51 protein-coding genes and 1 pseudogene (2 of these 52 only partly in view) are annotated in these 55,821 nt (G+C 73.4%); 28 read left to right on the forward strand and 24 right to left on the reverse strand.

Annotated elements, in window-relative coordinates:
• Positions 1-195, reverse strand: the 5' end (the start) of a protein-coding gene (locus ACIDOF_RS20470) for a Fur family transcriptional regulator (RefSeq protein ID WP_409007398.1). Its footprint begins 222 nt before the window's first position; the window shows 195 of its 417 coding nt (coding positions 1-195); the start codon lies at positions 193-195; its stop codon lies beyond the left edge, outside the window.
• A gap of 275 nt (positions 196-470) precedes the next feature.
• Here ACIDOF_RS20470 and katG point away from each other — a divergent pair, with 275 nt between their 5' ends.
• Positions 471-2,690 carry a catalase/peroxidase HPI gene (gene katG / locus ACIDOF_RS20475; RefSeq protein ID WP_409007399.1) on the forward strand — a complete coding sequence of 740 codons (2,220 nt, stop codon included), beginning with the start codon at positions 471-473 and terminating at the stop codon, positions 2,688-2,690.
• Between the two features lie 123 nt (positions 2,691-2,813).
• On the opposite strand, the pseudogene ACIDOF_RS20480 reads toward katG, so the two are convergent.
• The 4 genes and pseudogenes from ACIDOF_RS20480 to ACIDOF_RS20495 form a co-directional block, all read right to left on the reverse strand.
• A pseudogene (locus ACIDOF_RS20480) lies at positions 2,814-3,470 on the reverse strand (ankyrin repeat domain-containing protein); the annotation flags it as partial.
• A gap of 287 nt (positions 3,471-3,757) precedes the next feature.
• Positions 3,758-4,768, reverse strand: coding sequence for a DMT family transporter (locus tag ACIDOF_RS20485; protein WP_409007515.1), 1,011 nt, complete (start codon positions 4,766-4,768; stop codon positions 3,758-3,760).
• 113 nt (positions 4,769-4,881) lie between these two features.
• Entirely contained in the window at positions 4,882-5,352 is a 471-nt protein-coding gene (gene cynS / locus ACIDOF_RS20490) for a cyanase (protein ID WP_409007400.1), read from the reverse strand.
• Positions 5,353-5,469: 117 nt separating this feature from the next.
• Positions 5,470-6,090, reverse strand: coding sequence for a carbonic anhydrase (locus tag ACIDOF_RS20495; protein WP_409007401.1), 621 nt, complete (start codon positions 6,088-6,090; stop codon positions 5,470-5,472).
• Between the two features lie 233 nt (positions 6,091-6,323).
• On the opposite strand from ACIDOF_RS20495, the gene ACIDOF_RS20500 reads away from it, so the two are divergent.
• From ACIDOF_RS20500 to ACIDOF_RS20510, 3 genes are all read left to right on the forward strand, one after another.
• Positions 6,324-6,803 carry a macro domain-containing protein gene (locus ACIDOF_RS20500; protein WP_409007402.1) on the forward strand — a complete coding sequence of 160 codons (480 nt, stop codon included), beginning with the start codon at positions 6,324-6,326 and terminating at the stop codon, positions 6,801-6,803.
• A 176-nt stretch (positions 6,804-6,979) separates the two neighbouring features.
• On the forward strand, positions 6,980-7,993 hold the full coding sequence (cynR, locus tag ACIDOF_RS20505; RefSeq protein ID WP_409007403.1) for a transcriptional regulator CynR: 1,014 nt from the start codon (positions 6,980-6,982) through the stop codon (positions 7,991-7,993).
• A gap of 76 nt (positions 7,994-8,069) precedes the next feature.
• Entirely contained in the window at positions 8,070-8,753 is a 684-nt protein-coding gene (locus ACIDOF_RS20510; RefSeq protein ID WP_409007404.1) for a GntR family transcriptional regulator, read from the forward strand.
• 175 nt (positions 8,754-8,928) lie between these two features.
• Here ACIDOF_RS20510 and arcC read toward each other — a convergent pair whose 3' ends face one another.
• Positions 8,929-9,858, reverse strand: coding sequence for a carbamate kinase (gene arcC, locus ACIDOF_RS20515; protein WP_409007405.1), 930 nt, complete (start codon positions 9,856-9,858; stop codon positions 8,929-8,931).
• Positions 9,859-9,980: 122 nt separating this feature from the next.
• Here arcC and ACIDOF_RS20520 point away from each other — a divergent pair, with 122 nt between their 5' ends.
• The 6 genes from ACIDOF_RS20520 to ACIDOF_RS20545 all read left to right on the forward strand — a co-directional run bounded on the left by ACIDOF_RS20520 (position 9,981) and on the right by ACIDOF_RS20545 (position 19,286).
• Entirely contained in the window at positions 9,981-10,907 is a 927-nt protein-coding gene (locus ACIDOF_RS20520) for a DUF2877 domain-containing protein (RefSeq protein WP_409007406.1), read from the forward strand.
• Positions 10,904-12,448, forward strand: coding sequence for an acyl-CoA synthetase FdrA (gene fdrA / locus ACIDOF_RS20525; protein ID WP_409007407.1), 1,545 nt, complete (start codon positions 10,904-10,906; stop codon positions 12,446-12,448). Before ACIDOF_RS20520 ends, fdrA begins: the two co-directional genes overlap by 4 nt.
• A complete protein-coding gene (locus ACIDOF_RS20530; protein ID WP_409007408.1) occupies positions 12,445-13,923 on the forward strand; it encodes a DUF1116 domain-containing protein in 1,479 nt (492 codons plus the stop codon). Before fdrA ends, ACIDOF_RS20530 begins: the two co-directional genes overlap by 4 nt.
• A gap of 33 nt (positions 13,924-13,956) precedes the next feature.
• Entirely contained in the window at positions 13,957-15,351 is a 1,395-nt protein-coding gene (locus ACIDOF_RS20535; protein ID WP_409007409.1) for a cytosine permease, read from the forward strand.
• Positions 15,352-16,725, forward strand: coding sequence for an MFS transporter (locus tag ACIDOF_RS20540; protein WP_409007410.1), 1,374 nt, complete (start codon positions 15,352-15,354; stop codon positions 16,723-16,725). It begins immediately after the preceding gene.
• A 98-nt stretch (positions 16,726-16,823) separates the two neighbouring features.
• Positions 16,824-19,286, forward strand: a complete 2,463-nt coding sequence (locus ACIDOF_RS20545; RefSeq protein WP_409007411.1) for a DUF6333 family protein — start codon at positions 16,824-16,826, stop codon at positions 19,284-19,286.
• A 78-nt stretch (positions 19,287-19,364) separates the two neighbouring features.
• Here the strand turns inward: ACIDOF_RS20545 and ACIDOF_RS20550 are convergent, their stop codons facing one another.
• On the reverse strand, positions 19,365-19,700 hold the full coding sequence (locus ACIDOF_RS20550) for a YnfA family protein (RefSeq protein ID WP_409007412.1): 336 nt from the start codon (positions 19,698-19,700) through the stop codon (positions 19,365-19,367).
• Positions 19,701-19,717: 17 nt separating this feature from the next.
• Positions 19,718-20,137 (reverse strand): ArsR/SmtB family transcription factor, encoded by a 420-nt coding sequence (locus tag ACIDOF_RS20555; protein ID WP_409007413.1) that lies wholly within the window; start codon positions 20,135-20,137, stop codon positions 19,718-19,720.
• A gap of 457 nt (positions 20,138-20,594) precedes the next feature.
• Between ACIDOF_RS20555 and ACIDOF_RS20560 the strand changes: the two genes are divergently transcribed.
• Complete coding sequence (locus tag ACIDOF_RS20560) at positions 20,595-21,206, forward strand: TetR/AcrR family transcriptional regulator (protein ID WP_409007414.1); 612 nt, start codon at positions 20,595-20,597, stop codon at positions 21,204-21,206.
• Positions 21,207-21,229: 23 nt separating this feature from the next.
• Here the strand turns inward: ACIDOF_RS20560 and ACIDOF_RS20565 are convergent, their stop codons facing one another.
• Positions 21,230-21,664: a MarR family winged helix-turn-helix transcriptional regulator gene (locus ACIDOF_RS20565; protein WP_409007415.1), complete on the reverse strand. Its 435-nt coding sequence runs from the start codon at positions 21,662-21,664 to the stop codon at positions 21,230-21,232.
• 166 nt (positions 21,665-21,830) lie between these two features.
• Here ACIDOF_RS20565 and ACIDOF_RS20570 point away from each other — a divergent pair, with 166 nt between their 5' ends.
• The 4 genes from ACIDOF_RS20570 (at position 21,831) to ACIDOF_RS20585 (ending at position 25,223) form a co-directional block, all read left to right on the forward strand.
• On the forward strand, positions 21,831-22,382 hold the full coding sequence (locus ACIDOF_RS20570; RefSeq protein ID WP_409007416.1) for a quercetin 2,3-dioxygenase: 552 nt from the start codon (positions 21,831-21,833) through the stop codon (positions 22,380-22,382).
• Entirely contained in the window at positions 22,379-23,404 is a 1,026-nt protein-coding gene (locus ACIDOF_RS20575; protein WP_409007417.1) for an alpha/beta hydrolase fold domain-containing protein, read from the forward strand. Before ACIDOF_RS20570 ends, ACIDOF_RS20575 begins: the two co-directional genes overlap by 4 nt.
• Before the next feature lie 181 nt (positions 23,405-23,585).
• Positions 23,586-23,882: an SSI family serine proteinase inhibitor gene (locus tag ACIDOF_RS20580; RefSeq protein WP_409007418.1), complete on the forward strand. Its 297-nt coding sequence runs from the start codon at positions 23,586-23,588 to the stop codon at positions 23,880-23,882.
• Positions 23,883-24,116: 234 nt separating this feature from the next.
• Positions 24,117-25,223 carry an acyltransferase family protein gene (locus tag ACIDOF_RS20585; RefSeq protein WP_409007419.1) on the forward strand — a complete coding sequence of 369 codons (1,107 nt, stop codon included), beginning with the start codon at positions 24,117-24,119 and terminating at the stop codon, positions 25,221-25,223.
• Positions 25,224-25,230: 7 nt separating this feature from the next.
• Here ACIDOF_RS20585 and ACIDOF_RS20590 read toward each other — a convergent pair whose 3' ends face one another.
• Together ACIDOF_RS20590 and ACIDOF_RS20595 are read right to left on the reverse strand one after the other, a co-directional pair.
• On the reverse strand, positions 25,231-25,953 hold the full coding sequence (locus tag ACIDOF_RS20590; protein WP_409007420.1) for an HAD family hydrolase: 723 nt from the start codon (positions 25,951-25,953) through the stop codon (positions 25,231-25,233).
• Positions 25,954-25,979: 26 nt separating this feature from the next.
• The gene (locus tag ACIDOF_RS20595; protein ID WP_409007421.1) at positions 25,980-26,471 is read right to left on the reverse strand and encodes an Lrp/AsnC family transcriptional regulator; all 492 of its coding nucleotides are present in this window, start codon (positions 26,469-26,471) and stop codon (positions 25,980-25,982) included.
• Positions 26,472-26,719: 248 nt separating this feature from the next.
• On the opposite strand from ACIDOF_RS20595, the gene ACIDOF_RS20600 reads away from it, so the two are divergent.
• Both ACIDOF_RS20600 and ACIDOF_RS20605 read left to right on the forward strand, forming a co-directional pair.
• Entirely contained in the window at positions 26,720-27,646 is a 927-nt protein-coding gene (locus ACIDOF_RS20600; RefSeq protein WP_409007422.1) for a M23 family metallopeptidase, read from the forward strand.
• A gap of 626 nt (positions 27,647-28,272) precedes the next feature.
• Positions 28,273-29,004 carry a flavin reductase family protein gene (locus ACIDOF_RS20605; RefSeq protein ID WP_409007423.1) on the forward strand — a complete coding sequence of 244 codons (732 nt, stop codon included), beginning with the start codon at positions 28,273-28,275 and terminating at the stop codon, positions 29,002-29,004.
• Here the strand turns inward: ACIDOF_RS20605 and ACIDOF_RS20610 are convergent.
• The 4 genes from ACIDOF_RS20610 to ACIDOF_RS20625 form a co-directional block, all read right to left on the reverse strand.
• Complete coding sequence (locus tag ACIDOF_RS20610) at positions 28,964-29,818, reverse strand: NAD(P)H-binding protein (RefSeq protein ID WP_409007424.1); 855 nt, start codon at positions 29,816-29,818, stop codon at positions 28,964-28,966. The two genes, ACIDOF_RS20605 and ACIDOF_RS20610, sit on opposite strands and share 41 nt — an antisense overlap.
• 49 nt (positions 29,819-29,867) lie before the next feature.
• Positions 29,868-29,999: a hypothetical protein gene (locus ACIDOF_RS20615; RefSeq protein WP_409007425.1), complete on the reverse strand. Its 132-nt coding sequence runs from the start codon at positions 29,997-29,999 to the stop codon at positions 29,868-29,870.
• 323 nt (positions 30,000-30,322) lie between these two features.
• The gene (locus ACIDOF_RS20620; protein WP_409007426.1) at positions 30,323-31,192 is read right to left on the reverse strand and encodes an SDR family oxidoreductase; all 870 of its coding nucleotides are present in this window, start codon (positions 31,190-31,192) and stop codon (positions 30,323-30,325) included.
• 32 nt (positions 31,193-31,224) lie between these two features.
• A complete protein-coding gene (locus ACIDOF_RS20625) occupies positions 31,225-31,767 on the reverse strand; it encodes a cupin domain-containing protein (protein WP_409007427.1) in 543 nt (180 codons plus the stop codon).
• Positions 31,768-32,035: 268 nt separating this feature from the next.
• Between ACIDOF_RS20625 and ACIDOF_RS20630 the strand changes: the two genes are divergently transcribed.
• Positions 32,036-32,482: an anthrone oxygenase family protein gene (locus ACIDOF_RS20630; RefSeq protein WP_409007428.1), complete on the forward strand. Its 447-nt coding sequence runs from the start codon at positions 32,036-32,038 to the stop codon at positions 32,480-32,482.
• Positions 32,483-32,513: 31 nt separating this feature from the next.
• On the opposite strand, the gene ACIDOF_RS20635 is transcribed toward ACIDOF_RS20630, so the two are convergent.
• Complete coding sequence (locus tag ACIDOF_RS20635) at positions 32,514-33,260, reverse strand: ArsR/SmtB family transcription factor (protein ID WP_409007429.1); 747 nt, start codon at positions 33,258-33,260, stop codon at positions 32,514-32,516.
• 373 nt (positions 33,261-33,633) lie between these two features.
• Here ACIDOF_RS20635 and fxlM point away from each other — a divergent pair, with 373 nt between their 5' ends.
• The 4 genes from fxlM to ACIDOF_RS20655 all read left to right on the forward strand — a co-directional run bounded on the left by fxlM (position 33,634) and on the right by ACIDOF_RS20655 (position 38,632).
• A complete protein-coding gene (fxlM, locus tag ACIDOF_RS20640) occupies positions 33,634-35,403 on the forward strand; it encodes a methyltransferase, FxLD system (RefSeq protein ID WP_409007430.1) in 1,770 nt (589 codons plus the stop codon).
• A gap of 289 nt (positions 35,404-35,692) precedes the next feature.
• Positions 35,693-36,298 (forward strand): LysE family translocator, encoded by a 606-nt coding sequence (locus ACIDOF_RS20645; protein WP_409007431.1) that lies wholly within the window; start codon positions 35,693-35,695, stop codon positions 36,296-36,298.
• Complete coding sequence (locus tag ACIDOF_RS20650; RefSeq protein WP_409007432.1) at positions 36,295-37,062, forward strand: B3/4 domain-containing protein; 768 nt, start codon at positions 36,295-36,297, stop codon at positions 37,060-37,062. The genes ACIDOF_RS20645 and ACIDOF_RS20650 overlap by 4 nt, the downstream gene beginning before the upstream one ends.
• 4 nt (positions 37,063-37,066) lie before the next feature.
• Positions 37,067-38,632, forward strand: a complete 1,566-nt coding sequence (locus ACIDOF_RS20655) for a PLP-dependent aminotransferase family protein (protein WP_409007433.1) — start codon at positions 37,067-37,069, stop codon at positions 38,630-38,632.
• On the opposite strand, the gene ACIDOF_RS20660 is transcribed toward ACIDOF_RS20655, so the two are convergent.
• From ACIDOF_RS20660 to ACIDOF_RS20680, 5 genes are all read right to left on the reverse strand, one after another.
• The gene (locus ACIDOF_RS20660) at positions 38,629-39,183 is read right to left on the reverse strand and encodes a GNAT family N-acetyltransferase (RefSeq protein WP_409007435.1); all 555 of its coding nucleotides are present in this window, start codon (positions 39,181-39,183) and stop codon (positions 38,629-38,631) included. The two genes, ACIDOF_RS20655 and ACIDOF_RS20660, sit on opposite strands and share 4 nt — an antisense overlap.
• 12 nt (positions 39,184-39,195) lie before the next feature.
• The gene (locus ACIDOF_RS20665; protein ID WP_409007436.1) at positions 39,196-39,825 is read right to left on the reverse strand and encodes a maleylpyruvate isomerase family mycothiol-dependent enzyme; all 630 of its coding nucleotides are present in this window, start codon (positions 39,823-39,825) and stop codon (positions 39,196-39,198) included.
• A gap of 26 nt (positions 39,826-39,851) precedes the next feature.
• Entirely contained in the window at positions 39,852-40,706 is an 855-nt protein-coding gene (locus tag ACIDOF_RS20670) for a TetR family transcriptional regulator (protein ID WP_409007437.1), read from the reverse strand.
• Positions 40,707-40,825: 119 nt separating this feature from the next.
• A complete protein-coding gene (locus ACIDOF_RS20675; RefSeq protein WP_409007438.1) occupies positions 40,826-42,349 on the reverse strand; it encodes a DUF6114 domain-containing protein in 1,524 nt (507 codons plus the stop codon).
• A 185-nt stretch (positions 42,350-42,534) separates the two neighbouring features.
• Positions 42,535-43,152 (reverse strand): DUF6230 family protein, encoded by a 618-nt coding sequence (locus ACIDOF_RS20680; RefSeq protein WP_409007439.1) that lies wholly within the window; start codon positions 43,150-43,152, stop codon positions 42,535-42,537.
• A gap of 407 nt (positions 43,153-43,559) precedes the next feature.
• Between ACIDOF_RS20680 and ACIDOF_RS20685 the strand changes: the two genes are divergently transcribed.
• The gene (locus ACIDOF_RS20685; protein WP_409007440.1) at positions 43,560-46,022 is read left to right on the forward strand and encodes a LuxR C-terminal-related transcriptional regulator; all 2,463 of its coding nucleotides are present in this window, start codon (positions 43,560-43,562) and stop codon (positions 46,020-46,022) included.
• Positions 46,023-46,122: 100 nt separating this feature from the next.
• On the forward strand, positions 46,123-47,343 hold the full coding sequence (locus ACIDOF_RS20690; protein ID WP_409007516.1) for a low temperature requirement protein A: 1,221 nt from the start codon (positions 46,123-46,125) through the stop codon (positions 47,341-47,343).
• Positions 47,344-47,345: 2 nt separating this feature from the next.
• Here ACIDOF_RS20690 and ACIDOF_RS20695 read toward each other — a convergent pair whose 3' ends face one another.
• Positions 47,346-48,380, reverse strand: coding sequence for a DUF4436 family protein (locus ACIDOF_RS20695; protein WP_409007441.1), 1,035 nt, complete (start codon positions 48,378-48,380; stop codon positions 47,346-47,348).
• Positions 48,381-48,671: 291 nt separating this feature from the next.
• On the opposite strand from ACIDOF_RS20695, the gene ACIDOF_RS20700 reads away from it, so the two are divergent.
• The 3 genes from ACIDOF_RS20700 (at position 48,672) to ACIDOF_RS20710 (ending at position 51,434) form a co-directional block, all read left to right on the forward strand.
• On the forward strand, positions 48,672-50,036 hold the full coding sequence (locus ACIDOF_RS20700; RefSeq protein WP_409007442.1) for a hypothetical protein: 1,365 nt from the start codon (positions 48,672-48,674) through the stop codon (positions 50,034-50,036).
• A 163-nt stretch (positions 50,037-50,199) separates the two neighbouring features.
• On the forward strand, positions 50,200-50,391 hold the full coding sequence (locus ACIDOF_RS20705; RefSeq protein WP_409007443.1) for a hypothetical protein: 192 nt from the start codon (positions 50,200-50,202) through the stop codon (positions 50,389-50,391).
• Between the two features lie 50 nt (positions 50,392-50,441).
• Positions 50,442-51,434 carry a S8 family serine peptidase gene (locus ACIDOF_RS20710; RefSeq protein ID WP_409007444.1) on the forward strand — a complete coding sequence of 331 codons (993 nt, stop codon included), beginning with the start codon at positions 50,442-50,444 and terminating at the stop codon, positions 51,432-51,434.
• A gap of 98 nt (positions 51,435-51,532) precedes the next feature.
• On the opposite strand, the gene ACIDOF_RS20715 is transcribed toward ACIDOF_RS20710, so the two are convergent.
• Both ACIDOF_RS20715 and ACIDOF_RS20720 read right to left on the reverse strand, forming a co-directional pair.
• Positions 51,533-53,647, reverse strand: coding sequence for a hypothetical protein (locus tag ACIDOF_RS20715; protein WP_409007445.1), 2,115 nt, complete (start codon positions 53,645-53,647; stop codon positions 51,533-51,535).
• A gap of 119 nt (positions 53,648-53,766) precedes the next feature.
• Positions 53,767-55,395: a carboxylesterase/lipase family protein gene (locus ACIDOF_RS20720; RefSeq protein WP_409007446.1), complete on the reverse strand. Its 1,629-nt coding sequence runs from the start codon at positions 55,393-55,395 to the stop codon at positions 53,767-53,769.
• 271 nt (positions 55,396-55,666) lie between these two features.
• On the opposite strand from ACIDOF_RS20720, the gene ACIDOF_RS20725 reads away from it, so the two are divergent.
• On the forward strand, positions 55,667-55,821 hold the beginning of the coding sequence (locus ACIDOF_RS20725; protein WP_409007447.1) for a hypothetical protein. 1,303 nt of this gene lie beyond the right edge of the window; 155 of the gene's 1,458 nt are visible here — the first part of the coding sequence; the start codon lies at positions 55,667-55,669; its stop codon lies off the right edge, out of view.

Raw genomic sequence — 55,821 nt, forward strand, 5'->3', positions numbered from 1 at the left:
GCCGAGCGACACCAGCTCACCGAGCGTGTTGTAGACCGTCGCCCGGGAGATCTCCGGCAGCCGGTCCGTGGCCCGGGCGAGCACCTCGTCCGCGGTCAGATGGACGTGCTCGCCGTCCAGGACCTCCGCCACCACCCGGCGCTGGGCGGTCATCCGCCAGCCCCTCCCGCGGAGTCTTCCCAGCAGGTCACTCATCCCCACCCCACCTATCTGTGCGTCTGAAGGCCGAACGCCGCATGAACGCCTACCCGAAACCCGCGCGCGAATTCGTACGGGTCTGTCTGTCGTATTGACTTGGACTTCGTCCATCGTAGGATCGGGACCAGCGACAGCCAAGGGAGCGGACGGGAGAGTTCACGGGCTGGGCCCGAGAAGGAGTTCACGGGCTGCGCCCGGGAGCGGCGTCCCCACCCCACCGCCGCCACGTTCCAGAACAGTGATCCGCATAGTCACAGTGCAGAGGGATTTCCATGACTGAGAACCACGACGCGATCGTCACAGACCCGAAGGCGGAGGAGGCGGGTGGCTGCCCTGTCGCGCACGGGCGCGCTCCCCACCCGACCCAGGGCGGCGGCAACCGCCAGTGGTGGCCGGACCGGCTGAACCTGAAGATCCTCGCCAAGAACCCGGCGGTCGCCAACCCGCTGGGCGAGGAGTTCGACTACGCCGAGGCGTTCAACTCCCTCGACCTGCAGGCCGTGAAGCGGGACATCGCCGAGGTGCTCACCACCTCCCAGGACTGGTGGCCGGCCGACTTCGGCAACTACGGCCCCCTGATGATCCGCATGGCCTGGCACAGCGCGGGCACGTACCGCATCAGCGACGGCCGCGGCGGCGCCGGCGCCGGCCAGCAGCGCTTCGCCCCGCTCAACAGCTGGCCGGACAACGCCAGCCTCGACAAGGCCCGCCGTCTGCTGTGGCCCGTCAAGAAGAAGTACGGCAAGAGCATCTCCTGGGCCGACCTCATGATCCTCACGGGCAACGTCGCCCTGGAGACCATGGGCTTCAAGACCTTCGGCTTCGCCGGCGGCCGCGAGGACGTGTGGGAGCCCGAGGAGGACGTGTACTGGGGCCCCGAGACCGAGTGGCTCGGCGACAAGCGGTACACGGGCGACCGTGAGCTGGAGAGCCCGCTCGGCGCCGTCCAGATGGGCCTCATCTACGTCAACCCGGAGGGCCCCAACGGCAACCCGGACCCGATCGCCGCGGCCCGCGACATCCGCGAGACCTTCCGCCGCATGGCGATGAACGACGAGGAGACCGTCGCCCTCATCGCCGGTGGCCACACCTTCGGCAAGACCCACGGCGCCGGCCCGGCGGACAACGTCGGCGACGACCCCGAGGCCGCCCCGATGGAGCAGATGGGCCTCGGCTGGAAGAGCTCGCACGGCACCGGCGTCGGCAAGGACGCCATCACCTCCGGCCTCGAGGTCACCTGGACCACCACGCCCACCCAGTGGGGCAACGGCTTCTTCAAGAACCTCTTCGAGTACGAGTACGAGCTCACGAAGAGCCCCGCCGGCGCCCACCAGTGGGTCGCCAAGGACGCCCCGGAGATCATTCCGGACGCCTTCGACAGCGAGAAGAAGCACCGCCCGACGATGCTCACCACCGACCTGTCGCTGCGCTTCGACCCGATCTACGAGCCCATCTCCCGCCGGTTCTACGAGAACCCGGAGGAGTTCGCGGACGCCTTCGCCCGCGCCTGGTACAAGCTGACGCACCGTGACATGGGCCCCGCCGTCCGGTACCTCGGCCCGGAGGTCCCGTCCGAGGAACTGCTGTGGCAGGACCCGCTGCCCGCCCGCCAGGGTGAGCTGATCGACGCCGCGGACATCGCCTCCCTCAAGGAGCAGATCCTCGGCTCGGACCTGACCGTCTCGCAGCTGGTCTCGGCCGCCTGGGCCGCCGCCTCCTCCTTCCGCGGCAGCGACAAGCGCGGCGGCGCCAACGGCGCCCGTATCCGCCTGGAGCCGCAGCGCAGCTGGGAGGTCAACAACCCGGACGACCTCGCCCAGGTCCTGCGCACCCTCGAGGGCATCCAGGAGTCCTTCAACTCCCAGGGCGCCAAGCAGGTTTCGCTCGCCGACCTGATCGTGCTCGCGGGCACGGCCGCCGTCGAGCAGGCCGCGAAGGACGGCGGCGTCGAGGTCGAGGTCGGCTTCACGCCGGGCCGCGTGGACGCCTCGCAGGAGCAGACCGACGTCGAGTCGTTCGCCGCCCTGGAGCCCGCCGCCGACGGCTTCCGCAACTACGTCGGCAAGGGCAACCGCCTCCCCGCCGAGTACCTGCTGCTCGACAAGGGCAACCTGCTCACCCTGAGCGCCCCCGAGCTGACCGTCCTCGTCGGCGGCCTGCGCGTCCTCGGCGCCAACCACGCCGGTTCCAAGCACGGCGTCCTCACGGACAAGCCGGGCACGCTGACGAACGACTTCTTCGTCAACCTGCTCGACCTGGACACCACCTGGAAGTCCACGTCCGAGGCCCAGGACGAGTTCGAGGCCCGCGACGCCTCCGGCGCCGTCAAGTGGACCGGCACCCGCGCCGACCTGGTCTTCGGCTCCAACTCCGAACTCCGCGCGGTCGCCGAGGTGTACGCCTCGGACGACGCGAAGGAGAAGTTCGTCAAGGACTTCGCCGCCGCGTGGACGAAGGTCATGGAACTGGACCGGTTCGACCTCAAGAAGTGACTTGAGGTGAGGCGTGACGCCTCGGGATCCGCGCGGCGGAACTGAGGCGGCCTGACCGGTGAACGGCGGTGGCCCGCCCGGACTCGATCGTCCGGACGGGCCACCGTTCGTCGTGCACGGGCCTCAGCCCCGCAACAGCCGCGCGATCTCGTCTTGCCCCTTCTCCTCCGCGTGGTCGAGGGCCGTCTTGCCGGTGTTGTCCTTGATGTCGCGGTCGGCGCCGCCGTCGAGGAGGAGCTTCACGGACTGCTGGTGGGCCTTGCCGCCGTCGCCGAGGATCACCGCTTCGAGGAGGGCGGTCCAGCCGAGGTCGTTGACGTGGTCGATGTCGACGTCGATGGCCGGGTTGGTGGTGACCTCGCGGATATAGTCGACGTGGCCGTGCTCGCCGGCCGGGATGAGGGACGTGCCGCCGTACCGGTTGAGGATGCCGTAGTCCGGGTCGGCGTTCGCGAGGACGCGGGCCATCTCGGCGCTGCCCGTGACGCCGGTGACCAGCCACGGGGTGTCGTGCTGCTGGTCGAGCGCGTCCGGGTCGGCGCCCGCGTCGACGAGGATCTCGGCGGCCTCGACATGGTCGCCGGTGGCCGCGAGCAGCAGCGGGGTGCGGCGGCTGTCGTCGCGCGCCTCCAGGTCGGCGCCGCGGTCGACGGCCGCGCGTACGGCGTCGGCGTCGCCGGAGCGGGCGGCTTCCAGCAGGGCACGGTCGGCGGCGGGGTCCTTCTTGCCGGGCTTCTTCTGGCCGGAGGCGGGCTCGGACTTCTCGGCCTCGGGGGACCGGTCGGATCGTTCGGCGGCGGAGGACTTCGCGGGGCGTTCGGGTGCGTCGGTGTCGGGCTGCGCGCTGCACGCGGTCGCGAGCACGGCCGCGCCGGCGAGGGCGGTGAACAGCAGGGTGGTGCGTCGGGCGGAGGCCATGGCGTTCCTCTTTCGGATGGAGTCGGCCGGCCTTCGACGGCCGGGGCCGGGTGGGGTACGCGGGTCCGTACGTCGATCCTCGTTCCGGTTCCGTCCGGGGCCGTCGCTGAACCGGCTGGAGATCACCGGGCGTTGGGACGACCCGCGGGTCAACCGATCGGTCGATGCGCGGTGTCGCCGACCTCGTCCGGACGGCCGCTGCCGTCGTCGTCGTCCCGTTCCGCGCGGGCGAGGACGAGGATTCCGGTGAGGAGCAGGGCCGTTCCTGCGGAGGCTGCGAGGGTGAGGCGCTCGTCGAAGAACAGGACGCCGAGGGCGAGCGCGGCGAGCGGTTCGAGCAGCATCAGGGTGGACATGGTGGTGGCCCGCACGACGGAGGCGGCCGTGAAGAACAGGGCGTACGCCAACGCCGAAGGCACCGCCGCGAGATACCCGAGCAGCAGCACCGACGGCCACCACTCGGCGCCGCGCGGCAGCACATCGGCGGTGAACAGTACGGGCAGCAGCAGCACGGTGCCGACGCCGAACCCGGCGAGGGCCGCGTCCAGGGGCTCGCCGTCCGTGCGCCCGCGGCGGCGCTGGCCGAGCAGGTTGACCGACGCCAGGCCCGCCGCCGAGAACAGCGCGCACACGAAACCCGCCAGGGGCGACGGCCCGGTGGCGTGCGCGCCCGAGCCGCCGAGCACGACGAGCAGCAGTCCCGCCACGGCGAGCGCGACGGCCGACAGGTCGGCGCCGCGCGGCCGTTGACGCAGCAGCAGCCACGCGCCGAGCGAGGTGAGTACGGGGGTCGTGCCGAGCGCGACGGTCGTACCGACGGCCAGCCCGGAGAGGTCGACAGCGATCAGGTAGAAGGTTTGGAATACCGCCATGCTCAGCCCGAGCGCCTGCAGATGCGGGCGTACGAGCCGCCGCAGACGGGAGCCCCCGGCCGCACCCGCCCCGCGCTTCCCGGTGCGTACGCGGAGCAGGGGCCGGGCGGCGAACAGCAGCAGGGCGCCGACCAGGAACCGCCAGAACGAGACCGTCAACGGGCCCAGCCCGCTGTGCTGGTGGAGTGCCGTGGCCGCCGCCCCGGCCGTGCCCCAGGTGGTGGCGGCGAAGCCCGCGTACAGCAGGCCACGGCTCAGGGACAGGGGCGGGGAGGGCGGCGACGGCACGGCCAACTCGGGCACCTCTCGACGGCGACGTACGACGGTGGACGGTCGCCCGCCGCGGGGCGGACGACCGTCACTGTAGACGTGAATGGTCTACCAAAACCGGACCGGAGCGATCAGAAGGGCTTCGTCGGCAGGTACTTGCCGTCGAGGGTGATGACGGCGCGCTCGCCGCCCTCGGGGTCGGCGACCTTCCGCACGTCGAGCTTGAAGTTGATCGCGCTGATGATGCCGTCGCCGAACTGCTCGTGGACGAGGGCCTTCAGGGTGGTGCCGTAGACCTGCAGCATCTCGTAGAAGCGGTAGATCGTCGGGTCGGTCGGGATGTCGCCGGGGATGGAGCCGCGGGTCGGGATGGTCTGCAGCAGCCGCACGGCCTCGTCGTCGAGTCCGAGCAGCGCGCCGACGGCCTGCGCGGACGCCTCGGGCAGCGCGTGCTGGCCGAGGACGGCGGCAGTCACGAACGCGGGGGAGAGCTCGGCGGCGTCGGCGATCTGCTGCCACGTGAGGTCCTTGCTGGTCTTCGCGGCGACAGCGGCGGCGGCGACGGCCTCACGGGCTTCGGAGGAGAACTGGGCGTGAACCATGGGGTGTTCCTTTCGGGGTGGGTGATGGGGAACTCGGGGTGTGCACCGCGGAATTCGGGGTGTGTACCGGGGGCGGGGTCTGTGCCGGGGAGTTCGGGTGTGTGCCTGAGGAGGGGGTCAGGCGGCCCCGGACGCCGAGCCCGCCGGGACGGGAGCGTCCTCGTCGAGCGTCCGCACGGAACCGGTCGCGATGTCGAACACCCAGCCGTGCAGGGCCAGTTGACCTTCGGCGAGGGCGCGGGCCACGGACGGGTGGGTGCGCAGGTTCTGCAACTGGGCGCTCACGTTGGTGCGTACGAGCGCGTCGACCCGGGACGCGTCCGGCGCCGTCGACGCGGGAACGCGGGCAGCGGCGGCGTCGGCGTGCCGCAGCCAGCCGGCGACGACGGGCGCCGAGCTGAGGTCGTGCCCCTCGGCGAGTGCGGTCATCGCGCCGCACGCGGAGTGGCCGCAGATGACGATGTCCCGCACGCCGAGCACGGCCACCGCGTACTCGATGCTCGCCGCGACCCCGTCCGCACCCGCGCCGTGCGCCGGCACGAGATTCCCCGCGGTCCGGACGACGAACAGCTCGCCCGGCTCGCTCTGCGTGATCAGCTCGGGCGGAACCCGGGCGTCCGAGCAGCCGATGAACAGGGTCTGCGGCCGGTGCTGCGTCGCCAGGCGGGCGAAGAGCGCCTCCTTGGCGGGAAAGACGTCACGCCGGAAATGCGCGATGCCGTCCGAGAGGTTCTGCATGAGGCGCTCCCATCGTTGGCGCGTCCAGTGGCGAGTCCAGTGGCTCGTCGGTGGCCGTTCAGCGGAGATCCGCTCCCACGGGCCGACACATAAACCGTGCACGACCTGGGGCCATAGTGTCCAAGACTCGCTATCCATTACTCCTATTGGTCACATCTATAGGTGGAGTCTGTGACCACCGCCGCCCGGTCCACCTCGGCCCGTTGTCAGTGGTGGGTCCTACGGTGGAGCGCATGACGGGGATCGCATACGTACGGGGGGACGCCACCGCGCCGCACGGCAAGGGCGTCAAGCTGATCGCGCATGTCTGCAACGACCTGGGCGGTTGGGGCAAGGGCTTCGTGCTCGCGGTGTCACGCCGCTGGCCGGAGCCGGAGGCGGCCTACAGACGGTGGCATCGCGAGCGGGCAGGCAATGAATTCGGCCTGGGCGCCGTCCAGTTCGTCCGGGTCGAGCCGTACGTATGGGTGGCCAACATGGTCGGCCAGCGCGGCATCCGCACCGGCAGCAAGGGCGTGCCCGTGCGGTACGAGGCGATCGACGCCGCCCTCGTGCGTGTCGCCGACAAGGCGCTGGAGATCGGCGCCTCGGTGCACATGCCGAGGATCGGCTGCGGGCTCGCGGGCGGCAAGTGGTCGCGCGTCGAACCGCTGATAGCGGAACGGCTGGTGGGCAGGGGAGTGCCGGTGACGGTGTACGACCACGACGCGTAGCCGGAGGGCGCGTGACCGATGACGCGTAGCCGCAGGGCGCGTGACCGATGACGCGTAGCCGCAGGGTGCGTGACCGATGACGCGTAGCCGCAGGGTGCGTGACCGATGACGCGTGGTCGAGTCGCGCAGCCGAGTGCGGGGCGGGTGGGGCTCGCGGGGTTCATATAGTTCGGCCCATGGGTCCTGAACTGCGTCATCTCCGTTATCTCATCGCGGTCGCCGAGCACGGCAACTTCACGCGGGCCGCCGAGGAGCTGCGCATCTCCCAGCCCACGCTGTCCCAGCAGATCAAGCAGCTGGAGCGGGTCGTCGGCGCGCAACTGCTGGACCGCAGCGGGCGCAGCGTGCGGCTGACCGACGCGGGCGAGGCGTACGTGCACTACGCGCGGCGCGCGCTCCGCGACCTGGCCGCGGCCGACCGTGCCGTCGTCGACGTCGCCGACCTGTCCCGAGGGCATCTGCGGCTCGCGATGACGCCGACGTTCACGGCGTACCTCATCGGCCCGCTCGTGCAGGAGCTGCACGCCCGGCACCCCGGAATCAGCCTGGAGGTACGGGAGATGGCACAGGACCGGATCGAGGCGAGCCTGTCCGCGGACGAGATCGACCTCGGCATCGCCTTCGAGGGCCCGCACCTCCCCGGAGTGAGCGCCGACCCGCTGTTCACGGAGACGCTGAGCCTCGTCGTCACGACGGGGGAGGGCGCACCGTCGGCGCGGCAGGACGCACCTCCTGCGCGGCCGGGCGCACGCTCTGCGCGGCCGGGCGCACGCTCTGCGCGGTCGGGCGCCCCACGCCCTAGCGGGCCTGCGGAAGTACCGGGCCCGCTTCCCGTGGCCGCGCTCGCCGAGCAGCAACTCGCCCTGCTCAGCGACGACTTCGCGACCCGGGGGCATGTCGACGCGTACTTCGCCGCGCACCGCGTCAGCCCGCCCATCGCCGTGGAGGCCAACTCCCTGCAGGCCCTCACGGAGATCGTCCAGCGCGCCCCCGCCCTCGCGACCGTCCTGCCCGACGCCATCACCGACGACCACCCCCACCTCAGGCCCATCGCCCTCGACCCGCCCCTCCCGGCACGCGGCGTGACGCTGCTGCGCCGGGACAGCGCGTACCAGAGCGCCGCGGCCCGCGCCTTCACCGGCCTCGCGCACGAGCTGGTCCGGGACCGGGGGTACGCACCGCCGACCTGACCGACGACCGACGAGCCCACGGCAGCCGTGGTATACCAAACCCGTTCCGGTTCGAGCTGATGAGAGAATGTGCCGCATGGCAGGTAGTGCAGGAAGTGCAGGAAGCGAAGGGTTCGAGCCCGAGTCGGACCGGGTCACGCGTCAGCTCCGGGACGACATCCTCGACGGCGTGCGCCGCCCCGGCAGCAAGCTGGTCGAGCGTGAGATCGCGGCCGAGCTCGGCGTGAGCCGGCTGCCCGTGCGCGACGCCCTGAAGGTGCTCGTGAACGAGGGCCTGGTGACGCCCCGCCCGCGCACCTGGGCGGTCGTCCGGGAGTTCAGCCCCACCGACATCTCGGACCTCGACGAGGTGCGCTCCGCGCTGGAAACCCTCACCTTCCGGCTCGCCGCCCAGCGCAGCACCCGCGCCGGTCTCGAACGCCTCCGCGCCGACCTCGACGCCGAGCTGGAGGCCGCCCGCGAGGGCGACGCCGTACGGGCCCGCCGCGCCGCCGCCGACTTCCACCAGACCGTGACGTGGCTCGCCGCGAACGAGCTGCTCACCGAGCTGGAGCGGACCCTGCGCAGCCGGATGCGCTGGCTGCTCAGCAGGCACGACGACCTGCTGGCCGTGGCGCAGGAGCACGAGGAGCTGTACGACGCGATTGCCTCCCGTGACGTGCCGCGCGTCGAGGAGCTCGTCATGAAGCACCTGGAGACGGGCCGCAGCGCTGCGGCCGCCCACCTGCGCGCGGCGAAGGACGGCGAGCCGCGGGCCTGAGGCGGAGCGTCGGCAGGACACCAACTGTCCGGGCTGCGAGGGCAGTTGCCCATGCGCACGGGGCGACCGCCCACCCGCTCCGTACGGCCAGAACGGGCCGCCACCGGAACGCCCCGGTGGCGGCCCGCACGTATCCCCTCCCCGACGAGGACCCGGCCCGCGACCGCGAGACGCCTCAGACGAAGACGATCCCCTCCGGCACGTCCGGCCGGATCTCCGTGCCGACGCGGCGGGCGAGCAGGTCGTCGAGGCGGTCGAGCGGGCCGATGAGGGCGCGGCCGCCGGCCCGGGCGACGCGGATCGCGGCGTCCACCTTCGGCTGCATCGAGCCCTCGGCGAAGGCGAGTTCGGAGATCGCCTCCGGGGAAGCGGTGCGGATGTCACGCTGCTCCGGCGTGCCCCAGTTCTCGCTGACGTAGTCGCCGTCCGTCAGCATCACCAGCATGTCCGCCGCCAGCTCGGCGGCGAGCGCGGCGCTGGCGAGGTCCTTGTCGACGACCGCCTGCAGCCCCGTCTGACGGCCCTTGCCGTCCGTCTTCACGGGCACGCCGCCACCGCCGACGCACACCACGAGCCGCCCGTTCTCCAGCAGCGTGCGCACCAGCGGCGCCTGCACGATCCGCAGCGGGTGCGGGGAGGGCACGACCCGGCGGAAACCGGCCCCGTCCCGGGCGATCGTCCACCGGTACTCGGCCGCCGCGTCGGCCGCGTCGTGTGCCGAGTACATCGGGCCGATCAGCTTCGTGGGCAGGTCGAACGCCGGGTCGGACTCGTCGACCTCGGTCGTCGTCAGCACCGCCGCGACCTCGCGCGCACCGCCGAGCGCGTTGCTCAGCTCCTGCTGGATGACATAGCCGATCATGCCCTGGGTCTCCGCCCCGAGGATGTCGAGCGGGTACGCGGCCACGTCCTGGTAGGCGAGGTTCTGCAGGGCGAGCAGGCCGACCTGCGGCCCGTTGCCGTGCGTGATGACCACCTCGTGCTGCCCGGCCAGGTCGGCGAGCGCCTCGCAGGACGCCCTGACGTTGGCCCGCAGATGGTCCGCCGTCATCGGTTCGCCCCGCCTGGCCAGCGCGTTGCCACCCAGGGCCACGACGATGCGCATGGAAGTCCTCCTCGACTGGTTCGCTTCTGGGCGCGAAATGGTATACCAATTTCTCGTGAGTCGACCGAGGGGCGAGCGGCGCCCGGAGGGGTCGGTCCGGAAGGGGAGTGGAGGTGGTGCCGGTGCGCACGTCCGAGGTGCTGCGCACGCACTCCGGTGACGCCGCGCTGCTCGCGCGGCTGCGCGGACTCGACGGTCACGGACGGGTGGAGAGCGTGTTCCGGGGCGTGCTCAACCTGCAGTTGCCGGACGACGGGCTCATCACGCTGGCCGCACGCGGACGCGACGACGCGCCCCGCACCCTGGTCGTGGACGTCCCGCACTGGGGCGGCAGCGGCGTCCGGCCCGGCGCGCCGGTCGCGTTCGCGCCGGACTCCGTCAGGCTGACGTGCGCGGCCGGCGACATCCGGGTCTGCGTACGGGATGCCGCTGGATGGGATCCCATTGTGCCGAGCCTGGACCGCCTCACCCCGGCCGACCTCGCCACCGCGGCCCGCGCGCTGCACCAAGTGACGTACACCCACGGGGAGTTGGGCGGCATGCTCGGCGCGCCGCCCACCGCCGGGCCGATGGAGACGGCCGTCTGCGCCGCACTCGACCACGGCCGCCGACGCCTGATCCGCGCCGTACGGTCGAGAAGCGGCACGGAGAGCGAGGCCGTGCTCGCCCTCCTCGGCCTCGGCCCCGGCCTCACACCCGCCGGCGACGACTTCCTCACCGGCCTCGCCCTGCTGTCCGCACTCGACGGCAGCGGGCTCGGACCCTTCGCCGCCGCCCTCGGGCGGGTACTCGCCCAACACCCGGGCCGCACCACCCTGTTGAGCGCCACCACGCTGCGCGAGGCCCTGAGCGGGCGTGTCCGCGCCCCGCTCGTCGACGTGCTGCACGCGCTCGCCGCCACCCGTGGACACGGCGAGGCGCAGGCCGTCGACATCATCCGAAGCCCGGTCCGGCGCGCGCTGGCCCACGGCCACACCTCGGGCGCCGACACCCTGTCCGGTCTGGTGACCGGGCTCCACCTGGAGAGAGAACTGCGAGGTTCGCTGTGACCAGCACAGCAGTCGTCAAGAAGAACACCTACTTCGACTCCGTGTCCCTGATGGCCATCTCGACGAAGGCCAACGGCCTCGACGGCGTCGAGCAGGCCTTCGTCGCCATGGGCACCGAGATGAACAAGGGGGTCCTCGCCGACCTCGGCCTCCTCACGCCCGCCCTCGAAGCCGCGGGCAACGGCGACCTGATGGTGGTCGTGGAGACCGGCGAGGGCGCCGACCCCGACGCGGTCCTCGCCGCCGTCGAGGAGCTCCTCGCCCGGAAGACGCCCGCGCACGACGACGCGAAGGTCACGCACCGCACCATCGCGGCCGCCGCGCAGCACAACCCGGCCGCCAACCTCGCCGTGATCGCCGTCAACGGCGCGTACGCCGGGCGCGAGGCCCGCAAGGCCCTGGAGAACGGCCTGCACGTGCTGCTGTTCAGCGACAACGTGCCCGTCGAGCAGGAAATCGCCCTCAAGCAACTCGCCCACGACAAGGGCCTGTTGATGATGGGCCCGGACTGCGGCACCGCGATCGTCAACAACGTCGGCCTCTGCTTCGCCAACGCCGTCAGGCCCGGCTCGGTCGGCATCGTCGCCGCGTCCGGCACCGGCTCGCAGGAGGTCAGCGTCCGCGTGCACGCGCTCGGCGCGGGCGTCTCGCAACTCATCGGCACCGGCGGCCGCGACCTCAGCGAGGAGGTCGGCGGCATCATGATGATCGACGGCATCCGCGCCCTCGCCGCCGACCCGGCGACCAGCGTCATCGTCCTCGTCTCCAAGCCCCCGGCACCGGCCGTCGAGCAGAAGGTGCTCGCCGAGATCGCCACCGCGGGCAAACCCGTCGTCGTCTACTTCGTCGGCGGCTCCGAGGACGCCGTGGTCGCCGCGGGCGGGCACTTCGCCACCGGAACCCAGGACGCCGCCCTCCAGGCCGTCCGCCTCGGCGTGGACCCGAAGGCCGAGGTCGCACCCCTCGACACCGCCCACGTCGACCGCGTCGCCGCCCTCCTCAAGCCCGAACAGCAGTACGTACGCGGCCTGTTCTGCGGCGGCACGCTCTGCGACGAGTCGATGTACGCGATGCTCGACCTCGGGCACGACGTGTGGAGCAACATCCAGAAGGACCCCGAGCGCCGCCTCGCCGCCGGCAGCCCCAGCATCGGCCACACCTTCCTGGACTTCGGCGACGACGGCTTCACCGACGGTCGCCCGCACCCGATGATCGACCCCTCGCAGCGGCTCGCCCGCCTGGTCGAGGAGGCGAAGGACCCCGAAGTCGCCGTCATCGTCATGGACTTCGTGCTCGGCTTCGGCGCCCACGAGGACCCCGCGGGCGTCACCGTGCCCGCGATCCGGGAGGCCCGGCGGATCGCCGCCGACGCGGGCCGCCACCTGGAGATCGTCGGCTACGTCCTCGGCACCGACCTCGACACCCCCGCCCTCGACCAGCAGATCGCCACGCTGGAGGCGGCCGGCGTCACCGTCACCCGCAGCAGCACCGAGACGGGCCAGTTCGCCCGCGCCATCGCCCGGAAGGCCACCCACGCATGAGCAACGCGCAGCGCACCCCCGACCACGACAACGGCAACGACACCCCTCGACTCGCCCCCGTGAACGCCCTGTTCGCGAGCGACCTGGACGTCGTCAACGTCGGCCTCGCCATGTTCGAGGACGACCTCGCCGCACAGGGCGCCAAGGTCACCACCCTCGACTGGACGCCCCCGGGCGGCGGCAAACCGGAGATACTCGACGCCCTCGACGCCCTGGAGAGCCCCGAGGCCGCCGCCCGCATCGACGCCGCCAACGCCCTGGCCGTCGAGCGGATCACCGACTCCCAGCCGATGCTGACCGGTTTCGGCCGCGCCCTCGACGTTGTACCGGGCATGACGCCCACCACGATCCTGCACGCGGGCCCGCCCATCACCTGGGACCGGATGGCCGGCGCGATGAAGGGCGCCGTCACCGGCGCGCTCGTCTTCGAGGGCCTCGCCGCCGACCTCGACGAGGCCGCCGAGCTCGCCGCGTCCGGCGCGATCACCTTCTCGCCGTGCCACGAGCACGACTGCGTCGGCTCCATGGCGGGCGTCACCTCCGCCTCGATGTACATGCACGTCGTGCACAACCAGACGTACGGGAACACCGCGTACACCAACCTGTCCGAGCAGATGGCGAAGATCCTCCGCATGGGCGCCAACGACGCCTCGGTGATCGAGCGGCTGATCTGGATGCGGGACGTGCTCGGCCCGATGCTCCAGGAGGCCATGGAGATCGGCGGCCCGATCGACCTGCGCCTGCTGGTGTCCCAGGCCCTGCACATGGGCGACGAGTGCCACAACCGCAACATCGCCGGCACCGTCCTCCTGCAGCAGGCCCTCGCCCCGGCGCTGCTGCAGACGCGCTTCACCACGGAGCAGAAGAAGGAGGTCTTCGACTTCATCGCGTCCTCCGACTACTTCTCCGGCCCCACCTGGATGGCCATGGCCAAGGCCGCCCTGGACGCCGCCCACGGCATCGAGGGCTCCACCGTCGTCACGACCATGGCCCGCAACGGCGTCGAGTTCGGTATCCGCGTCAGCGGCCTGCCCGGCGACCAGTGGTTCACCGGCCCGGCGCAGCGCGTCGTCGGCCCGATGTTCGCCGGGTACAAGCCGGAGGACTCCGGCCTCGACATCGGCGACAGCGCCATCACCGAGACGTACGGCTTCGGCGGCTTCGCCATGTCCACCGCGCCCGCGATCGTCGCGCTCGTCGGCGGCACCGTGCAGGAAGCCGTCGGCTTCACCCGCGAGATGGGCGAGATCACCACCGCGCAGAACCCGAACGTCACCATCCCCGCCCTCGACTTCCAGGGCATCCCCACGGGCATCGACGTCCGCAAGGTCCTGGCCACCGGGATCCTGCCGGTCATCAACACCGCCATCGCCCACAAGGAGGCGGGCATCGGCATGATCGGCGCCGGTATCACGCACCCGCCAGCCGAGGCCTTCGAGAAGGCCGCGCTGGCCCTCTCCGCGGCCCTCAACTGACCCGCGCGCCGGCCCACTTCGGAGACCCCTGCCATGGACAGCCGTCACCCCTGTCGGACCCCCGCGGACGACGCGGCACCCGAGCACACCGCACCTGAGCACACCGCTCCCGAGCACGCGGCACCCGCGAGCACCGCCTCCGCGACCGCCGCTCCCGAGCTCGAAGCGGAGTACGAGCACAGCCCCGTGCCCCCGGAACGCCGCAAGTCCCTGCCGGCGGTGTCGGCCGTCTGGTTCGGCTTCCCGATGATCCTCACCAACGCCGTACCGGGCGGGGTCGTCGTCGCCGTCCTGGGTTTCTGGCGTGGGCTGGCCGCCATCCTCGTCGCGAACCTGGTGATGTTCGCGTACGTCGGACTGCTCAGCCACCGCGCGGGCAGCACCGGCGAGAACTTCGCCCTGCAGGCCACCAGGACCTTCGGCCGGGTCGGCCACGTCGTGGCGTCCGGCTTCCTCGCCACCGTCGTCGTCGGCTGGTTCGCCTTCAACACCGGCGCCACCGGCGCCACCCTCCACCAGGCCTTCGGCTGGCACGAACAGCTCGTCGCCGCCGTCGCGGGCGCGGCGTTCGTCGCCGTCACCTACCTCGGCATCCGCGCCCTCTCCTGGCTCGGCGCGGTCGCCGCCCCGCTCTTCGTCGTCGTCGGCGCCACCGCCGTCGTCCTCGTCGCCCGCGAGCACGACCTGGGCGCGGTCTTCGCGTACGAAGGAGTCGCCGGCGCCGGTGCGATGACGTTCGGCGCGGCCGTCTCGCTGATCATGGCGACGTTCGCCGACTCGGGCACCATGACCGCCGACTTCACCCGCTGGTCGAAGGACGGCAGGCAGGCCGTGCTCGCCACCGCCACCGCGTTCCCGCTGGCCAGCCTGGTCGCGCAGCTCACCGGCGGCATCGTCGTCGCGGCCGGGGCGATCGCCTCCGCCGAGACCGTCGGCGGCAACTTCCTGCCCCTCCTGACCGACGGCCACGGCGCGTTCCTGGACGCGCTCGCCGCCGTCTTCGTCCTCGTCAACCTCGGCTCGGTGTGCAGCCACTGCCTCTACAACGGGGCCCTCAGCTGGTCCCACCTCACCCGTACGAAGATGCGCGTCATGACCCTGGTCCTCGGCGTCATCGGCACCGCCGCCGCCCTCGCCGGGGTGTGGAACCACTTCCTCGACTGGCTGGTGGTCCTCAGCGTCTTCGTCCCGCCCCTCGGCGGCGTCCTCATCGCCGACCAGGTCCTCCTGCGCCGCCGCGCCGAGGCCCGCGCCACCGGCGCCGTACGCCCCACCGCGTTCGCGGCCTGGGGCGCGGGCGCCCTCGTCGGCGGACTCGTCCACTGGTACGCGCCGCGGTTCTCGGACGCCGTCAGCGGACTCGTCGTCGCGATCGCCGCGTACGTACTCCTGGAGCGCGTGCTCCCCCGGACGACGGCCGAGCGGTAGATGACGGCCGAAGAACAGCGCGAACGTGCACCGCGCGGCGCGGGGCGGGAACCGGGACCTCCGCCCGCCCCGCGAGCGGCCACCGGCCCCCTCTCCTCCCTGCGCAACAGCCCGCCCTTCCGCCTCCTCTGGGTGTCCAACCTCTTCTTCTTCTGCGGGACTTGGACGCAGACGCTGATCCTCGGCTGGCTCGTCTTCCAGTCCACGCACTCGGAGATGCTGCTCGCCGTGTTCACCGCCGCCCGCCTCGCGCCGATGCTCCTCGGCCCGTTCGCCGGGGTGCTCTCGGACCGCCTCGACCGGGTGCGGATGCTCACCTTCGCCTGCACGTGGGCGCTGGTCGCCGTCGCCGCCGTCGCCGCGATGGAGTCCTTCTTCCGCGTCCCCTACTGGGCCCTGGTCCTCGGCGGTCTCGCCGTCGGCCTGGCCCAGTCCCCGTCCCAGCCGGCCCGCTTCGCCCTCGTCCTGGACCTCGTGGGCCGCGAGAGCCTCAGCAACGCCAACGCCCTCAACGCGATGGCGATGAACATGACGCAGGTCCTGGGACCGGCCATCGGCGGCGCCCTGATCAGCGCCGTGGGCGCGCCGACGGCCCTGTGGATCTCGACCGCCTGGTACGGCGTCTCCCTCCTGGCCCTCCGGCCCCTGCGCCGCCACGCCCGCCCCGCACACGCCGTACGGGCCGCCCACTCCGCGCGCGCCGCGGACGCCGGTACGCGACGACCCGAGTCCGTGGGCCGCATGCTCAGGTCCGGCGTACGCACCGTCCTCACCAACCGCCTCGCCGCGGGCGTGCTGTTCGTGACGCTGGCCGCCAACATCCTGCTGTGGCCGGTCTACCAGGGCTTCATGCCGGTCTTCGCCGACGAGGTGCTGCACCTCGACGCGGCCGGCCTCGGCTGGCTCCTCACCTGCAGCGGAGCGGGCGGCCTCGCCGGATCGCTGGTCATCGCCGCGCTCGGCGACTTCCGGGCGAAGGGCGGCCTGTTCGTCATCGGCACCGCGACCTGGGCGGCCCTGTGGGCGCTGTTCGCGCTGTCCCACCACACGGCGCTGTCGTTCGTCCTGATGGCGTGCATCGGCCTGACGAGCGCCACGTTCGGTGTGCTGCAGTCCACGCTGCTGCTCATGGTCACCGAGCCCGCCGTGCAGGGCCGCGCCCTCGGCATCCAGGAACTGGCCATCGGCGTCATGCCGTTGGCGTCCCTCGGCCTCGGCGCGTCCGCCGCGCACGCGGGCGTCGGCACGACCACGTTCGTCAGCGCCGTGCTCCTCGTCCTGCTGCTCCTCGCCCTGGCCGCCCGTGTGCCGCAACTGCTGCGCTACAGCGGTCGGGAGGGAGCTGCCGGAGGGCCAGGTCAGCGGGTCAACTAGCGGAGTTCTCCCGTCCAGTTGGAGCGATTTGGAGTGATCATCCGGGGCGGCCCCCGCTCGGCCGGGCGATGTCAGTGGCATGCCCTACGTTCGAACCCATGGACGCCTATCTCGCGGGCAGGGACGCTCAAGAGGGCTCGCCCGCCCACGCCTTGTACATCTGGATCGAGACCCTCCACGAGCGCATGAACCTGCTCGTGGACCAGTTCACGGGCGAGGGCTGGCAGCACGACTATTCGGTCGACTCCCTCAGACCCCTAGAGAGCGACCTGATCACCCTGTACGGCACGGACGACGGCACGCACGCCCGGGGGCTGTACATGGAGTGCCTCGCCGGCTATCTCGGCGAAGTGCTGCTCGCCGAGGGCGGCGGCCGCTGGGTGTGGGACGAGGAGGCCGGCGCCGTCGGCATGCCCGCGATCCAGCCGGACCCCGCGCTCGGCCTGGAGCCCATCGTCCCGATCCTCCTGGTGGGCCAGGCGGTCTACGAGAAGACGGACAACATTTTCGCGACGGTCGCCCTCCGCCTCCGCAAGGCCACCGTCGCGCGCAAGGCGGCCGAGCCCGGCTGGAAACCGGCCCGTACACCCACGCCCTGGGTCCGTTCCGAGGACCTCGACGCCTTCGGCTGGTCCTGGAAGCAGTGGCCGAAGGAACGCTTCCACGACTACCTCACGTGGTGGGCGGACCGGATGGGCGGCGGCCCCGAACGCTGGGACTTCGGCCCGGACTCCCTCGACGCCCTGGAGCAGTTCCTGCGCGACCGCCTGGGCACGGTCGCGAAGTACGACAGGGTCGCGCACCGCCCGTTCTGGACGATGGCCGCGTGGTACGTGGGGGAGTGCGTCGTCCGCAACAAGAACGCGAGCTGGCAGTTCCGCAGCACCAACCCCGAGGCCCCGCCCGGCACTTGGTACGCGAAGGACTCGTACTGGACGGACTCCGTCTACGTAGCCCAGCCCACGCGGTACGCGGGCTGGTCCGAGCACCCGGCCGAGATGGTGCGCGCCGTCCTGCGCGGCACGTCCCTGCGGGAGGTGGTCGACCAGTTCCCCGACCCGGGCGAGGAGCACCTGGCCGGCGGCGGACCAGGCGGACCAGGTGGACCGGGCGGCCCCGGCGGATCGGGTGGCTCCGGTGGCTCCGCTGGCTCCGGCGGTTCGGGCGAGCCCTGGCCCGAGATCCTCTGGCCCCTCGTCGGCCCGGAACACCTCCCGCCGCCCCTCACCGACGAGGAGCGTGCCCAACTCTCCGAGGAACTCCGGGAGTTGGACGCCGACCCGGCGCTCCGGGAATCGCTCTTGCACGACAACCCGCGCCTGCGCTCCTACCTCGCGGAGCGCCGCGCCGCCTTCCCCGCCTGGACGGACGTCGCCGGCGGCGGCCCCGAGGCCTGGGACTTCTCGCCGGAAAGCCTGGACCGCCTCGGCGAGTTGATCCGCGAGCGCTTCACGACGTACGACGAGATCGCCGCCGCCGAGGACGACCCCTTCGTCCAGGGCGCGGCCTGGTACCTCGGCGAGACCCAGGTCCACCTGCGGGACGCCCGCTGGAACCTGCACCCCGACCCGGCCGAGGACGACGAACCGGTGGTCGTCGAACGCCCCCTGGACAAGGACGAGATGGCCCGAGAAGCGGCCGAACGGGGCGGCGACGAGGGCGAGTTCCCCGACCCGGACGACGAGCAGGGCTACGTCTGCGCGCCCCTCAGCCACTTGCGCGGCATGCTCGACCGCGACGACCCGGAGGAACGCCTCAGCACAGTCCTGGACGCCTACCGCAGAAGCGGTCTCGGCGACAGCGAGGACACGGACGCCGAGGACTGGACCGTCGACGACGAGCCGCGCGATCCCGAGCAGGAGGTCCGGCCCAAGGCGGGCAGCTGCGCCACGCTGACCCTGCGCTTCCCGCCGTTCCCCGAGCCGGGCGACGAACCCGCGGACGCCCCGTCCCCGCCCCACGACCCGGTACGGGCACGGCGGTTCGCGGAGGCGCTCGGCACGGTCGAGTCGGTGATCGAGGAGCTGCCCACCGTCGCGCTGTTCGACCTGCCCGACCCGGACGTCCGCAAGGACCTGGACCGCATAGCCGTCGGCTGCTGGGGCAACGTGGTGCACATCGTCGAGCCCGCCCTCGGCAGCGACCTGCTGGAGCAGGCCATGGTGGAGGAGGCGGAGCGGCTCCGCGAGCGCTTCCCGGAGGCCCGCATCGTCGGCCACGTGGACATGGACTACGGCAACAGCTACCTCCAGGACGCCGTGTACCTGCCGGGCGGCGAGGAACTGATCGCGGGCGGCTGGGACTGCGACGACGACTGGGAGATCATCGGCGACCCGGGGCGTCTGCTGCGGGCGATGGGCGTGGACCGGGCGAAGGCCGCGGAGGAGGGCTTCGACTTCGAGGAGGAGCCGAGCATGCGCGACTGGGGAGTGCTCGGCACGCTCGCCCTCGGCGGCGACCACCCGCCGGCCTGGCGTGCCGGGACGTACGTCTCGGTCTTCCACGTCCGCCGCACGTCCAACGCGGCCTTCGGCCTGGAGGAGGTGTGGTTCGACCGGTGACCCGGCGCGACCGGTGACCCGGCGCGACCGGTGACCCGGCGCGACCGGTGACCCGGCGCGACCGGTGACCCGGCGCGCTCAGTGGCCGCGCGGCGCGTACATGATCACGGCCATCCCGGCCAGGCAGATCAACGCCCCGATCACGTCGAACCGGTCGGGCCGGTAGCCGTCGGCGACCATGCCCCAGGCGATGGACCCGGCGACGAACACCCCGCCGTACGCGGCGAGGATGCGGCCGAAGTTGTCGTCCGACTGAAGCGTGGCCACGACGCCGTACAAGCCGAGGGCGATCACACCCGCACCGATCCAGATCCAGCCCTTGTGCTCCCGGATGCCCTGCCACACCAGCCAGGCGCCCCCGATCTCGAACAGGGCGGCGACGGCGAACAGGGCGACGGAACGGGCGACGAGCACGGCGGGACGATCCTTCGTCAGCGGGAAGCGGCAGGTGCGGCAGGTGCGGGCGACGCGGCAGGCGCGGCAGATGCGACAGAGGCAGCAGGCACGGCAGGGGAGAGGAGGTGCCCCATCGCGGCGAGCACGGACGGCTCGACCTGGTAGTACACCCAGGTGCCCCGGCGCTCGGAGGTCAGCAGCCCGGCCTCCTTCAGCTTCTTCAGATGATGGGAGACCGTCGGCTGCGAGACACCGACATCAGAGATGTCGCAGACACACGCCTCCCCGCCCGGATGCGAGGCGACCAGCGAGAACAACCGCAGCCGCACCGGATCGCCGAGCGCCTTGAACATCGGCGCCGCCCGTTCCGCCTCCTCGGCCGAGAACGGCCGCTCGGTGAGCGGAGGGCAGCACGGAACCACGCCGTCCACGGAAACCACCTTTGCATCAGCCATGCCCCTATTTTGGCATACGTCGAATCAGCGGGCCGAGGAGAGGTGCGCTCAGGGCCGCGCCATCAGTCAGCGGGGCCCTTCGTTTACTGGAAGAATTTTCTAGAAAACTGTTCCGCGTCGGCCGTCGCCGAGGCCATACTTCTCCCAGGCCGCCGGACTTCGGGGGACCGGCGGCCTACCGGTGGCAGGCGCCCGCTTCGGCAACGGGGCACCGCGCGGCGGACATTGGTGTCCGACCTGCAGTTGGGGCTGATGTGCGGGGTGGCCGAAGAGTGCTGCTCGCCCTCGCGACTTGGGGGTGCGCGAGGAGACACGGAGCAGCCCGCGAGGCGCCGATGCCACCGGGCGGTCCGCGAGGGCCGGACGGGGAGGCGGCGCGAGCCGAGACACGGCGGCTCGCGCGCCAACTCGTCCGTACCCGCGCCGAGTTGGCCCACGACCTCGACGGGATCCGACCATGCCCGCCAAGCAGCAGCGCGGTACGGCCACCGCCGAGCGGCTGCTCGCGGCCGCGTCACAGGTGTTCGCCGCCTCCGGCCGGCCGGGATTCACCGTGCACGCCGTCGCCGAGGCGGCAGACGTCAGCCTCGGCAGCCTCTACCACCACTTCGGCAGCATCGACGGCCTCGCCGCCCACCTCCACGCCCGCTGCCTCGACCGCCTCGACGACACCCTGCGCGCCGCCCTCACCCCGCCGCCGCGCACACCCCGCGCCGGAATCCACGCCTGCGTCCGCGCCCACCTCCGCTTCGCCGCAGACCACCGCGACCTCGCCCTCTTCCTGCACACCTCCGCGTACTCCGCCTGCTCCGGCCATCCCGCCGCGCAGGCCGACGAGGTGCGCGCGCTCAGGGCGCAGCGACTCACGCCCGTCGTCGACTGGCTGCGACCCCACATCGCGGCGGGCCGCGTCGCACCGCTGCCGACCCCGATCCTGGAGATGCTGATCCTCGGCCCGGTCGAGGAAGCCGTACGGCGAACGCTGTCCGGCGCGTACGACCGCGACCCCGACGCGACAGCGCGCACCCTGGCCGAACGGATCTGGCGCGCCCTGCGCCCCGCCGACTGACGGCGGCACCGTCCGCACCCCCGCTAGACCACCGGCGGATCGCCCCACTCCGCCTCCAACGCGGCGCGCAGCGCGGCGACTTGATCCGGCCCGATACGTTCCGCGAGGACCTCCTCCAGGCGGGCCAGGGTGCGTACGGCCTGCTCGTGGGCACGCTCGCCGGACGGGGTGCGGCGGATCAGGCGGCGGCGGGCGGAGGCCGGGTCGGGGGACTGCTCCAGCAGGCCGAGCGTGATCAGGCCGTGCACCGCCTGATGCGTGGTCTGCCGCGTCACGCCCATCCGCCGGGCCAGCTCGGACACCGTCGTGCCGTCCTCGTCGAGCGCCGCGAACACCGCTGCCTGGGTCGGCGAGACGGGCTCCGCGCCCGCCCGTGCGAGCGCGTCGAGCAGAGCCTCCTCGAACCAGCGCCGGGCTTCGCCGAGAAGCTGCGGAAGATGGCGGCCGGCTGCGGACATCGCTTCCTCACAGGGGAACGGGGAGTGGTCGGGAAGGGGGCCCGAGCCTATCGCCGCACCGCCCCCGCCCGCACCGCACGCCCAGCCCTGCGTCAGCGCCGAGGCCCGCCGAGCCCGCCTCCCGGGGGCTTGTTGCCGCAGCGACATCTATGTCAGGCTACCTGACATGACTTTCACGACCCGCTACCGCAGCACCTCCCGCATCCCCGCCGACCCGACGAAGCCGTACTTCGTCGAGCGCGGCGAAGGGGACCGGGCCCACCTGTTCGGGGACCTCGTCACCGTGTACGCGGGCGGCGAGCAGACCGAGAACACCTTCAACTTCTTCACCGTCGAAGGCCCCAAGGGCGACCTCGTCCCCGCCCATCTGCACCGCGACACCCACGAGGTCTTCTACGTCACCGCAGGCGCCGTCCGCCTCTTCGTCGAGGACACCGACGGCGAGCAGCAGGAGAAGCTCCTCGCGCCCGGCGACTTCGGGTTCGTGCCGAAGAACTGCCCGCACAGCTACCGCATGGAGCGCCACCACAGCCAGGTCGTCGGCGTCGCCGCAGGGCCCGGCGGAACCTTCGAGCGGTTCTTCGAGACCCTCGGCGCCCCCGCCGAAGAGCTCGGCCTGCCCCGTACCCCCGTCGTCCCCGCCCCCGAGAAGTTCGCCTCCGTCCCCCAGGAGTACGACGTGCGCTTCCTCCCCGACCACCAGTGGCGCACCCGATGACCCCCGACACGGCAGCCGTACGGGAACGCGTCCCCGCACCCCACCCGGACGCCGCCCGCCTGCCGCCGCGCGCACAAGTGGCAGGCGGGGCAAGTGTGTTGCGGGGCGTGTCGTACGCCGAGGTCGAGGGCGCCCGTCCACTGGAGCTCGACCTCTGGCTCCCCGCGCCCGCCCCACCCGACGAGCCGCCCACCGGGGCCGACATGCACCCCGCCCCAGCGGGCGCGAGGCCTGTCCCGCTCGTCCTGTACGTGCACGGCGGGGCCTGGCGGCGCGGTCGGCGGGACGATCTGGGGCCCCGTACGCGGGACTGGGAGCCGGGACCGTTCGCCCGTATCGCCGCCCACGGCCTGGCCGTCGCCTGCGTCGACTATCGGCTGAGCGGCGAAGCCCGCTTCCCCGCTCAGCTCGACGACCTGCGCGCGGCCCTGCGCTGGCTCACCCTGCGCGGACCGGAACTCGGCGTCGACGCCGAACGCGTCGTCGTCTGGGGCGAGTCGGCGGGCGGCCACCTCGCCTCCCTCCTCGCCCTCACCTCCACCCCGCCGTCACAGCCCTCGCCCGCTCCACCTGCTCCACCCGCACCCCAGCTCGCCGGAGCCGTCGTCTGGTACGGCCCCGCCGACCTCACCACCCCGCGCGGCTCCTTCGACCCCGCCGACCCGGCCACGCCCGAAGCCGCCCTCATCGGCGGGCCGCCCGCCCGCCACCCGGAACGCGCCGCCGAAGCCGGACCGCTCGCCCGGGTGCACGGCGACGCCCCGCCGTTCCTGCTGCTGCACGGCACGCACGACACGATGGTCGACCCGTCCCACAGCGAAGACCTCGCCGCGCGGCTCCAACAGGCAGGAGCACAGGCAGAGTTGGGGCTGATCGAGGGGGCCGAGCACGGCTGGATCGGGCTCGCCGAGGCCGCCGTCGACGAACTCTTCGCGCGATCCCTCGCCTTCGCCTCCCGCTGCCTCCGACGAGCCGCGCACGGGCGGGCCGAGGCGGGCGGGCGACACGCGCCAGGTGGGTGACGGTCGCCGAACAACGGGCGCCGAAGAGCTACACGTATGACTTATGACTGCACGCATCTCTCGCACCCGCGTGGCCTTCGCTGCCGCGCTCTGTGCGATCGCGCTCGGGGCTCAGCCCGTCGCAGCCTCCACGTCCGACCCTGCTCCCGAGCAGACGCGGCCGGGGGCGAAGCTGACCCTGATGAAGCACGACGGTACCTACCGTGCCGTGCCCTCGGAGGCGTCCTTCGCGCTTCTGACCTGCAACCCTCCCGGTGGCACCCACCCCACGACCCAGGCGGCCTGCGGGCTCCTGCGCGAGGCCAAGGGCGACATCCACAAGCTGAACAAGAGCCCGAACCAGATCTGCACCAAGCAGTACAGGCCGGTGACGGTGCACGCCTACGGCCACTGGCACGGCCGTACCGTGCACCAGTGGAAGACCTTCGCGAACGCCTGTGAGGCCGAGGCGGCCACCGGCGAGGTCTTCACCTTCTGACCGCCGCGCCCCACGGGCCGGCGCACGCCTCTCGGAGCCGTGCCGCACACCCCTGCGGCACGGCTCTTCCCGTGCCCGCAGTCCGCCGGCAGACCGCCCGCCGACAGCCCCCGCCGCCGACCCGGCCCCGCACCACGCGTCCCGCCCGGGACCGCGCCCGGCCCGGCTCGTTCACAGCGGGAAGGCCCGAACGAACGAAGCACGTACGCGAGGAAGCAGAGGAAGCAGCCGCCCGTGACGCTCTCGACGAACACCACGCTCCAGCCCCTGCGCCGCCACCTCAGCCGGAACCGCCCGCCCGCCCCGTCACAGCGCGACCCATTCTTCGACAACGCCAAGTTCCTGCTCGTCGTCCTCGTCGTCATCGGCCACAACTGGGCCGTGCTCGTACGGGACATGGAGACGTTCAAGGCCGCGTACACCGTCGTCTACCTCTTCCACATGCCGGCGTTCGTGCTGCTCTGCGGGCTCTTCTCCCGCGGCTTCACCGGCACCGGCCCGCAGATCCGGGCCCTGCTCGCCCGCGTCCTCGCCCCGTACCTGCTGTTCACCGTCGTCTACAAGGCGCTGCAGACCGCCCTGTACGACGTGCCGTTCTCGCTGACGCCGACCGAGCCCGTGTACCTGCTGTGGTTCCTCGTCGCGCTGTTCCTGTGGCGGATCACCGCGCCCGTGTGGCGGGCCGTGCGCTTCCCCGTCGCGATCGCCGTGCTCGTCTCGCTCGCCGCCGGACTCACCGGCATCGGCTACGAACTCGCCCTGCCCCGCGTCCTGATGTTCCTGCCCTGGTTCGTCCTCGGACTGCGGCTGCGCCCCGAGCACTTCCACCGCCTCCGCACCCCGGCCGTCCGCGTCCTCGCCCCGCTCGTCCTGCTCGCCGCGCTCGTCCTCGCGTACGCCCGCGCCCCGCACATCAACGCCAACTGGCTCTACATGCGCAACAACAACGCCGAGCTGCACACCGGTTCGCTCGACTACATCGCGATGCGGCTCGGCCTCTTCGTCGTGTCGGCCGTGCTGATCGCGGCGTTCTTCGCGCTCGTCCCCGCCCGCCGCACCGCGTTCACGGCCCTCGGCGCCGCGACCATGTTCCCGTTCCTGGTCCACGGCCTCCTCGTGCAGACCGGCCAGGCGTACGGGCTCTACGAGCTGCTCGGCGGGCTCGGCGCCCCGGCCCTGCTCGTGCTCGCGCTGTACGGGGCGGGCGTGACGGTGCTGCTGTCCAGCGCGCCGGTCCGCCGCGCCCTGCGCCCCCTCGTGGAGCCGCGCTTCCCCGGCTTCCTGACACCGGCCGAGCAACCCGGGCGGGCGGTCGACTCCCGCCGGGGAAGCGGGCGGTGACGTACCGTCAGGCCGCGGTGCGGGAGGCGAGGAGCCAGTCGTAGGCCGCCCGTGCCGTGAACTCCCGCTGGCCGCCCGGGAAGACCAGGTCGGCCGTGGCGAACGCCGGGTCGTCGGCGGTGGCCGCCACGTACGGGATCGCGATGCAGGCCATGCCCGCCTTGTGCGCGGCGACCGCACCCGGCGCCGCGTCCTCCAGGACCACGCAGTCGGCCGGCGCGACGCCCAGGCGGCGGGCCGCCTCCAGGAACACGTCGGGCTCCGGCTTCCCCTGCGGCACCTCCTCGGCGGAGACCAGCGTCGGCAACAGCGCGTCCAGGCCCGTGCCACGCAGGATCGCCGTGATCGCCGCGCGCGACGAACCCGACGCCACCGCCATCGGCACCCCCTGGGCGTGCAGCAGCTCCACGAAGGCGCGCATCTCCGGGTACGCGTGCGTCTCCGCCGCCGCCAACTCCAGGTACAGGCGGTTCTTCTCGGCCAGCAGCTCGTCGAGGGGCGCGGTCAGGGCGTACTTCTCACGCCAGATCGCCAGGGTCTCGGCCGTGCTGATGCCGACGTACTTCTCGTGCTCCTGCCAGTCGAAGCCGTCGACGCCGAGCGAGGCGAGCAGCCGCCGGCCCGCCTCGAAGTAGTTGGGCTCGCTGTCGACGAGTGTGCCGTCCAGGTCGAAGACGACGGCGGTGTGCGGGAGGGCGGGGGAGGCGGGGCTGCTGCTCGGAGTGGTCATGCCTCCCAGGATGCCAAGGCCTGCGGTCAGCGGCTCCTCTCCCGCCGGTCCGCCGCCGCGCCCACCGACTCGACCAGCGGAAGCAGCCGGTGCGGCACCCGCTCGCGCAGGGCGACCTCGGTGCGGGTGCGGACCACGCCGGGCAGCTGGATCAGCTGCTGGATGACGTCCTCCAGATGACCGTTGTCCCGCGCCGCGACACGGGTGAGGAGATCGCCGCCGCCCGTGATCGAGAACGCCTCGATGATCTCCGGCACGGCCGCGAGCGCGTCCCCCACCTCGTCCAGGTGCCCCTGCGTCACCTCGACGTGCACGAACGCGAGGACCGGATGCCCGAGCGCGGCGGGCGACAGCGTCGGACCCGTCCCCGTGATCACCCCGTCCCGCTCCAACCGGTCGAGCCGCGCCTGCAGCGTGCCGCGCGCGATGCCGAGGATCCGGGCGTACTCCCGCACGCTCGTGCGCGGCTGCTCCAGCAGCAGCCGGAGAATACGGGTGTCGAGTGCGTCCACAGCCATGCCGCCGGCCTCCTGCCCCGCCCGGACGGCGACCCGTCCGCGGCGCTCCTCACGCTCGTACGCAATTCGATCCGTACGTACGAGATGTTCCGCCGTGAATGTACCAATGGCGCGCATCTACGGCACAGCCATGGGCCAACGGCGGCGGGACGGCGGAGTTCTCTGAGGCTGTGTGCGAACGGGCCGGGTCCTCCGGACGGCGGCGGTCGGCGTGCACGGGGGCCGGGGTTCGCCGTGTGCTCGGTCCCATGGCACACGAGGTGAGCGACCACAGCAGCACCGCGGAACGGCCCGCCCCGGCGACCCCGGGCGCGGATTCCGCGGCAACGGACACGACGCGCCGGCGGGCGCTCGGACTCGCCGCCGGGCTCCTCGGCGCCGGCGCACTCGGCTTCCGCCTGCCCGTCCCCGAGAGCGCCCTGCGCGCCCCGGCGGACCCGAACGACCCCGATACGTGGACCGACCTGACCGGCGCCTGCTCCGCGTACTACGACCGGGAGTACGAGCAACTGCTCGCGGCCGTCGACGAGGCGCAGTTCCAGCTCAGCGACGCCGACCTGCGCGACCCCGGACTCGCCGGGGCGTGCGCCGAGCCCGCGCCGCAGGACCGGCAGGGCGACTGGGTGCCGGAGCGCGGCACGGACTGGGGCAGCGAGACGCCCACCGGGCCCTGGTCGTGGACCGGCGGCGGGGAGGGGCGGTGGACGGACGACAGGTCCGCGTGCCCCGCCGGGCCCGCCGCCGGTGCGGAGGGCGCGGCGGCGGCACGCCCCTGGGCCCGCCCGCTGACCCGGCGCTACCGCATCACGACCGGCTACCGCGTCCGCGGCAACTGGCTCGCCGGCTACCACACCGGCGTCGACCTGGCCGTCCCGCAGGGCACCCCCGTCTGGTCGGTCGCCCAGGGCGTCGTCGTCCTGGCCCGCTGGTCCGGCGCCTACGGCAAGGCGGTCACGGTGCGCATGCGGGACGGGCGGTACGTCCTGTACGCGCACCTGTCCCGTATCAACGTACGCGCGGGCGCGCGGGTGTTCGCGGGCCAGCGGATCGGCAGCAGCGGCAACACGGGCCGCTCCACGGGCCCCCACCTCCACCTGGAGATCCGGGCGCGGCGGGGGTACGGGTCGGACATCAACCCGATCAGTTACCTGGCGAAACGCGGCATCAGGATCTGACCGGCGCCGCCCCGGCGCCTCGTGCCCTTCACGGGCGCAGTTGCGTGCCTCTCACGGGCACAGCTCCGACTCCGGGATGCCGAGCCGGGACCGGAGTTCCGTACGGCCGGTGGGGGTGAGCGTGACGACGCGGCTCGTGCCCGTGCGGGTGAGCCAGGCCTGGTCGAGGGCGGGCCCGAACTCCCAGGTGAGCAGGGCGCGTTCGGTGAGCGCGTCGGTTACGGCGACGGCGACCGACCGCGCCCGCCAGGTGGTCGAAGCACGTCCGCGCGTGCGCGAGGGCCCGACGCCGATGCGCGTCGGCGAGGGAGCGGACCGGGACCGTGCGCATCGGGGCGTGCGAGGCCAGGCCCTCGATCACCTCGGCGGTGTCCGAGCCCGCGAGCCGCACGTACCGGTGCCGCCCGCGCCGCTCCTCCGACAGCAGCCCGCCCGCGACCAGTTGGTGCAGATGCCCGGTCACCGTCGACGGCGCGACCCCCGCGTGCCGGGACCGGGGTGCGGCCGGGTGTCGGGGCGGGGGAGCGGCTGCGGCTCGGCGCCGGGGCGGGGCTGGCTCATGCGCCCATTCTGTCCGGCGGACGCTTCGGCCGGCGCCGAAGGGTCGGCCGCATAGCGTCCTGGCCATGCACACCACCACCAGCACTCATGCAGGTACGACCATCGGTTCCGGCGCTCCCGGCGAGCACCTCACCATCACCCCGAGCATCCTCTACTTCGGCACTCCCGTCGCCCTGTTGAGCACCGAGAACGCCGACGGGACCGCCAACCTCGCCCCGGTCTCGTCCGCGTGGGCGCTCGGGCATACCCTCGTTCTCGGGCTCGGCGCGGAGGGGCACACCGCCGCCAACCTCGCCGAACGGCCCGAGCTCGTCGTCAACCTGCCCTCGCCCGGGCTCTGGTCGGCCGTGGAGCGCCTCGCCCCGCTGACCGGGGCCTCGCCGGTGCCCGCCGCGAAGGCGCAGGTGTACCGGCACGAGCCCGACAAGTTCGGCGCCGCCGGCCTCACCCCGCAGACCTCGGACGCGGTCCGGCCGCCCCGCGTCGCCGAGTGCCCGCTCCAACTGGAGGCCGCCGTACGGTCGTTCCGCCTGGCGGGCCCCGACGGCGGGTTCGTGATCGTGGAGTGCCAGGTCGTACGGGTGCACGCGGCCGAGTCGATCGTCGTGCCCGGCACCCAGCACATCGACCCGGACGCGTGGAGCCCGCTCGTCTACAACTTCCGGCACTACTTCGGGCTCGCCCGCCCGGAGTTGGGGCACGGGTTCCGCTCGGAGACGGCCGGGGCGGGGCGGCGCGACCGGCCGGGCGGAACGCTCAGCGGAACAACTCCGCGTGCTCCTCGGCCCAGGACCTGAACGTACGGGCCGGGGAGCCGGTGAGGTCCTCGACGGTCGACGTGACGAGGTCCGAGGCCGGCCGTCCGGTCGCGGCGAGCAGGGCCTCGACCAGGGCGGGCGGCCTGCCGTCGGCGAGCATCCGCTCCCGCGCGACCGCCACCGGCACGGGCTCGAACCGTGCCGGGCTCCCGCTCGCCTCCCCGATCAGCCACACCTGGTCGGCCCGGCTCAGCACCTCCGGCCCGGTCAGCACGTGCCGGGCGCCCGCGTGGCCCTCGCCGGTCAGCGCGAGCGCCGCGACGGCCGCCACGTCCCGCTCGTGCACCACCGCCGTCGGCGCGATGTCCGGCCCGCGGACGGTCCGGGCGGCGCGGATCTGGGCCGACCAGCCGCGCGCGTTGGAGGCGAGGGTGTCGGCCCGCAGGAACGTCCACTCCAGGCCGGACTTCTCGATCAACTGCTCCATGTCGGCGTGCAGTTGGGTGATCGGATCGCTCTGCGGCCGGGTGGGCGGATCGGTCACGGCCGCGGACGACACGTACACGATGCGCCGCGCGTGGCGGGTGAACACGTCGAGTACGGCGGGGGCGTGCTCGGCGGTGAGGAACGGCCAGACGAGGAACACGGTGCCGCAGCCGCGCACCGCGTCCTCCAGGCCGCCCGGCGCGGACAGGTCGCCGGTGACGAGGTCGACGCCGTCGGGCAGCCGGGCGGTCCCGGGGTCACGTACGAGTGCCCGCACGGAGGCGTCGTACGCGTCGAGGAGGGCCAGGAGTTCGCGGCCCACGTTGCCGGTCGCGCCGGTGAGGAGGATGTCGCTGTCGAGGGTCATGATCGGGACAGCGGTGCCGGGCGCACGAGTATTCCGGGCCGTGCTGCCGCTAGCCGGGGGTGCAGGCGCGGCAGGGCGGGGACTTCAACGCGTCGGCCAGGCAGGCGGGTTGGGGACAGGGCCGCTCGGAGGGGTGCGGGACGGCGATCACGGCTCGGGCGGCGGTTGCGGCGAGCGCCATGCGTAAGAGATCCCGGCGGGTGGGAGCGTTCAGGGTCGGACTCCTCGCGGAAGTCGGGCGCGGGTGGGCGCGAACGGGCCTGCGGGGAAGGGGAGTTGGGGGCCATGCGTGGGGCGGCGGGCCCCGGCGCCCTGTGAGGGGGAGGGGCGCCGGGGTTGCTGTGCTGCCGGGGGTGGGGTCGGTGTCGGGTCCGGTACCGCTTCGGGTGGGTCACTCGGATGGTGCCCGGGAAGATCGTGTACGGAGCGTCGCGCACACCAGTGATCCGTTGAATGCGTTGAACCGGAGGGCGGTGCGCCGCCAGGCCCGTCAGGGGCGGCGGTTCAGCGGAAGAGGGCGGCGTTCTCGGCAGCCCACTGCCGGAACGTCCGGCCGGGGGCGCCGGTGATCCGCGTGACCGTGTCGCGCACGGCGAGCAGTTCGTCGTTGGGGTCGCCGCCCGTCACGTCGAGCACCGCGTCCGCCGCGTCCGCGCCGAACACGGCGGCCATCCGCTCGTAGGCGTCCCGCCGGTCGACCTCCACGAACGGCACGTCCCGCCCGAGCGCGGCCGCGATCGCCCCGACCTGCTGCCGGGCGGTCACCGGCTCGGGCCCGGTCAGGGCGTACGTGCGGCCCCGGTGCCCGGGCTCGGTCAGCGCGACCCGGGCGACGGCGGCGATGTCGGCGGGGTGGACGGTCGGCAGCGGGATGTCGGCGTACGGGGCGTGGACCGGTTCGTGGGCGCGGATCGACTCGGCCCACATCAGGGAGTTCGACGCGAACTGCGTCGGCCGCAGCACCGTCCAGTCCGCACCGCTCGCCTTCACCAGCCGTTCGACGGCCAGGTTTTCCTGCGCGGGGCCGAGGTGCGGGTGCGACTGGACGGTGATCGACGACACGAGGACGATGTGCTCCACCCCGGCCTCCAGCGCGGCCTCGACGATCCGGTCGTCGGGGCCGAGCAGCGAGGGCAGGAACAGTGAACGCGCCCCGTGCAGCGCCGACTTCCACGACTCCGGCTCCGCCAGATCACCGGCCACGGGCACGACCCCGTCGGGAAGAGCGGCCCGCGCGGGGTCCCGCGTCAGCGCCTTCACGGTGTCGGTGCGGCGACCTTCACGGTGACGGTCACGGTGACGGTCTCGGTGCGTGCGCAATTCGTCCAGCAGGGCCCTGCCTATGTTTCCGGTCGCCCCGGTCACGAAGATCATGAGGTCTGTTCTCCCGTTCGGAGTCGTCGCGGCTACTGCACGTTCCCGGGGAAGTCCTCCAGGAAATAGCTGTCGTGCCGCACCCGGAACTCCTTGAGCTCCTCGCCGCCGCGCCGGGTCATCTCCGCGACCCGCTCGAAGTACTCCTCGCGCGGTGCGCCCGGCGCGAAGAGCATCAGCATGGACATCGGCTCGTCCGACACGTTCTTGAACGCGTGCAGCCCGCCGGGCGGTACGTAGAGGAAGTCCCCCTCGCGGCCCGTCACCCAGTGCTCGCCGTCGAACAGCTCCAGCTCACCGGAGAGGATGTAGAAGGACTCCGACATGGCCCGGTGGAAATGCGTCGCCGGGCCACCGGCGCGCGGGCCCAACTGCGCCTTGTACAGGCCGAATTCGCCGCCCGTGGAGAGCTGCGTGGCGAGATAGCCGGTGCTGTTGGCGCCGTCCGCCGACGAGACCTCCGGGGGAGTGTCGGCGGGACGGAAGCGGGCGCTCACCTCGCCGGTGTCGCCGTGGTACCGATCCTGCGGGTACGACAGCGGGTGCGACTGCGGGTACGACTGCGGGTACGACATGGAACTCTCCTCCCGGGGCGCGAGGCCTCCGCCATGAGCTGTGCGATCTGCGCGTTTCCGCAGGCATCGTCGCCTCCGTCGAGGGCGTACGGCATCGGGCCGGCGGTCGATCGAGGGCGGGGGCGGGGCGGAGGGCGCAGGGAGTAGGTCGTAAGGAGGAGTGAGGTGGGACCTGCCTACTTCCTAGCGCTGCTAGACAATCGAGCGGCGGGAGCATTAGCGTTGCATGCATCACCATCTAGCGGTGCTAGGTCACTGGAGGGGCGTCATGCTCAACGCACTTGAGGTGTTCACCACGGTGGCCGTCGGCCTGATGGTGGGGGTGGAGTTCGCCGTCGCCTTCGTCGTCAACCCGATCCTCGACGCACTCCCCGACGACAGCGCCGTGCTCGGCCGCGCCCACGGGGGCCGGATGCTCGGGGCGCTCATGCCGTTCTGGTACATGGGCTCGCTCGCCCTCACCGCCGTGTGGGCGGTCGCCGCGTGGCAGCGGCCCGGCACCGGCCTCGTCGTCATCGCCGAAGGGCTGCTGATCCTGAGCGTGATCATGTCGCTTCTGCTGCTCGTCCCGATCAACAACCGGGGCAAGACGTGGACTCCGGAGAACCGGCCGGAGGACTGGAAGGAGCAGCAGAACCGGTGGGACCGCTACCACTACGTCCGCGTCGCCGTCATCGTCGCCGCCTTCGCTCTGCTGGTCGCGGCCCTCGCATAGGGCCTGAGACGCTTGAGCCGGTGAAGTGGGCTCAGGCTCCCGCAGCCCGCTCCTCCGCGACCACCACACCCAGCAACTCCCCGAAGGCCTCGCGCCCGGCGTCGGTCACCCGCACCGCCCGGCCGGAGCCGACGCGCCGTACCCACGCACGGTCCAGCGCCGCCGCGCAGAGCGCCGCGCCCAGGGCCCCGGCCAGGTGAGGGCGGCGCTCCGTCCAGTCGAGGCAGCTGCGTACGAGGGGGCGTCGGCTGCCCTTCGGGTGCTCGTACCGCAGGGTTTCGGCCAGCCAGGCGCGGCCGTGCTCGGTGACGGCGAGACCGGCGTCGTCGGCGACCAGCTTCCGCGCGATCATCGCGTCGGCGAGGGCCACGCCGAGCTGCCCGGCCAGGTGGTCGTAGCAGGTGCGGGCCCTGGCCTCGGCGCCGAGCCGCACCGACTGGCGCAGGTTCGCCGGTCGCGGGGCCTCCGGGGCGTACGAGGCGAGCGCCTCGATCAGCGCGGCTGCCTCCGGGCCGGCCAACCGCACGTACCGGTGCCTGCCCTGCCGTTCCTCGGCCAGCAGCCCGCCCGCGACCAGCCGTGAGATCTGCTCGCTCGCGGTCGGCGCCCCCACCCCCGCGTGCCGCGCCAGCTCCCCGGCCGTCCAGGCCCGCCCGTCGAGCAGCGCCTGACAGAAGGCGGCCCGCGTCGGATCGGCGAGCAGACGGGCGGTCGCGGCGAGCGAGGAGGAGGACGAGGACGCGGGTGAGGGTGAGGGCGAGGGCGATGACGGAGGCATACGGCCATGGTGCCGCAGGGAGAGTTCGGGGTGCGGCGAACTGTTCCCGGGGTGGGCGGTGAGGCCTGCGACGACCGCGGGCATTGGCGCGTACCCGGCTTGCCCGTCGCCGATGTCCGGCGGTGGGCCAACGGGCCTGCCCCGGCCCGCAGTTCGGACGTCCTGGGGTTGGCGGGCCCGAAGCAACTCCGGACGTACATCGCTGTGCGGACGCGGCCGAGATCGGGTGCGTTCGGTGGGGGTGGTCGGTCGTTGGGCAGGGGGCGACCGTCCAGTCCCAGTCCGTACCTGTAGCCGTACCCGTACCCGTACCCGTATCCGCCCCGCCCCGCCCCGCCCCGCGCCCGTAGCGGGCCTCGCTGAAAGGACCCCCATGACGTCCCACTCGCCGAGTCCGTCCAGTCCCTCCGCCCCCGCGACCCCCGAAGCCCTGCGTGCTGCTCTGGTCGACGGGCTGGTTCGGGGCGGGTGGCTTCGTACCGCTTCCGTGGAGGACGCTTTCCGGCGCGTGCCGCGGCACCGGTTCATGCCGGACGGGACCGGCCTGGAGGCCGCGTACGCCGACGACGTCGTGGCCACCCGCCGTACCCCCGAAGGGCAAGTCACCAGCGCCGTGTCCGCGCCCTGGCTGCAGGCCGACATGCTGGAGGCGGCGTGTCTCCGGCCCGGCGGGCATGTCCTCGAGATCGGTTCCGGCGGCTTCAATGCGGCGCTGGCCGCGGAGGTCGTGGGGCCGGAGGGCAGCGTGACGACCGTCGACATCGACCCGCTGGTCACCGAGCACGCCCGCCAGTGCCTCGACGCCACCGGCTACGGAGGACGGGTCCGTGTCCTCACCGCAGACGCCGAGCACCTGCCGCGGAACGCCGTCCCCGCGCGGGGGTTCGACGCGGTGATCGTCACTGTCGGTACGTGGGACGTGCCGTGGCTCGACCTCGTCGCGGACGGCGGCCGGCTGATCGCGCCGCTGCGCATCCACCAGTACACGTGGTCCATGGCGTTCACGAAGCGGGGCGGAGCGCTGGTCACGGACGGGCAGCTGACCTCGTGCGGGTTCCTGCCCATGCAGGGCGCGGGGGCGTGGGACGCGGCGGTGCGCGTCCTGCCGCGGCACGGCGTCCGGCTCGCCTTCGAGGACGGAGTGCCGCAGCCCGTCGAGGAGTTGGCGGAGACGTTCGACGGGCCGTCGGCGCAGGTACGGACGCATGTCACCGTCGGCGGGCAGGAACCCTTCGACGCGCTCACCCTCTACCTCGCGGGCGCGCTCCCCGGGTTCTGCCGCTTCTCCGTCGACCCGGGCCACGCGAGCGGCGCGATCGGCCGGCCGCCGCCCCCGCACTGGCCGGGCGCTGCGGTCGTACGCGGCGCGTCCCTCGCCAGGCTCACGACCGAGCGGGTCGGGGAGGACCGGGACGGGGGCGTGCACGAGTTCGTGGTCCACGGCCACGGGCCCGACGGGCGGCGCACCGCCGAGGACATGGCCCTGCACGTGCAGCACTGGGACCGCCGCCATCGCACGGCCGGCTACCCCCGGATCACGGTCCGGCCGCGCGGCGACGGCGTTCCGGATCCCGACGCGGCGCACGTCTTCGAGAAGGCGCACACGCGGGTGGTCGTCGACTGGTCCGCCGCGGCCCCGGCCCCGGCCCCGGACCCTGCCTCTGCCCCTGCGGCGCGGGAGCCCGAGCACGGCGCACCCCGGGACCGCAGCATCGTCGGCGCCCACCTCGTCCTCGTACGCGACGACGGCGCCGTCCTCCTCGGACTCCGGCACGCGGACTGCGCGTTCGCCCCGTCGACCTGGCAACTCCCGGCCGGACACCGCGAACAGGGCGAGTCGGCGCTCGCCTGCACGATCCGGGAGGCGTACGAGGAGACCGGCGTCGTCGTCGACGCCCGCGACCTCACGCTCGTCCACACCCAGGACCTGCTCGACCCCGACAGCCCGATCTCGCGCCTCAACCTCTTCTTCCGCGCGACGAGTTGGACGGGCAGCCCGCAACTCCGCGAGCCCCACCACTGCACGGAATGGCGCTTCTGGCCCCTCGCGGCCCTTCCCGAGCCCCTGGTCGACTACACGCGCACGGCCCTCACCGCGATCGCCCGCGGCGAGCCGTACACCCACCTGGGGTGGCCGGGCTGATGGGCCGGTCCCGTTCACAGGTAGACGGGCCGGTCCCGTTCACAGGTAGTGGAAGAGACGCGACCACCAGGTCCGGGGGGCGGTGGGCGGGGCGTGGGCGGCGACGGGGCTGACGCGGGGACGACGACCGATCCGTGCCCACGGGCGTCCTGCATCTGCCCGTCGCCGGACAGCGGCCTCGTGTGTGGGGGTTCGCGTTATGGACCTGTGGGGTCGACCCCCTTTGGTTCTGTTCGGCGGACCAAAACCGGGCCAACGTGGAGGGCGTTCTGGACCTTTGGAGGGCTCCTTGAGTTTCGCGTTTCTTCTGACCACCCTCGCCGTCGTGGTCACCCCCGGTGCCGGGGTCGTCCACACGCTCGCCGCCGGGCTCGCGCACGGGCGGCGGGCGAGTGTCGTGGCCGCGTTCGGCTGCACCCTCGGGGTCGTACCGCATCTCGCCGCGAGCGTCACCGGCCTCGCCGCGCTGCTGCACACCAGCTCGGTCGCGTACGACGTCCTCAAGTACCTCGGCGTCGCCTATCTGCTCCACCTCGCCTGGGCCACCTGGCGCGACAAGGGCGCCCTCACCGTCGACGAGGGTGGCGCCCCGCGCTCGGCCGGGCGTGTGATCGGGGCGGCCGTGCTGCTGAATCTCCTCAACCCGAAGCTGACGCTGTTCTTCGTCGCGTTCCTGCCGCAGTTCGTGCCCGCCGGACAGTCGGGGGCCGCGCTGCGCATGCTTCAACTCGGCGGTGTCTTCATGCTGTTGACGTTCCTCGTGTTCGTCGCGTACGGGGTCGCCGCGGCCGCTCTGCGTGAGCGTGTGCTCGGGCGGCCCAGGGTGCTGGGCGGCATGCGGCGGCTGTTCGCGGTGTGTCTCGTGGGGCTGAGCGCGCGGCTGGCGGTGGCATGACGATGTTGTTCCGTCACTCCGCCGAAGTCCGGGCCGCATGGCCGCAGTTGGTCGCCGGGGCGCTGTACGTCGACGGGGTGGGCGACGTGCCCGCGCTGCCCCCGTCCGATGTCGCCGCGCGCCTCGCCGCCCACACCGACCGGGCCGCGCGCCGCCTCGCCCGCGACGCCGAGAGCGAGTTCCCCGAAGTGGCCGCCTGGCGGCGGGTGTTCGCACAGATGGGGCTGCGGCCCACCCAGTACCGCTGCGCCTCCGAGGCCCTGCTGCGGCGGCTGCGCAAGGAGGGCTCGCTGCCGTCCATCCACCCGGTGGTCGACCTGTGCAACGCGGTGTCGGCCGCGTACGCCGTGCCCGTCGCCGCCCTCGACGCCGACCGCGTCACCGGCCCGCTCCTCGAAGTGCGGCCCGCGCGCGGCGACGAGCCGTACACGACGTTCGGCGGGGCCGTCGAACACCCCGCGCCCGGCGAGATCACCTACGTCGACTCGTCCGGCCGCGCCCACGCCCGCCGCTGGACCAACCGCCAGAGCGGCCACTCCGCCGTCGGCCCGGACACCCGCCGCGTCCTCGTCGTCGCGGAGGCCGTGCACGCCGAAGCGGACGCCGTCGTACGGGAGTTGCTCCGCACCCTCGCCGACGCGTTCGCCGAGCAGTGGCCCGGGGGTGTGATCAGTTCGGCCCGACTCGACGCGTCCTGGCAGGAGTTCGAGTTCGCCTGCGCAGCGGACGAGGCGGGCGGCGCGGCGGCTGCGCACACACGGTGACACCATGGGTTCGATGACCGAGGCAGCGCGACAGACGACGACGGTGGCGTACGCGGGGTCCGACTTCCTGCAGTTGGACGTCGGCGACGCCCCCGCCGGCGGCAAGGCCGAGTGGCTGGCCGGACAGTTGCGGCAGGCCGTAGCCGACGGTCGGCTCGCCGTCGGGCACCGCCTGCCGCCCACCCGGGTGCTGGCCGACGAGCTGCGGGTGTCGCGCGGCGTGGTCGTCGAGGCGTACCGGCGGCTCACGGAGGACGGCCATGTGGAGGGGCGGCGGCGCGGTGGGACGGTGGTCGTGGCCGCGCCGGTCGGGCCCGTAGGTGTGGGCACGCCCGTCGCGCCTGTCCCGGGGACCACGGCGACCACGGCGCAGGCTGCGGTTCCGGCCGCCCCGGCCGCCCCGGCCCGGGTGGGACAACTCCCGCCGTACCAGCGCCTGTTCGGCGGCGAACCCGGGCCCGAAGTGTTCGACGCGCTGCGCGCCGCCCCCGCCCGGGTCGACTTCACTCCGGGCCGGCCCGACCTGACCGCGTTCCCGCGTGCCGCCTGGCTGCGGGCCGAGCGTGCCGTGCTCGCGGAGCTGTCCGCCGACCACCTCGGGTACGGCGACCCCGGGGGAGCGGCCGTCCTGCGGCGGGCCGTGGCCGGGTGGCTCGCCCGCAACCGGGGCATCCGGGTCGAGCCGGACGAGGTGCTGATCGTCGCCGGGACCGCGCAGGCCCTCACCCTCCTGCACCCGGTGCTGCGCGCCGACGGCCTCGACGCCGTCGCCGTCGAGGACCCCGGCTCCCTCGGCACCCGCCAGCACCTCCGCAACGGGGGCCTCGCCACGCCGCCCGTACCGGTCGACGAGGACGGCATCCGCGTCGACGCCCTGCGCGCGACCGGCGCCGGGGCCGTACTCCTCACGCCCGCCCACCAGTTCCCGACCGGCGTCGTCACCAGCGGCGAACGCCGACGCGAACTCCTCGCCTGGGCCGAGGAGTCGGGCGGCCTCATCATCGAGGACGACTACGACGCCGAGCACCGCTACGACCGGCCACCCGTGCCCGCCCTGCGCGGACTGCTCGCCGACCGGGTCTGCTACATGGGCAGCGTGTCCAAGCTCCTCGCGCCCGCGTTGCGCATCGGGTGGGTCGTGCCGCCGCCCCGCCACCGCGCCGGGCTCGTCGAGGCCAAACGCTTCACCGACCTCGGTAACGCGGTGCTGCCGCAGCTCGTGCTGGCCCGGCTCATGGTGTCCGGGGCGCTGGAACGGCATCTGCGGACGTTGCGGGGGCGGCATCAGCGGCGGCGTGACGCGATGATCCGGGCGGTCGCCGCGCACCTGCCCGGTGCGGTGGTCCACGGGGCGGCGGCGGGCCTGCATCTGACGGTGACGTACGACTCCGGGATGCCGGACACGGAACTCGCGGCGGCCGCGCTCGCACGCGGCGTCAAGTGCCAGCCGCTCTCCTGGCACCGCCAGGCCCCGTCCGACCGGCAGGGCCTGGTCCTCGGCTACGCGGCCTGCGCGACGTCCACGATCACGGAGGGGGTACGGGAGTTGGAGGCGGCGCTGCGGGGCTAGGCGCCTGATGCCGTTCGACTGTCGCGCCGTCGTGGCTGGTCGCGCGCCTCCCGCGCCCCTTCCGGGGCCCCGCTCCCGGCCGCAAGGCATGAGCCCCGCCCCCCCGGCCGGCGGGACATGAAGACGTCCACCTCGTCCTGCGTGTCCACCTCGAACCCGTGACGGGTGTAGAGGCGGCGGGCCGGGCTGCCTCGGAGGACGTTGAGGCGGACGGTCGCGTGCTCCCGGTCGCACCGCCGCAGGAGTCGGGCCAGGACGGCCGAGCCGACGCCGACGCCCTGCAGCTCGGGCGACAGATAGAAGTGCTCCAGCCAGTACCCGTCGTCCGCCGCCCGCAGGGCCACGCAGCCCGCGAACGCACCGCCCGCCTCGATCACCTGCGTGTGCCCCGGCTCGAACCCGTCCCGCAGCCGTTGCCGTACGCGCTGCTCGTCGTACCGCCCGAGCCGCTCCAGGTCCGGGCGCAGCACGACCGCCCGCAGCTCGGCGATGGGCTCGACGTCGGCGGGGGAGGCGGGGCGGAGGGTCCAGGCGGGCGGCGGCGTGATCACCCCGCCACGTTCTCAGCCGCTCCGCTCCCGCAGCAACTCGGCGCCCTCGCGCGCGAGTTGGTCGCAGTACGAGCCACGGCCGGTCATCGCCATGATCAGGGCCAGGGTCGGCCCGGTGACGAGCGGGCCCGCGCCCGCCGCGAACGGGCCGTCCGTCGCTTCGAGCCGCAGACCGCCGATGCGCCCCTTGGCGACGACGACCTGGTCCGTCGACGCGTAGTACGTCGCGACCCGCGCCAGCGTCTGCGGCGGATGCGCGTACCGGATGCCGAGCGGGCCGCGGATGTCCTCGCCGTGCACGACCGTCTCGCCCAGCATCGCGATCACCGGCAGCGGCGGCTTCGTACGGCTCGGCACGGACTGCCGGAACCGTGCCAGCGTCTCGGCCGGGTCCGCGCCGAGCTGTTCGGCCAGCCGCATCGCGACCTGCCGGTCGAAGTCGAACCGGCAGCGGATCACGCCGGCCAGCCAGCGCACCGCGTTCAGCCGCGCCGCCGCGGTGAGATGCGCCAGCACCTCGCGCACCGTCAGGCCCGCGCACAGCGACGGTGTGGCCCACTCCTCGTCGCTCAGCCCGTCGAGGTCGGCGGCGAGCGCGGCCCGCTCGGCGTGGACGAGGGGCCAGAGGCCGTTCTCGGTCATGTGTGGACACGGTCCCGTCGTGGAGGTCAGGAGGTCTCTGCCCGGTCTCGACCCAGCATGCGCGCCGCCAGGGCGACCAGCGGGTCCTCCAGGGCGCGCAGGCCGTCCAGGTCGTCGGCGACCAGGCGGACGTTGACGAGCTGCGAGACGGACGCGACCAGAGCCTCGCACGCGAAGTGCTGTTCCGGGGTGCGAAGGCCGAAGATCCCGGCGACGGCGTCCCGGAAGCGGGCCTCGATCGCGTTGCGCCGCGCGATGGCCTCGGGGCCGACCGCGTAGATCTCGACGAGGAACAGCCGCGCCAGGGCGGGGCGTTCGGCGAGGGTGCGGAGGTAGATGTGGAGGAGGGAACGGAACGCGTCGACCGGTTCCTCCGGTTCCGCCTGATCCTCCGGTTTCTCCGGTTCCGCCTGATCCTCCGGTTCCGCGGGTACGGGCTCGGATTCAGGAACGGGTCCGGATTCAGGTACGGGTCCGGATTCAGGTACGGGTACGGGTACGGGACCGGGGGCCGTGTCCGTGAGTGCGGACGTGCAGCTTCCCGGCGGCCCGTCCACCGCCGCCCCCGGCGACTCCATCAGCCGTACAAGGAGCTCCGCCGCCGCGTCCAGGGCCTGGATGAAGCAGTCCTGTTTCGACCGGAACTGCTGGTAGAAGGTCTCCCGCGACACCCCGGCCCGGCGGATCACCTCGGCGACCGGCGTGCCCGCGTACCCCTTCTCCTGCATCGCCTCCGCGATCGCCATCAGCATCCGGACCCGCTGCGAGGCCACGACCTGCTCACGGGCCAGACTGTGCCGTCCGCTGGGCAACGGGCGGGTACGGGTGGGGGCGGCGGGCGGACGGGGTGACGACGACGGGTCGGTCGGTGCGTGCGCCATCCTGCCTCCGCTGCCTCCGCGTTCTGCCCGGACCCGGGGGCCCGGGTCCGGCTCACGGCGCAGTGTAATGACGCCGACGGGCAGCGGGCCCGGGCTGCGCGAGCCGACCGGCGGAGACGCTACCGCGGTACGTCCACCCGTTCCGAGCGGCCGTCGGGGTGGACCGCGGTCGCCGTGTGCTCAAGGTGGCGGCCCAACAGCAGCCCGGGCGCGTGGTGTTCGGGCACACACACCCGCCACGTGTCCGTGCGGTGCACACCGGGGTCGAGCGTTCCCGGCACGTCCTCGCGGGACCGCTCCTTCGCCCAGGTCCGGCCGAACGGGCCGACGACCTCCGTGTCGAGGACGACCTCGGCGTCGGACAGCGCGCGCTCGCCCGTGTTGCGCACCGTGAGCGTGACCTTCTCGCACCAGGGCACGTCGGCCGCCTCCCGGCGCGGTTCGCGGAGCGTGAGTACGCCGTCGAGGGGCCGGTCCTGGCCGTCGTCCTCGGCTCCGTCATCCGGCTTGCCGGGCGGGGGAGTCGGAGTGCCCGAGCCCGCACCAGAACCTGCGCCCGAGCCCGAACCGGAACCCGGACCGGAACCCGTGCCCGGCCGCCCTTCCGACCCCTCCGCCGGCTCCTCCGCCTCACCCGGCAACGGCCCGTCCGGGACGTCCACCCTCCGGGGCGGGCCGTCCGACGACTGGATGCGCAGGCCGTCGAGGTCCAGGGAGTCCGTGGTCACCAGGGCCTGTTCCGCCCGTACGCGGGTCATGAAGACGAACGGCGGGACGACCGGCGGCGCGGGCAGTGTCTCCGGCGAGAACGTCACGCACAGCGGGCTGCCCTCGATGCAGCCGTGGAACTTGCGCAGGTACAGCGTGACGTTCCCGCGCAGCTCCAAGTCGTCGGCGGCCAGGGTGAGTTGAGCGCGCTGCGGGTCGCGGGTGGTGCTGACGTAGTCGGTCAGGGTGGCCGCCTTCATGCGCAGCACGATGACGTCGAGCGGCCCGTCCGCCGTGTCGACCTTCTCGACGCCCGCGAAGAGGAACCCCTGCGGGCTGAACCGGGACGTGGTGATGACGGTCGGCACCGCCCCGGCCCGTACCGCCGCCCCTGCCGTTCCCGCCCGAACTGCCCCCGCGTCCGCCCGCGCCTCCGGTGCCGTGGCCGCGCCCGCGAGCCCCGCCAGCAGTGTCAACGGCACCACGACGGCCAGGGCCCGCCGCCCTTCGCCACCGCGGACCGCACTGTCGCTGTTGCCGTCACCGTCCTCGTCGTCCGATCCCGCGCCCGGCGACCGCCCGACCGGTGTCCAGGCGAACCCCAGCGCGCTCCCCGCGATCCCGAGCAGCGAGCCGATCAGGAACCCGCCCAGGTTGGTCACGGCGAACGCGGCGACCGACAGGAGCAGCGCGTTCAGGCTCACGTACGCCCGTGCGTGCGGCGCTCCCCACAGGAAACCCCCGGCCAGGATCAGGGCCAGGCCGATGACGACCGCCGCGATCCCGCCGACACCGAGGCTGAACAGCACACCGAGCGGCGACAGCGGCGCGAGCAGCAGCTCCGCCCCGGCGGCGATCAGCAACAGGCCGCCCCAGAACGGCCGTCGGCGCCGCCAGCGGCGCAGCGCGGCCCGCCGCTCGGGCCACGGCAGCACCGCCTCGACCCGCGCCCCGACGCCACCCGCGCCCCTCGCCTCCCCGGAACCGGAACCGGAACCGGAACCAGAACCGGATCCCGAGCCAGAACCAGACCCCGAGCCGGACCCAGACCCCGACCCGGACCCAGACCCCGACCCGGACCCAGACCCCGACGCCGACCCCGACCCGGACCCAGCCCTCCTCAGAAGCACTCCTCACCCCCCGGGCCGACGGAGATCTTGAGGCCCTTGAGCTTGAAGTTGCCGCCCATCGCCGACCAGGCGTGGGACCTGACGCCGGAGACGTCGACCCCCTTCACCTGCAGGCCGAACTGGCCGGGCTTGCCCTGCGTGTCGGGGACCGCGTCGAGCGTGGAGGCGTCGCGGCCGATCTGCGCGGAGCCGAACCGCGCGTCGCCCGTCAGGTCGTCCGCGTCGATCACGAGGCTGTTGGCGGTGACCGCGCCCGCGTCGCCGCCCGCGGTGAGCCGGAACACCATCGGGCCGATCGGCGTCTCGACCTGCGTCGACTGGCAGATGTCGGACAGCGTGACGTCCTGCAGGGAGAGCAGTGACACCGGATGCTGCTTGCCGTCGCCCGAGCGGTCGACGTCGACGTACGAGGAGAGCCCGGCGCCGGTCAGCTTGCCGGAGCCGACCTTGAAGTGCTCGCCGGACACCGCGAAGCTCGCGGCCATCGCGCCCTGCGCCATCAGGACGCCGAGCGCGGCCAGGGCGGCGATGCCGGGGGCCGCGACGAGAGCGGCCTTCTTCCAGACGACGCGGCCCTCGATCCCGCTTCGGGTCTCGTTCTCGGTCACGGTTCGGTCCCTCCTGTGCGGGTCTGCGACTTGTGCGGGTCTTCGACCTGTGCGGTCTGGACGTGCGGTGCCGGTCGACGACGTGGTGCAGGAGGTGCGGATGCCGGACAGCGGCGTACGGCGGCGTACAGCGGTGTACGGCCGGTCCGGCGCGGGGAACGCTAGCATTCACGAACAGTCTTGTACATCAATCATTCGTGCTGGATTCAGTCGTGACGCCCCCGGCTCCTGCACTCCCGACGGCCCCGCGCGGCGGCCTTGTTCCCGCCGCCTCAACCCGCCCGAAACCCCGCCCGAACTCGGCGTCCTTAAAATGAGCACCGCATCCGGCCGGGGTGCCCGGCGCTCCGAACCGGGTGCCGGGCGGCCGGTAGGGGTACGGGTACGCAACAGGCGCAAGGGGAACCATGGCCGACAGTGCACGCACCGCCCTCGTCGGCGGCCTACCGGTCGAACTCACCCGCCTCGTCGGCCGCGAGGCCGAACTGGCCGAGGTCGCCGAGGCGTTGGGGCGGGAGCGGCTCGTCACGCTGATGGGCGTCGGCGGCGTCGGCAAGACCCGCATCGGCCTGCGGGTGGCCCGGCGGATACGCGACTCCTTCCCCGCCGGCGTGCACTTCGTGGAGCTGTCCGGGCTGCTCGACCCCGAGCTGCTGCCCAACGCCGTCGCCGCCGTGGTCGACCTGCCCGAGCAGAGCGACGCCGACGACGCCTCCCAGCTCCGCATGCTCATCTCGTACCTCTCGGACAAACAGCTGCTCATCGTCCTCGACACCTGCGAGCATCTGGCCGACGCCTGCGCCCGGTTCGCGCGGGCCGTGCTCCAGTCCTGCCCCGGCGTGCGGATCCTCGCCACGAGCCGCAGGCCCCTCGACGCCCCCGGCGAGCGGCTCCTGCACATCGCCCCGCTCGACGCACCCGACCCCGACGGCGAGCGCGCCGAGGCGGTCGTGCCGGTGACCGACGCGATGGAGCTGTTCGTCGAGCGGGCGGCCGCCGTGGCGCGCGGCTTCCGTCTGACCGACGCCAACCGCACCCAGATCGCCCGCCTCTGCCACCGCCTCGACGGCATCCCGCTCGCCATCGAACTCGCCGCCGTACGCGTACGGGCCCTGCCCCTCGAACAGATCCTGCGCCGCCTCGACAACCGCTTCCGGCTCCTCACCGGCGGCAGCCGCGCCGCCCTGCCCCGCCACCAGACCCTGCGCACGGCCACCGACTGGAGCCACGAACTGTGCTCGGCGCCCGAACAGGTGCTGTGGCGGCGGCTGTCCGTCTTCGCGGGCGAGTTCGAGCTGAGTGCCGCCGAGGAGATCTGCGCCGACCTGCCCGACGGCGCCACGGGCACCGGAGTTACAGGCACCGGCCTCGCCGAGGACGACGTCCTGGACTGCCTCATCGGCCTCGTCGACAAGGCGATCGTGCTGCGCGTGGAGGACGAGCCCGACGGGCCCGGCGGACCCGCGGGACACGACCCGTCCGCGCACGCCCCGCCCGGCCTCGGCGCCGCCCCCGACGCGGGCCGCGCCCGCTACCGCATGCTCGACACCCTCCGCGAGTACGGCCGCGAACGCCTGCGCGCCGCAGGCGAGGAGCACGCGTACGCCGCCCGCCACCGCGACCACTACCTCGCCCTGGCAAGGGAGTTCGGCGGCAGCTGGCTCACCGACACCCAGGTGCCGCGCATGCTCGGCCTGTGGCGGGAACGGCCCAGCCTGCGCAGCGCCCTGGAGTTCTGCTGCGCCGACCCCGGCGAGGCCCCGGCCGGCCTGGAGATGGCGACGGCCCTGTGGGGACTCTGGCTCGGCATGGGCCGGATCGTCGAGGGCCACTACTGGCTCGGGCGGCTCCTCCCGCTCTGCCCCGAGCCCGGCCCCGCCCGCATGCACGCCCTGTGCGCCCTCGGCGACCTCACCCTCATGACCGGCCACCACCAGCAGGGCCTCGACCTGTCCGACGAGGCCGCCGCGCTCGCGGAGAGGTACGAGGACCGGCTCGCCCTCGGCTACGTCGCGAAGAACCGCGGCCTGTACGCGACCCTCACCGGCGACGCGGAGAGCGCCCTCAAGTACGTCACCGAGGCCCGCACCCTGTTCTCCGCACTCGGCGAACGCGGCCGCGAGGGCTGGGCGTTGGCGACGCTGTGCGGCGCGTACACCGTCGCCGCGCAGCACGAGATGAGCCTCGCCCTGTACGACGAGGCGATCTCCCTGATGGGCCGCGGCGAGCGCTGGGTGCAGGGCTGGCTGCACTGGCAGAAGGGCTGCTCGCTGCGTGGACTCGGCCGCCTCGACGAGGCCAAGCAGACCCTGAGCACCGCCGTCGCGCTCGCCCTGGACATCAACCACACCCAGGTCCTCGCGTTCTCCCTCGACACCCTCGCCTGGGTGGCGGCGGCCGAGGGCCGGTACGCGCAGGCCGCGCGCTGTCTGGGCGCGGCGGCCGAGCTGTGGGAGAAGTTCCACGAACCCCGCCTCGGCATCGAGAGCATGCACCAGGCGCACCGGGAGGCCTGGGCCGAGACCGAGGAACGCCTCGGCGCCCGCCGCCACCGGCAACTCCTCGACGAGGGCGCCGCCCTGCCCCTGCACGAGGCCGCCGCGCAGGCCGTCGCGCCCGCCCGGCCCGCCGTGCCGTCCGCGCGGCGCGCGCCCGCCGCCGGGAACGCCGCCGGGAACTGGGAGGCGCTGACCGCGCGGGAACGGGAGATCGCCCTGCTCGTCGCGGAGGGGCTCTCCAACCGGTCCATCGCGGAGCGCCTGGTCATCTCCAAGCGCACCGTCGACTCGCACCTGGAGCACATCATGGGCAAGCTCGCGTACACGTCCCGGACCCAGATCGCGACCCTGGCGCGGGACACTCCGAGTTGAAGCCGCAAGCGCTTCCGGCATCATGCTGGACATGGGCACCCCCGATGACAGCGCCGCCGCCCCAGGCGGTGGCCACCGCGTCGCTCACAGCCGGATCCGCATGGCCGGGCGCGACCCCGGCGAGCGCGGCCGGGCCGCCACACCGCTGGAACTGCTCTTCGACCTGACGTTCGTCGTCGCCGTCGGCACCGCCGCCCACCACTTCGCGGAGATGCTCGCCGGGGACCACGTGGTGCAGGCGATCACGGCGTTCGTCATGGCGATGTTCGCGATCGTCGTCGCCTGGATCAGCTTCACCTGGTTCGCCTCCGCCTTCGGCACCGACGACTGGCTCGACCGCGTCCTCACCATGGTCCAGATGATGGGCGTCGTCGTCCTCGCCCTCGGACTGCCCTCGTTCTTCCACGCCATCGAGGAGGGCGACCACCTCGAACTCCGCGGCATCGTCATCGGGTACGTGATCATGCGCGTGGCGATGGTGTCGCAGTGGTGGCGGGCCGCCCGCGAGTCGCCCACCTACCGGCACGTGGGCCGCGCCAACGTGCTGTGGACCGTGCTCGCGCAGATCGGCTGGGTCGCCCTCGCCTTCGCCACCGGCATCCCCCTCGGCCTCGCGTTCGTCGCGTTCGTCCTGCTCGGCAGCCTCGAACTGCTGCTGCCCGTGCTCAGCCAGGGCCGGGCCGGCGGCACGCCGTGGCATCCGCACCATGTCGCCGAGCGGTACGGCCTGTTCGCCATCATCACCCTCGGCGAAGGCGTCGTCGGCACCGTCGCCTCCTCCGGCGACCTGCTCGGCGGCGCCGACGGCAAGCACTGGACCCTGGACGCGGTCGCCGTCGTCGTCGCGGGCGTCGGCCTCACCTTCGCCATGTGGTGGGTGTACTTCGCGACGCCCTTCGGCCACATCCTGGTCCACCGCCGGGGCCGCGGATACGTCTTCGGGTACGGGCACATCCCGCTGTTCATCGGCATCGCGGGCGCCGGAGCGGGCCTGCACGTGGCGGGCCTCCAGCTGGAGCACCACTCGAAGCTGGGCGAGCCCGCGGTGGTCCTCTCCCTCGCCCTGCCGGTCGGCCTGTACCTCCTGATGGTCTATCTGCTCCACACCTTCCTGTTCGGCAAGGCGGACAGGTTCCACCTCCTCCTCGGCGTACTGACCCTGCTGGTCCTCGCGGCGGCGGTGCTGCTGTCGGCGGCCGGGGTGGCCCTGGCGGTCTGTCTGCTCGTCGTGATGCTGGCCCCGTTCGTGACGGTCACCGGCCTGGAGACGGTCGGGCACCGGCACCAGCGGGAGATGCTCGCCGGCCTCGGCGGGAGCTGACGTCAGCGCCGCCGACCCGCCCGTACGCGCACCCGCGCCCGCTCGCCCCGCGTACCCGCGCCCGGCGGCGGGGGAGGAGCCGCGGGGGCGGGTTCGACCGGGCCGCCCGAGTGGTGCTCCAGGCGGATGCCGTGGAAGACGAGGCGGACCAGGCTCAGCGCGATCAGCGCCTCGGCCCAGTAGAACGCCGCGTAGTCCAACAGGCAGCCGTTGGGCGGCGAACCCGGCGCCGCGTCGCGCAGCCCCACCAGGGCGAACAGGCTGGCCGCCGCCCAGCCGAGGGCGCCCCACACCAGCCCGCGCCGCTGCCCCACGACCAGCCAGCACGCCACCGCCACCGCGAGCCCGACCGCCCACATCGAGCCGATCATGAACCAGGCCAGGATGAACGTGCTGCGCGACCGTCGGGCCGTGCCCTCCAGAACCGCCGCCGCACCGTCGCCGTCCGTGGCGCGCGGCTCGACCGCGAAGTGCGCGTTCTGGTCCCGGAACAGCAGCGCCACAGGCACCGTTTCGGCCCCCGCCCGCGCGGAGACCGCGAGCCGGGCGTCGTACCGGTCGTACGGATAGTCCGACGGCGTCCCCTCGAACAGGGCCAGGTCGATGTCCTTCAGCCAGGCCACGTTCGTCGTACGGAACGTCAGCCGCTCCTGGCCCGGCGCGTTGGTGTGCAGCGTGACGTCCCGTACCGGCACCCCGTCCTTGTCGGCGTACTTGCCGCGCGCGACCACCCGCAGCTGCACCGTCGCCCGCCGCATCGTCGGGTCGACCCGCTGCAGGGCCGCGCTCACCTCGATCCGGTCGGCCGCGTCCGAGGCGCCCGCGGCGAACACGTGCTGCCGGGTCTGACGCTCGTCCACGTACAGGGCGATGCCGACGCCGAACAGCGCGAGCAGCACCGACAGGCCGATCAGCAGCCGCCGCCAGGGGAGGAGCGCCGCCTGCTCCTTGGCGCGCACGGCCCGCTCGGCGAGGGCGGCCGGGCGCGGGACGGCGCGCGGGGCACGGCCACGGCGGCGGGCGGACGAACCGGACATGAGCCGATCCTCGGACGCGACCGGTACCCGCGCCAGACGACGACCGCCAGGAAGACGAGCAGACGCGGCCCTCAGGCGTGCAGGGGTTCGCCACGAGCAGGACCAGGGACGTTCGCGGCGATTGGCCTGAAGTGTGCGTCTGCGCGGGAAGGCCCGCGGGCATGCTGGTGGCATAGCACAAACGATCAGAAATCGCCGTAAGCAAGCCGATTCCACTGTCACGACCGCCGAATTCGGGAAGGCGTATGCAGGGATCCACGCGTACGCGCGCACGAGAGCCAGGGGATTCCGATGGCCGTGGAGAGACCGGACAAGCCGGGCAGGCGACCCAACGCGCGGTTACGCGCCCTGCTCGCCGAGGCGGGCTGGAGCAATGAGCAGTGCGCCCGCGCGGTGAACGCGGTGGGCGCGGAGATAGGCCTCGTGCTGCGGTACGACCGGACGTCCGTGGCGCACTGGCTGTCCGGCACACAGCCGAAGCCACCGGTGCCGCAGCTCGTCGCGGAGACCCTCTCGCGCCGCCTCGGCCGCGTCATGACACCCGTCGCCGCCGGGTTCGCGCAGCCCGCGGGCGCCGCCGAACTGCCCCGCCCGCGCACGAGCAGCCACGCCGCCGCGGTCCGTGCCCTCGGCTCCCTCGCCGGGCGCGACGCCGACCCCGTCGAACGCGCCGCCCTCGCCGGCGAGCCGTACCGCGCGCTCGGCGCGCCCCCGCCCTGGTCCGGCGGCCGTGCGGGCCTGCGGGGCGCGGCCCGGCGGGAGCTGGCGCGGGTCGGCGGGGCCGAGGTCGACCTGCTGCGCGGGGCGGTACGGCACTTCGCGGCGGCGATGGACGTGCACGGCGGCGGGCACGCGCGGCCCGCCCTCGCCCACTACCTCGCCGACACCGCCACGACCTGGCTGCACGCCCCCGGCGAGGACCGGGTGCACCGCCAACTCGGCACGCAGAGCGCGTACTTGGTGTTCATCCTGGCCCGCATGCACAGCGACATGGGCTGCCACGGCATCGCCCAGCGCTACCTGTACCTCGCCCTCGACCTGGCCCGCGAGGCGCACGACCGGGTCGCGTGGGCGATCAGCCTGCGGGCGTTGGCGGCGCAGGCCCTGCACCTGGACCACCGCAGGACCGCCCTGCAGTACGCGCAGGCCGCGGTGGACGCCCTGCCCGCGCAGGTCGGCGACGCCGTACGGGCCTTCGCGCTCGCCCAGTTGGCGGTCACGCACGCCGCGCTCGGCGAACGGGGCGCGGCGCTCGCCTCCCTCGACCGGGCCGAGGAGCACGGGCGCAGGGCCGGGGTCGGCGACCCGTTCGGCGACTACCCGTCCGGCGCGCTGTCCTTCCAGAAGGCCGAGGTGCACCGGGAGTTGGGCGATCTGCGCGCCGCCGCGCGGGCCCTGCAGCGCTCCACCCGGGAACGCCCCGCCCACGACCGCCGCGGCCTCGCCCTCACCCTGGCCCGCCGGGCCGAACTGCTGCTCCGCAGCGGCCGCGTCGGCGAGGCGTGCGAGGTGTGGACGCAGTTCCTGGACGCGGGCGGCGGTCTCCGCTCGCACAGCGTGGTCACCGCGGTCCGTACGATGCGCGGCTGCCTGGAGCCCCTCTCCCGGCACCCGTCGGCACGCGCCCTCCTGGAGCGGGAGCGGCTGCTGGGCTAGGGGGAGAAACCCCCTGGGCCCTCTCCCCGCGCGCGGCGGAGACCGCCCGGGGGACGCGCGGGGCGGGGAGCCGGCCCTCTTCCCGCCCCGCGTGCGCCCGCCTCCCACATGTGTTCGTATGCCATGGAGTTGCTGAAAACCGGCATACGAGAGGAAACGGCTCATGAACGATCCCTTCGCCTTCAGTCGGCTGATCCCCGCCCCGCAGGACCCGGCGAGCGCCGCGCCCTGCGCGCATCCGTGCCAGGACGCGTCCGGCGGCGCGTTATCGGAGGCCGAGTCCGAGGCCGAGTCCGAGTCCCGCCCGTCCGTCGCCCGAACGGCGCAGCCGTTGTGGTGCCCGGAGAGCACCTGACGGACGTTCGGAACACCGAGGAAAACGGCAGAGGCCAGGGAGAGGGCAGCGTGGACACGGAACACGGACAGTGCAGGCGAGCCGCGAGACACACCCGCGCCCCCGCCGCCCTCGCGGCCCTTCTCCTCCTCGGCACGCTCGCCACCGGCTGCGGCGACGACAGCGAGCCGGACCCGATGCGCGACCAGCAATGGGCCCTCGACGCCCTGAAGTTGCCCGCCGCGTGGGAGTCGGAGAAGGGGAAGGACACCGTCATCGCCGTGGTCGACTCGGGCGCCGACCTGGACCATCCGGACCTGAAGGGCCGCCTGGTCGACGGGCACGACTTCGTCGACGGCGACGACGAACCCCTCGACCGCAACGGCCACGGCACCCACGTCGCCGGCATCGCCGCCGCGCACACCGACAACGGCGTCGGGGTCGCGGGCGGCGCACCGGACGCCAAGATCATGCCGGTGCGCGTCCTCGGCGCCGACGGCAGCGGCGAGAACGCGAACATCACGAAGGGCATCGTCTGGGCCGCCGACCACGGCGCCGACGTCATCAACCTCTCCCTCGGCGAGGGCCCCCTGATGTCCAACCTCCTCAAGGGCGGCATCCTCAACGCCGCCATGCAGCACGCCCACGCGAAGGGCGCCGTCGTCGTGGCCGCGGCGGGCAACGACGGGGCGAACACGCAGCCGTACAAGGTCACCACGCCCGTCCTGATCGTCGGCGCCTCCGACCAGAGCGGGAAGCCCGCCGACTTCTCCAACTTCGGCGCCCAGAACGCCGTTTCGGCCCCCGGAGTCGGCATCCTCTCCACCCTCCCGACGTACAGGACGCGGGAGACCCTGAAGAACGACTCGGGTTACGGGAAGCTCGACGGCACGTCCATGGCCTCCCCGTACGTCGCCGCCGTGGCGGCCGTGCTGCACGGGCAGGGCCGCGACCCCGACCAGATCATGGACGCCATCCGCTCCACCGCGAAGAACCCGGACAAGAACGCCAAGCTCGGACTCGGCGTCGTCGACGCGGAGGCGGCGGTCAAGTCGGAGAAGTAGCCCGCCGACAGCGGAGCTCGCCCCGGCCCACACCTCAACTCGCCGCACCGCACAGCGAGTTGACGTTCTCGTACGGCCGGCTCGCCGGTCCCGTACGGCTAGTGCCCCGCCAGGGGATGGTTCGCGAGCCAGGACTGCGCCTCCGCCTGCTCGCCCGGCGTCGGCGCGGGCCGTACCCGCTGCGGATCGCCCAGCATGCCGTGCCGGCGGGCCGCGGTCAGGGCGATCAGGCGTGCCTCGTCCGACAGGGCCGGGTCGTCCGCGACCTGCCTGGCCCGCTGCCACCAGCTGCGGTTGACCCGGCTGACGGAATAGTGCCAGAGCGGCTGCGCGGGGTCGGCGACGCCGAGCAGCACATGCTCGATCACGTACCGCCGCACGCCCGGCGCGTCGATCAGGCGGTCGGCGATGCGCAGCGGGTGCTCGCCGTCCAGGCGGGCGCGGAGCAGCACCCACGTCATCAGGTGGCCCGTGTCGTGCTCGCCGGAGGCGATGTGGTCCCACAGCTCGGCGGCCTTCGCCTCGTCGGGGGCGCCGAGGTGGGTGAGGAGGCGCAGCGGGTGCTTCCACAGCGGTTTGGGCCGGGCCCACCAGGCCCGCAGGTCCGCGGCGACGGGATGGCCCAGGTCGAGGGCGAGGCAGGTGAGGGTGACGAGGGGGTGCCGCCACTCGGTGTACGTGGTGCGGTACTGCTTCGTCAGCTCCTTCTTCCAGCGCGGCAGCAGCGCCTCCACCTCTTCCGGCCCTGCGGCCCCGTGCGCGTAGAGGAGTTCGAGGCAGAAGCCGAGGCCCTGCATCTCGGTCGCCGGGTCGGCCACGCGGTCCTTCAGCCAGCGGACGTCGGCGGGGGAGAGGGTGCGGTAGCGGTGCCACACGTCGCACAACCTGCCCTCGTAGCCGGTGAGTTCGGGCCCCGTGCCGGCGAGGAGGCCGTCGCGTTCGGCGGTGAACCGGTCGGCCAGGGCGAGCGCTTCGGCCGCGTCCGTGCCGGTCCGGTCGGCGTACCCGGGGCCGAGCCGCCCGACGTCCTCGCGCACCCGCGCGCCCACGTCGAACGCCGCCTCCGCGGCGGCCGCCCGCAGCTCGCGCGGCAGCCGGTCGTCCAGGGCCAGGCGTACGGAGGCGAGCGAGGCGAACTCCGACGGCTGCGACGGCCCGCGGGGCTCGTCGGGGCCGCCCTCCTCCCCGCGCCGCGTCTCGACCGCGTCCTGGTGGAGTGCGGCGGCGAGGGCGCGGCAGGCCCGTGCCGGGGTGGGGCCCGCCGTGAACTCCTCGGTCAGGGCCGTCGCCGCGCGCACCGGGTCCGGCTCGTGCAGCGCGCGGTGCAGCTCCCACCACACGGTGACGGCGGTCCGCGCGTTGCCGCCGCTGCCGGCGTCGAGGGCCGTCCGCGCCAGCGCGCGTACGGCGGTGAGGGACCGTTCGCCGGGGAAGAACCGCAGCACGCCGCACGCCTCAGGACCGACCGCGTCCACGGCCTCCCAGGCCTGCGGGTGGTCGTGCCGCAGCAGTCCGTGCAGCAGCGCCCGCCAGCCGCCCCAGCGGGTGGGCAGCGCCGCGTACTCCGCGCGCCAGACCGGCAGCAGCGCCTCGACCTCGTCGTACGACAACGCCTCGCGTGCCTCCAGGGCCCGCGCGACCCGTTCGGCGGACGCCAGGTCGAGCGGCCGTTCCCGGAGGCGGGCGTGCAGCCAGCGGGACTCGGGGGCGGTGAGCGGGTGGCGGCCGTCCGCCGGCCAGGCGTCGTGCAGCGGCACCTCGACCCGGTCGAGGAACTGCCGTACGCCATGCGGGTCTTGCGGGTCGGGCAGGCCGTCGGCGTCCTGCCGGGTGACCCTGTCGAGCTGGAACGCGCCCTGCGGTCCGCCGTCGACGACCCGGTACCCGTCGGGGCCCGTGCCGAGCCCGGCGGCGACGGTCGCGTGGTCGCCGCCCCAGTGGAGGTTCAGGGGGCCGGTGAGCGCGCCGTCGCGGTCGAAGGCCTGCTGCGACTGCCAGTGCCAGTACGCGAACGACGTGCCCGCCGCGATCCCGCGTTCCCCGAACAGCTCGGCGGCGTCCTCGTGTCCGTCGCTCTGCGTGTACCGGCCGCGGGTCGGCGGCGGCAGCGCCACGAATCCGTCGCCGCCCAGCGTCCGCCACCACGCCTTGACGCGCGCGAGATCCGACCGCCGCCGTCCGGCGCCGGACGAGAGGGGACGTACACCGGCCACGGTCTGCTCCTCGGGATGTCGTTCCTGGTCCGTCCCGGCATCCTGCCAGGGCCGGGCCCCGCGCCCGCACGAGGGGCCCGCCGCCCGGCGTGCGGCTGCGGCCGGGCGCGCCGCGGGTGTCAGGGCCGCAGCGACGTCCAGAAGTCGTAGCGGTGCTCCCGCGCGAAGTCGACCGGGCGGATGCCGCCGGGCCCGGACGCGAGGGCGCGGGTGTGCGGCTCGGCGGGCGTGCCGGGCCGCCAGGGGGCGCGGCCGGTGCGGGCGAAGCCCGTCCAGATGTCGATCATCGCGTCGGACAGTGCGCGCTGCGCCGGGTCGAGCGGCTCGAACTCGGCGAGCTCGAAGAGGTACGGCAGCTCGAACGTGTGCCCCGCGCCCGCCGGGAAACTCGGCCGCTCGAACGCCGGATCCGCGTACCACGGCGTCGTCCGCTCCGCGAACTCGTAGTTGTACGTGGGGACTTGGGGCGACAGGGCGCGGTTGGCGTCGACCAGGTCGCGGGCGTACGTCGCGTCGGTGAGCGCCGCCGCGAGGGCCAGGGCCGGGGTGTCGTCGTACGCCGTGACCGGGTAGCGGGCCATGATGCGGGCCGTGTCGCGCGCGCCGAAGCGGGACTCCAGGTGGTGCCGTAGGTCGGCCTCGGTGAGCCGGGCGCGAGGGTCGCCGGTCTCGGCCTGCTTGGCGCGCTCCATCCCGTAGACCATGGCCCGCTGCTCGTCCCGGTTGACTCCCTGCAGCACGGGCACCTTCGCGAACTCCCCTTTCTCAAGGGCCTGTTGGGGTGTACGGGGCAGCAGTCGGCCGCCGTACACGGGGGAGTAGGACGGGCCGGTGCCGAAGGGGTGCGTCAGGCGGTCGACAGGGGCGGTGCGCCAGTTCTCCACCTCGGGGTCGGCCTTGAGCGCCGCGACCGTGCGTGTGCCTTGGCGCAGTGCCTGCTCGCGGGTGGTGCGGCCCTGGGTGCCGAGGCAGGGACCGCTCTGGTTGATGACCCGGTGGAAGAGGCCCGCCGACGACGGGGCGACCAGGTGCGCGCAGGTGCTGTACGACCCGGCGGACTCGCCGAACAGCGTCACGTTGCCGGGGTCACCGCCGAACGCGGCGGCGTTGCTCCGCACCCAGCGCAGCGCGGCCTGCTGGTCGAGGAAGCCGTAGTTGCCGGACTCGGCGCCGCCCTGCTCCAGTTCCGGGTGGGCGAGGTAACCGAGCGCTCCCAGGCGGTGGTTGACGGTCACGACGACCACGTCGCCGCGTGCCGCGAGGCGGCGGGCGCCGTGCCGGGAGCCCGCGCCGTCCGTGTGGTCGCCGCCGTGCAGGTACACCATGACGGGCCGCGCCTTCCGTGCCGCGTCGCGGGGTGTGGTGACGTCGACGGACAGGCAGTCCTCGTCGTCGGAGAACGGCCCGGCGGGCGGGACGCTCCCGGTCTGCGGGCAGGCAGGGCCCGACGCGGCGGCGTCCCGTACGCCCCGCCACCGGGCGGCCGGCGCGGGCGCGGACCAGCGGCGCGCACCGGACGGGGCGGCGGCGTACGGGATGCCCGCGAACACCCGTACCGCGCCGTCCGCGACGCCGCGCACGGCACCCTTGTCGGTGTGCACGACGGGACGCGCCCCGGCCGCCGCCGACCGGGGCGCGGAGGCCGAGCCGCTGGGGGTGGCGGCGCCGGTGGTGACGGCGGTGGCGGTCAGGACGGTGGCCGTGGTGACGGCGAGGGCCAGGGCGAGGTGCGTGCTGCGCTTCGGCATGAGGGGAGCGTAGGGACGGGGCGGGTGCGGGCACGAGCCGGAGAGCCACCCCCTTCGGGGTGGGGTAAACCCCAGTCCCGGTACGGGAGTTGGGCGTCGCGGGCTGAGCTGTGCGGCACGTTCGCCGGACGGTCCGCCCGAACACTATGAACGCAACGCCCCGACCTCTGGCCGGGCCCCGCGGCGGTTCCTACCATCCCGGCTCGGTGACCTCCCCCCCATGACCGGTGTTCCCTCCCCATCCGCCCCGAGCCGCAGGAGCCGTACCGCCATGCCGCACCCGCACGCCGCAGTCCATACCCGAAGCCGCCGCCGTCCCGCCGTGCTCGCGGGTGTCCTCGCGACCGCCCTGCTCGGCGCGCTCGGCAACGCGCCCGTCGCGCACGCCGCCGAACCGGGCGGGGCACGGGCGCCGCAGCCCGCCGC

It is taken from the genome of Streptomyces sp. Da 82-17 (genome assembly GCF_046098215.1).
In the GTDB taxonomy this organism is placed as follows: domain Bacteria; phylum Actinomycetota; class Actinomycetes; order Streptomycetales; family Streptomycetaceae; genus Streptomyces.

What these genes read in the sequence shown, in the direction of transcription:
- katG (WP_409007399.1), top strand. Translation starts at nt 471, where the DNA reads ATGACTGAGAACCACGACGCGATCGTCACAGACCCGAAGGCGGAGGAG.
- cynS (WP_409007400.1), bottom strand. Translation starts at nt 5,352, where the DNA reads ATGGTTCACGCCCAGTTCTCCTCCGAAGCCCGTGAGGCCGTCGCCGCC.
- ACIDOF_RS20495 (WP_409007401.1), bottom strand. Translation starts at nt 6,090, where the DNA reads ATGCAGAACCTCTCGGACGGCATCGCGCATTTCCGGCGTGACGTCTTT.
- ACIDOF_RS20500 (WP_409007402.1), top strand. Translation starts at nt 6,324, where the DNA reads ATGACGGGGATCGCATACGTACGGGGGGACGCCACCGCGCCGCACGGC.
- cynR (WP_409007403.1), top strand. Translation starts at nt 6,980, where the DNA reads ATGGGTCCTGAACTGCGTCATCTCCGTTATCTCATCGCGGTCGCCGAG.
- ACIDOF_RS20510 (WP_409007404.1), top strand. Translation starts at nt 8,070, where the DNA reads ATGGCAGGTAGTGCAGGAAGTGCAGGAAGCGAAGGGTTCGAGCCCGAG.
- arcC (WP_409007405.1), bottom strand. Translation starts at nt 9,858, where the DNA reads ATGCGCATCGTCGTGGCCCTGGGTGGCAACGCGCTGGCCAGGCGGGGC.
- ACIDOF_RS20530 (WP_409007408.1), top strand. Translation starts at nt 12,445, where the DNA reads ATGAGCAACGCGCAGCGCACCCCCGACCACGACAACGGCAACGACACC.
- ACIDOF_RS20535 (WP_409007409.1), top strand. Translation starts at nt 13,957, where the DNA reads ATGGACAGCCGTCACCCCTGTCGGACCCCCGCGGACGACGCGGCACCC.
- ACIDOF_RS20540 (WP_409007410.1), top strand. Translation starts at nt 15,352, where the DNA reads ATGACGGCCGAAGAACAGCGCGAACGTGCACCGCGCGGCGCGGGGCGG.
- ACIDOF_RS20545 (WP_409007411.1), top strand. Translation starts at nt 16,824, where the DNA reads ATGGACGCCTATCTCGCGGGCAGGGACGCTCAAGAGGGCTCGCCCGCC.
- ACIDOF_RS20555 (WP_409007413.1), bottom strand. Translation starts at nt 20,137, where the DNA reads ATGGCTGATGCAAAGGTGGTTTCCGTGGACGGCGTGGTTCCGTGCTGC.
- ACIDOF_RS20560 (WP_409007414.1), top strand. Translation starts at nt 20,595, where the DNA reads ATGCCCGCCAAGCAGCAGCGCGGTACGGCCACCGCCGAGCGGCTGCTC.
- ACIDOF_RS20565 (WP_409007415.1), bottom strand. Translation starts at nt 21,664, where the DNA reads ATGTCCGCAGCCGGCCGCCATCTTCCGCAGCTTCTCGGCGAAGCCCGG.
- ACIDOF_RS20570 (WP_409007416.1), top strand. Translation starts at nt 21,831, where the DNA reads ATGACTTTCACGACCCGCTACCGCAGCACCTCCCGCATCCCCGCCGAC.
- ACIDOF_RS20575 (WP_409007417.1), top strand. Translation starts at nt 22,379, where the DNA reads ATGACCCCCGACACGGCAGCCGTACGGGAACGCGTCCCCGCACCCCAC.
- ACIDOF_RS20580 (WP_409007418.1), top strand. Translation starts at nt 23,586, where the DNA reads ATGAAGCACGACGGTACCTACCGTGCCGTGCCCTCGGAGGCGTCCTTC.
- ACIDOF_RS20590 (WP_409007420.1), bottom strand. Translation starts at nt 25,953, where the DNA reads ATGACCACTCCGAGCAGCAGCCCCGCCTCCCCCGCCCTCCCGCACACC.
- ACIDOF_RS20595 (WP_409007421.1), bottom strand. Translation starts at nt 26,471, where the DNA reads ATGGCTGTGGACGCACTCGACACCCGTATTCTCCGGCTGCTGCTGGAG.
- ACIDOF_RS20600 (WP_409007422.1), top strand. Translation starts at nt 26,720, where the DNA reads ATGGCACACGAGGTGAGCGACCACAGCAGCACCGCGGAACGGCCCGCC.
- ACIDOF_RS20605 (WP_409007423.1), top strand. Translation starts at nt 28,273, where the DNA reads ATGCACACCACCACCAGCACTCATGCAGGTACGACCATCGGTTCCGGC.
- ACIDOF_RS20610 (WP_409007424.1), bottom strand. Translation starts at nt 29,818, where the DNA reads ATGACCCTCGACAGCGACATCCTCCTCACCGGCGCGACCGGCAACGTG.
- ACIDOF_RS20615 (WP_409007425.1), bottom strand. Translation starts at nt 29,999, where the DNA reads ATGGCGCTCGCCGCAACCGCCGCCCGAGCCGTGATCGCCGTCCCGCAC.
- ACIDOF_RS20620 (WP_409007426.1), bottom strand. Translation starts at nt 31,192, where the DNA reads ATGATCTTCGTGACCGGGGCGACCGGAAACATAGGCAGGGCCCTGCTG.
- ACIDOF_RS20625 (WP_409007427.1), bottom strand. Translation starts at nt 31,767, where the DNA reads ATGTCGTACCCGCAGTCGTACCCGCAGTCGCACCCGCTGTCGTACCCG.
- ACIDOF_RS20630 (WP_409007428.1), top strand. Translation starts at nt 32,036, where the DNA reads ATGCTCAACGCACTTGAGGTGTTCACCACGGTGGCCGTCGGCCTGATG.
- ACIDOF_RS20635 (WP_409007429.1), bottom strand. Translation starts at nt 33,260, where the DNA reads ATGCCTCCGTCATCGCCCTCGCCCTCACCCTCACCCGCGTCCTCGTCC.
- fxlM (WP_409007430.1), top strand. Translation starts at nt 33,634, where the DNA reads ATGACGTCCCACTCGCCGAGTCCGTCCAGTCCCTCCGCCCCCGCGACC.
- ACIDOF_RS20650 (WP_409007432.1), top strand. Translation starts at nt 36,295, where the DNA reads ATGACGATGTTGTTCCGTCACTCCGCCGAAGTCCGGGCCGCATGGCCG.
- ACIDOF_RS20655 (WP_409007433.1), top strand. Translation starts at nt 37,067, where the DNA reads ATGGGTTCGATGACCGAGGCAGCGCGACAGACGACGACGGTGGCGTAC.
- ACIDOF_RS20665 (WP_409007436.1), bottom strand. Translation starts at nt 39,825, where the DNA reads ATGACCGAGAACGGCCTCTGGCCCCTCGTCCACGCCGAGCGGGCCGCG.
- ACIDOF_RS20670 (WP_409007437.1), bottom strand. Translation starts at nt 40,706, where the DNA reads ATGGCGCACGCACCGACCGACCCGTCGTCGTCACCCCGTCCGCCCGCC.
- ACIDOF_RS20685 (WP_409007440.1), top strand. Translation starts at nt 43,560, where the DNA reads ATGGCCGACAGTGCACGCACCGCCCTCGTCGGCGGCCTACCGGTCGAA.
- ACIDOF_RS20690 (WP_409007516.1), top strand. Translation starts at nt 46,123, where the DNA reads ATGGCCGGGCGCGACCCCGGCGAGCGCGGCCGGGCCGCCACACCGCTG.
- ACIDOF_RS20695 (WP_409007441.1), bottom strand. Translation starts at nt 48,380, where the DNA reads ATGTCCGGTTCGTCCGCCCGCCGCCGTGGCCGTGCCCCGCGCGCCGTC.
- ACIDOF_RS20700 (WP_409007442.1), top strand. Translation starts at nt 48,672, where the DNA reads ATGGCCGTGGAGAGACCGGACAAGCCGGGCAGGCGACCCAACGCGCGG.
- ACIDOF_RS20705 (WP_409007443.1), top strand. Translation starts at nt 50,200, where the DNA reads ATGAACGATCCCTTCGCCTTCAGTCGGCTGATCCCCGCCCCGCAGGAC.
- ACIDOF_RS20720 (WP_409007446.1), bottom strand. Translation starts at nt 55,395, where the DNA reads ATGCCGAAGCGCAGCACGCACCTCGCCCTGGCCCTCGCCGTCACCACG.